Origin of the sequence: Bradyrhizobium sp. CCBAU 11361 (assembly GCF_028128935.1) — a bacterium.
Lineage (GTDB): Bacteria > Pseudomonadota > Alphaproteobacteria > Rhizobiales > Xanthobacteraceae > Bradyrhizobium > Bradyrhizobium niftali.
The window spans coordinates 55,411-111,580 of the sequence record NZ_LBJZ01000184.1; the positions used below are offsets into that span (position 1 = coordinate 55,411).

55 protein-coding genes (1 of these 55 cut by a window edge) are annotated in these 56,170 nt (G+C 65.3%); 23 read left to right on the forward strand and 32 right to left on the reverse strand.

Annotated elements, in window-relative coordinates:
• The 8 genes from XI08_RS25690 to ku all read right to left on the reverse strand — a co-directional run.
• Nucleotides 1–104, reverse strand: the 5' portion of a protein-coding gene (locus tag XI08_RS25690) for a class I SAM-dependent methyltransferase (protein WP_271576496.1). The gene continues 580 nt to the left of window position 1, outside the view; 104 of the gene's 684 nt are visible here — the first part of the coding sequence; the start codon lies at nucleotides 102–104; its stop codon lies beyond the left edge, outside the window.
• Between the two features lie 8 nt (nucleotides 105–112).
• The gene (locus XI08_RS25695) at nucleotides 113–1,111 is read right to left on the reverse strand and encodes a glycosyltransferase family 2 protein (RefSeq protein WP_271576497.1); all 999 of its coding nucleotides are present in this window, start codon (nucleotides 1,109–1,111) and stop codon (nucleotides 113–115) included.
• Nucleotides 1,112–1,295: 184 nt separating this feature from the next.
• A complete protein-coding gene (locus tag XI08_RS25700) occupies nucleotides 1,296–2,858 on the reverse strand; it encodes a hypothetical protein (protein ID WP_271576498.1) in 1,563 nt (520 codons plus the stop codon).
• Between the two features lie 130 nt (nucleotides 2,859–2,988).
• Nucleotides 2,989–3,234 (reverse strand): hypothetical protein, encoded by a 246-nt coding sequence (locus XI08_RS25705; RefSeq protein WP_271576553.1) that lies wholly within the window; start codon nucleotides 3,232–3,234, stop codon nucleotides 2,989–2,991.
• 79 nt (nucleotides 3,235–3,313) lie between these two features.
• Nucleotides 3,314–3,478, reverse strand: a complete 165-nt coding sequence (locus tag XI08_RS25710) for a Flp family type IVb pilin (protein WP_027547248.1) — start codon at nucleotides 3,476–3,478, stop codon at nucleotides 3,314–3,316.
• Between the two features lie 192 nt (nucleotides 3,479–3,670).
• Nucleotides 3,671–3,853, reverse strand: coding sequence for a hypothetical protein (locus tag XI08_RS25715; RefSeq protein WP_027547247.1), 183 nt, complete (start codon nucleotides 3,851–3,853; stop codon nucleotides 3,671–3,673).
• 194 nt (nucleotides 3,854–4,047) lie between these two features.
• A complete protein-coding gene (locus XI08_RS25720) occupies nucleotides 4,048–4,284 on the reverse strand; it encodes a hypothetical protein (RefSeq protein ID WP_271576499.1) in 237 nt (78 codons plus the stop codon).
• A 58-nt stretch (nucleotides 4,285–4,342) separates the two neighbouring features.
• Entirely contained in the window at nucleotides 4,343–5,329 is a 987-nt protein-coding gene (gene ku, locus XI08_RS25725) for a non-homologous end joining protein Ku (RefSeq protein ID WP_271576500.1), read from the reverse strand.
• Nucleotides 5,330–5,570: 241 nt separating this feature from the next.
• Between ku and XI08_RS25730 the strand changes: the two genes are divergently transcribed.
• The 14 genes from XI08_RS25730 (at nucleotide 5,571) to XI08_RS25795 (ending at nucleotide 22,947) form a co-directional block, all read left to right on the forward strand.
• Nucleotides 5,571–5,726: a hypothetical protein gene (locus XI08_RS25730; RefSeq protein WP_165448146.1), complete on the forward strand. Its 156-nt coding sequence runs from the start codon at nucleotides 5,571–5,573 to the stop codon at nucleotides 5,724–5,726.
• A gap of 229 nt (nucleotides 5,727–5,955) precedes the next feature.
• Nucleotides 5,956–6,630, forward strand: a complete 675-nt coding sequence (locus XI08_RS25735; protein WP_011085905.1) for a response regulator transcription factor — start codon at nucleotides 5,956–5,958, stop codon at nucleotides 6,628–6,630.
• A gap of 95 nt (nucleotides 6,631–6,725) precedes the next feature.
• A complete protein-coding gene (locus XI08_RS25740; RefSeq protein WP_271576501.1) occupies nucleotides 6,726–8,102 on the forward strand; it encodes a sensor histidine kinase in 1,377 nt (458 codons plus the stop codon).
• A 162-nt stretch (nucleotides 8,103–8,264) separates the two neighbouring features.
• The gene (locus XI08_RS25745; RefSeq protein ID WP_027547243.1) at nucleotides 8,265–9,668 is read left to right on the forward strand and encodes a hypothetical protein; all 1,404 of its coding nucleotides are present in this window, start codon (nucleotides 8,265–8,267) and stop codon (nucleotides 9,666–9,668) included.
• Between the two features lie 99 nt (nucleotides 9,669–9,767).
• Complete coding sequence (locus tag XI08_RS25750) at nucleotides 9,768–10,037, forward strand: hypothetical protein (protein ID WP_271576502.1); 270 nt, start codon at nucleotides 9,768–9,770, stop codon at nucleotides 10,035–10,037.
• Between the two features lie 129 nt (nucleotides 10,038–10,166).
• Complete coding sequence (gene ccmI / locus XI08_RS25755; protein ID WP_271576503.1) at nucleotides 10,167–11,276, forward strand: c-type cytochrome biogenesis protein CcmI; 1,110 nt, start codon at nucleotides 10,167–10,169, stop codon at nucleotides 11,274–11,276.
• A gap of 37 nt (nucleotides 11,277–11,313) precedes the next feature.
• Nucleotides 11,314–11,823 (forward strand): cytochrome c maturation protein CcmE, encoded by a 510-nt coding sequence (gene ccmE / locus XI08_RS25760; RefSeq protein WP_271576504.1) that lies wholly within the window; start codon nucleotides 11,314–11,316, stop codon nucleotides 11,821–11,823.
• Complete coding sequence (locus tag XI08_RS25765; RefSeq protein ID WP_271576505.1) at nucleotides 11,820–13,802, forward strand: heme lyase CcmF/NrfE family subunit; 1,983 nt, start codon at nucleotides 11,820–11,822, stop codon at nucleotides 13,800–13,802. Before ccmE ends, XI08_RS25765 begins: the two co-directional genes overlap by 4 nt.
• A 4-nt stretch (nucleotides 13,803–13,806) precedes the next feature.
• Complete coding sequence (locus tag XI08_RS25770; protein ID WP_271576506.1) at nucleotides 13,807–14,289, forward strand: cytochrome c-type biogenesis protein; 483 nt, start codon at nucleotides 13,807–13,809, stop codon at nucleotides 14,287–14,289.
• Between the two features lie 127 nt (nucleotides 14,290–14,416).
• Complete coding sequence (locus tag XI08_RS25775; RefSeq protein ID WP_271576507.1) at nucleotides 14,417–15,760, forward strand: methyl-accepting chemotaxis protein; 1,344 nt, start codon at nucleotides 14,417–14,419, stop codon at nucleotides 15,758–15,760.
• Nucleotides 15,761–15,984: 224 nt separating this feature from the next.
• Nucleotides 15,985–17,565 (forward strand): Do family serine endopeptidase, encoded by a 1,581-nt coding sequence (locus XI08_RS25780; protein ID WP_271576508.1) that lies wholly within the window; start codon nucleotides 15,985–15,987, stop codon nucleotides 17,563–17,565.
• Nucleotides 17,566–17,838: 273 nt separating this feature from the next.
• Nucleotides 17,839–18,519, forward strand: coding sequence for a response regulator transcription factor (locus XI08_RS25785; protein WP_035965648.1), 681 nt, complete (start codon nucleotides 17,839–17,841; stop codon nucleotides 18,517–18,519).
• Nucleotides 18,503–19,963, forward strand: a complete 1,461-nt coding sequence (locus tag XI08_RS25790; protein WP_271576509.1) for a sensor histidine kinase — start codon at nucleotides 18,503–18,505, stop codon at nucleotides 19,961–19,963. Before XI08_RS25785 ends, XI08_RS25790 begins: the two co-directional genes overlap by 17 nt.
• Nucleotides 19,960–22,947: a bifunctional [glutamine synthetase] adenylyltransferase/[glutamine synthetase]-adenylyl-L-tyrosine phosphorylase gene (locus tag XI08_RS25795; RefSeq protein ID WP_271576510.1), complete on the forward strand. Its 2,988-nt coding sequence runs from the start codon at nucleotides 19,960–19,962 to the stop codon at nucleotides 22,945–22,947. Before XI08_RS25790 ends, XI08_RS25795 begins: the two co-directional genes overlap by 4 nt.
• On the opposite strand, the gene XI08_RS25800 is transcribed toward XI08_RS25795, so the two are convergent.
• Genes XI08_RS25800 through XI08_RS25820 form a run of 5 tightly spaced genes read right to left on the reverse strand, consistent with a single transcriptional unit; the run spans nucleotide 22,904 to nucleotide 28,884 of the window.
• Nucleotides 22,904–23,137 carry a formate dehydrogenase subunit delta gene (locus XI08_RS25800; protein WP_271576511.1) on the reverse strand — a complete coding sequence of 78 codons (234 nt, stop codon included), beginning with the start codon at nucleotides 23,135–23,137 and terminating at the stop codon, nucleotides 22,904–22,906. The genes XI08_RS25795 and XI08_RS25800 overlap by 44 nt on opposite strands.
• A complete protein-coding gene (fdhD, locus tag XI08_RS25805; RefSeq protein WP_271576512.1) occupies nucleotides 23,127–23,954 on the reverse strand; it encodes a formate dehydrogenase accessory sulfurtransferase FdhD in 828 nt (275 codons plus the stop codon). The genes XI08_RS25800 and fdhD overlap by 11 nt, the downstream gene beginning before the upstream one ends.
• Before the next feature lie 4 nt (nucleotides 23,955–23,958).
• A complete protein-coding gene (gene fdhF / locus XI08_RS25810) occupies nucleotides 23,959–26,832 on the reverse strand; it encodes a formate dehydrogenase subunit alpha (protein ID WP_271576513.1) in 2,874 nt (957 codons plus the stop codon).
• A gap of 10 nt (nucleotides 26,833–26,842) precedes the next feature.
• A complete protein-coding gene (locus XI08_RS25815; RefSeq protein WP_271576514.1) occupies nucleotides 26,843–28,399 on the reverse strand; it encodes a formate dehydrogenase beta subunit in 1,557 nt (518 codons plus the stop codon).
• Complete coding sequence (locus XI08_RS25820; RefSeq protein ID WP_271576515.1) at nucleotides 28,396–28,884, reverse strand: formate dehydrogenase subunit gamma; 489 nt, start codon at nucleotides 28,882–28,884, stop codon at nucleotides 28,396–28,398. The genes XI08_RS25815 and XI08_RS25820 overlap by 4 nt, the downstream gene beginning before the upstream one ends.
• A gap of 224 nt (nucleotides 28,885–29,108) precedes the next feature.
• Between XI08_RS25820 and XI08_RS25825 the strand changes: the two genes are divergently transcribed.
• On the forward strand, nucleotides 29,109–30,002 hold the full coding sequence (locus XI08_RS25825) for a LysR family transcriptional regulator (protein ID WP_027547228.1): 894 nt from the start codon (nucleotides 29,109–29,111) through the stop codon (nucleotides 30,000–30,002).
• A gap of 2 nt (nucleotides 30,003–30,004) precedes the next feature.
• Here the strand turns inward: XI08_RS25825 and XI08_RS25830 are convergent, their stop codons facing one another.
• From XI08_RS25830 to XI08_RS25890, 13 genes are all read right to left on the reverse strand, one after another.
• Nucleotides 30,005–32,335 (reverse strand): PAS domain-containing sensor histidine kinase, encoded by a 2,331-nt coding sequence (locus XI08_RS25830; RefSeq protein ID WP_271576516.1) that lies wholly within the window; start codon nucleotides 32,333–32,335, stop codon nucleotides 30,005–30,007.
• A gap of 227 nt (nucleotides 32,336–32,562) precedes the next feature.
• On the reverse strand, nucleotides 32,563–33,936 hold the full coding sequence (locus XI08_RS25835; RefSeq protein WP_027547226.1) for a cation-efflux pump: 1,374 nt from the start codon (nucleotides 33,934–33,936) through the stop codon (nucleotides 32,563–32,565).
• 253 nt (nucleotides 33,937–34,189) lie between these two features.
• Nucleotides 34,190–35,158: a zinc-binding dehydrogenase gene (locus XI08_RS25840; protein WP_271576517.1), complete on the reverse strand. Its 969-nt coding sequence runs from the start codon at nucleotides 35,156–35,158 to the stop codon at nucleotides 34,190–34,192.
• A gap of 296 nt (nucleotides 35,159–35,454) precedes the next feature.
• On the reverse strand, nucleotides 35,455–36,450 hold the full coding sequence (locus XI08_RS25845) for an NAD(P)H-dependent flavin oxidoreductase (protein WP_271576518.1): 996 nt from the start codon (nucleotides 36,448–36,450) through the stop codon (nucleotides 35,455–35,457).
• Between the two features lie 1,204 nt (nucleotides 36,451–37,654).
• Entirely contained in the window at nucleotides 37,655–38,302 is a 648-nt protein-coding gene (locus XI08_RS25850; RefSeq protein ID WP_271576519.1) for a hypothetical protein, read from the reverse strand.
• A gap of 58 nt (nucleotides 38,303–38,360) precedes the next feature.
• Nucleotides 38,361–38,564, reverse strand: a complete 204-nt coding sequence (locus XI08_RS25855) for a hypothetical protein (protein WP_049823662.1) — start codon at nucleotides 38,562–38,564, stop codon at nucleotides 38,361–38,363.
• Between the two features lie 376 nt (nucleotides 38,565–38,940).
• On the reverse strand, nucleotides 38,941–40,347 hold the full coding sequence (locus tag XI08_RS25860) for a hypothetical protein (protein ID WP_333928223.1): 1,407 nt from the start codon (nucleotides 40,345–40,347) through the stop codon (nucleotides 38,941–38,943).
• 471 nt (nucleotides 40,348–40,818) lie between these two features.
• Complete coding sequence (locus XI08_RS25865; RefSeq protein WP_049823664.1) at nucleotides 40,819–41,592, reverse strand: fumarylacetoacetate hydrolase family protein; 774 nt, start codon at nucleotides 41,590–41,592, stop codon at nucleotides 40,819–40,821.
• An 11-nt stretch (nucleotides 41,593–41,603) separates the two neighbouring features.
• On the reverse strand, nucleotides 41,604–42,623 hold the full coding sequence (locus tag XI08_RS25870; protein WP_271576521.1) for a 2-dehydropantoate 2-reductase: 1,020 nt from the start codon (nucleotides 42,621–42,623) through the stop codon (nucleotides 41,604–41,606).
• Nucleotides 42,624–42,724: 101 nt separating this feature from the next.
• Nucleotides 42,725–43,153, reverse strand: coding sequence for a CBS domain-containing protein (locus XI08_RS25875; RefSeq protein ID WP_271576522.1), 429 nt, complete (start codon nucleotides 43,151–43,153; stop codon nucleotides 42,725–42,727).
• Nucleotides 43,154–43,355: 202 nt separating this feature from the next.
• On the reverse strand, nucleotides 43,356–44,678 hold the full coding sequence (gene oxlT, locus XI08_RS25880) for an oxalate/formate MFS antiporter (RefSeq protein WP_271576523.1): 1,323 nt from the start codon (nucleotides 44,676–44,678) through the stop codon (nucleotides 43,356–43,358).
• Between the two features lie 263 nt (nucleotides 44,679–44,941).
• Nucleotides 44,942–46,228, reverse strand: a complete 1,287-nt coding sequence (gene oxlT / locus XI08_RS25885) for an oxalate/formate MFS antiporter (protein WP_027546342.1) — start codon at nucleotides 46,226–46,228, stop codon at nucleotides 44,942–44,944.
• 246 nt (nucleotides 46,229–46,474) lie between these two features.
• Nucleotides 46,475–46,612 carry a hypothetical protein gene (locus XI08_RS25890; protein ID WP_271576524.1) on the reverse strand — a complete coding sequence of 46 codons (138 nt, stop codon included), beginning with the start codon at nucleotides 46,610–46,612 and terminating at the stop codon, nucleotides 46,475–46,477.
• A gap of 290 nt (nucleotides 46,613–46,902) precedes the next feature.
• On the opposite strand from XI08_RS25890, the gene XI08_RS25895 reads away from it, so the two are divergent.
• Nucleotides 46,903–48,234 (forward strand): Hsp70 family protein, encoded by a 1,332-nt coding sequence (locus tag XI08_RS25895; RefSeq protein WP_271576525.1) that lies wholly within the window; start codon nucleotides 46,903–46,905, stop codon nucleotides 48,232–48,234.
• Between the two features lie 263 nt (nucleotides 48,235–48,497).
• Here the strand turns inward: XI08_RS25895 and XI08_RS25900 are convergent, their stop codons facing one another.
• From XI08_RS25900 to XI08_RS25910, 3 genes are all read right to left on the reverse strand, one after another.
• Entirely contained in the window at nucleotides 48,498–48,941 is a 444-nt protein-coding gene (locus tag XI08_RS25900) for an SRPBCC family protein (protein ID WP_271576526.1), read from the reverse strand.
• Between the two features lie 113 nt (nucleotides 48,942–49,054).
• On the reverse strand, nucleotides 49,055–50,059 hold the full coding sequence (locus XI08_RS25905) for an NADP-dependent oxidoreductase (protein WP_271576527.1): 1,005 nt from the start codon (nucleotides 50,057–50,059) through the stop codon (nucleotides 49,055–49,057).
• A 68-nt stretch (nucleotides 50,060–50,127) separates the two neighbouring features.
• The gene (locus XI08_RS25910; RefSeq protein ID WP_271576528.1) at nucleotides 50,128–50,982 is read right to left on the reverse strand and encodes an oxidoreductase; all 855 of its coding nucleotides are present in this window, start codon (nucleotides 50,980–50,982) and stop codon (nucleotides 50,128–50,130) included.
• Nucleotides 50,983–51,157: 175 nt separating this feature from the next.
• On the opposite strand from XI08_RS25910, the gene XI08_RS25915 reads away from it, so the two are divergent.
• The gene (locus XI08_RS25915; RefSeq protein ID WP_027546337.1) at nucleotides 51,158–51,709 is read left to right on the forward strand and encodes a TetR/AcrR family transcriptional regulator; all 552 of its coding nucleotides are present in this window, start codon (nucleotides 51,158–51,160) and stop codon (nucleotides 51,707–51,709) included.
• Nucleotides 51,710–51,788: 79 nt separating this feature from the next.
• Here XI08_RS25915 and XI08_RS25920 read toward each other — a convergent pair whose 3' ends face one another.
• Nucleotides 51,789–52,226 (reverse strand): DUF2147 domain-containing protein, encoded by a 438-nt coding sequence (locus tag XI08_RS25920; protein WP_271576529.1) that lies wholly within the window; start codon nucleotides 52,224–52,226, stop codon nucleotides 51,789–51,791.
• 109 nt (nucleotides 52,227–52,335) lie between these two features.
• Here XI08_RS25920 and XI08_RS25925 point away from each other — a divergent pair, with 109 nt between their 5' ends.
• The 3 genes from XI08_RS25925 (at nucleotide 52,336) to XI08_RS25935 (ending at nucleotide 54,272) form a co-directional block, all read left to right on the forward strand.
• The gene (locus XI08_RS25925; protein WP_271576530.1) at nucleotides 52,336–52,893 is read left to right on the forward strand and encodes a DUF2975 domain-containing protein; all 558 of its coding nucleotides are present in this window, start codon (nucleotides 52,336–52,338) and stop codon (nucleotides 52,891–52,893) included.
• Between the two features lie 11 nt (nucleotides 52,894–52,904).
• Nucleotides 52,905–53,147: a helix-turn-helix domain-containing protein gene (locus XI08_RS25930; RefSeq protein ID WP_028151481.1), complete on the forward strand. Its 243-nt coding sequence runs from the start codon at nucleotides 52,905–52,907 to the stop codon at nucleotides 53,145–53,147.
• A 150-nt stretch (nucleotides 53,148–53,297) separates the two neighbouring features.
• The gene (locus XI08_RS25935; RefSeq protein WP_271576531.1) at nucleotides 53,298–54,272 is read left to right on the forward strand and encodes an alpha/beta hydrolase family protein; all 975 of its coding nucleotides are present in this window, start codon (nucleotides 53,298–53,300) and stop codon (nucleotides 54,270–54,272) included.
• Between the two features lie 94 nt (nucleotides 54,273–54,366).
• Here XI08_RS25935 and XI08_RS25940 read toward each other — a convergent pair whose 3' ends face one another.
• Complete coding sequence (locus XI08_RS25940) at nucleotides 54,367–54,564, reverse strand: hypothetical protein (protein WP_027546335.1); 198 nt, start codon at nucleotides 54,562–54,564, stop codon at nucleotides 54,367–54,369.
• Nucleotides 54,565–54,929: 365 nt separating this feature from the next.
• Here XI08_RS25940 and XI08_RS25945 point away from each other — a divergent pair, with 365 nt between their 5' ends.
• The 3 genes from XI08_RS25945 to XI08_RS25955 all read left to right on the forward strand — a co-directional run bounded on the left by XI08_RS25945 (nucleotide 54,930) and on the right by XI08_RS25955 (nucleotide 55,861).
• Complete coding sequence (locus tag XI08_RS25945; protein WP_011085938.1) at nucleotides 54,930–55,139, forward strand: cold-shock protein; 210 nt, start codon at nucleotides 54,930–54,932, stop codon at nucleotides 55,137–55,139.
• Between the two features lie 98 nt (nucleotides 55,140–55,237).
• Nucleotides 55,238–55,480, forward strand: a complete 243-nt coding sequence (locus XI08_RS25950) for a transcriptional regulator (RefSeq protein WP_271571922.1) — start codon at nucleotides 55,238–55,240, stop codon at nucleotides 55,478–55,480.
• 156 nt (nucleotides 55,481–55,636) lie between these two features.
• On the forward strand, nucleotides 55,637–55,861 hold the full coding sequence (locus XI08_RS25955; RefSeq protein WP_027546333.1) for a hypothetical protein: 225 nt from the start codon (nucleotides 55,637–55,639) through the stop codon (nucleotides 55,859–55,861).
• A gap of 58 nt (nucleotides 55,862–55,919) precedes the next feature.
• Here XI08_RS25955 and XI08_RS25960 read toward each other — a convergent pair whose 3' ends face one another.
• On the reverse strand, nucleotides 55,920–56,117 hold the full coding sequence (locus XI08_RS25960) for a hypothetical protein (protein WP_271576532.1): 198 nt from the start codon (nucleotides 56,115–56,117) through the stop codon (nucleotides 55,920–55,922).
• Between the last annotated feature and the right edge of the window lie 53 nt (nucleotides 56,118–56,170).

Genomic DNA, 56,170 nt, shown 5'->3' on the forward strand with positions numbered 1-56,170 from the left:
GCCTTGGCGCGCATGAAGAAATGATGCGGCAAGCCCGAAAAGTCGATCGATGACTGGACCACGTCACGGTAGTTGTCGTGATAACCGTCGAAGAGTTCGGTCATGCGCCGGGTCACTCGTTGACGGCGTGGATCGCGGGTGCCGCGGCCGCCGCCTCGCTGCGATCGAAGCCGGCGCGCGTCTGCACCACGTAGAGCGGACGGCGTTTCACCTCGGCATGGATGCGGCCGACATAAAGCCCCACGATGCCCGTCATCAGCATGTTGATTCCGCACAGCAGGGACACGACGACGATCGTCGAGGACCAGCCGGTCACGAGATGGCTGTCCTTGCTGAGCCACAACAGGATCACCCAGCCGCCGTAGAGGAGTGCGAGTCCCGAGACCGTCAATCCGCACCAGACTGCCAGCCGCAAGGGCAGATCCGAAAAACCGAGCGCGGCGTTCGTCGCGAGCCGCACCATCTTGAACAGCGGGTATTTGGTTTCGCCCGCTGCGCGCTCGAGGCGGTGGAAGGTGACCTCGGTCTGCCGGAAGCCGAGCCAGGCGATCATGCCGCGGACGTAGCGGTCCTGCTCCGGCATCTGCCGCAGGGCGTCGAGCACCTTGCGGTCGATCAGGCGGAAATCGCCGACATCGGCGGGGATGCCGACAGAGGACATCCTGCCGAGAAGCCGGTAGAAGAGATGCGCCGTCGCGCGCTTGAATCGGCTTTCGCCGTCGCGCGACAGGCGGCGGGCGTGGACGATGTCGTTGCCTTCCTGCCATTTTGCGATCAATTGCTCGATCACTTCGGGAGGATCCTGCAAATCGGCATCCATGACGATGATCGCGTCACCTTGCGCGGCGTCCATGCCGGCGGTGATGGCGACCTGATGGCCGAAATTGCGCGACAAGCCGATGTAGCGAAAGCGCGGGTCGCGCGTGGCGAGCGCCCGCAGCACGATCGAGCTGGAATCGCTGCTGCCGTCGTCGACGAAGATCGCTTCCGCCGGCCCGTCGAGCCGGGACAAGACCAGGTCGAGCCGGCGCAGCAGGATCGGCAGCACGGCTTCCTCGTTGAACACGGGGATGACGAGGCTGTAGCGGATCGATTTGAAACTGGCCGCCATGCGAGGGTGTCCAACTCGGTTGCAGGGGCGCAAGTCTAATTCGCCGGTGGTTAAGGTCGCCTTGCCGCAACTGTTAAGGATCTAGGGCTCCCGGGCGATGCGGCCGGCCCGGGGGCGGCCGGGGCCGGGAGGGAGCGGGGATGTTGATGCCCGATTAACCACGCTGTGCAGCTGTGGCTTCGGCCTAGGACCTGTGGCGGATCTTGTAGAGAACAAATCGTTCCGAGGTGTCCAGCTCGTCCAGCAGATCAGGCAGCGGGTTGGGCCCGGGCGGTCCAAGCACATAGAGATAGTCGAAATCCTGGTGCCAGGTGCGGACGAACGGCGGAACGTCCGCCCGCGGCTGGCTTGTCACAATCGCCGTCAGCAGGCTTGACGGCACCGGCCCTCCGTAGGGAATGGCAAGACGGCGCACGGCCCCGCGTGGCCGCACCGGCTGCTTGCCCTCTTCCGTGAATAAATTGGGCACGAAGGCGTTGGCATAGTGCACGGCCAGCGTCGGCGCATAGAACATTGGATAGGACGTGAGGTCGGCGAAGGGCGGGTCTCCAAGGTCGCCCGTGCTGCCAACGAGGACGCGTGAGCCGCGATCGATCTTTTCGAACGACCTGATGATGGCCGCAAAGTTAGTGCGGTAAGGCAACCACACCGCGAGGACGACGGCGAGATTGATCAGGATGATGCCACTGATCGCAGCGAGCGCAGCCATTCTCCAGGCACGGTTGGGCAGGGACAGCGAGCAGAAGGCCGGAAGGATCAGAGCCGCGGCGGGAATCACGCGGAGGTCGACAAACGAGGTTCCGAACAGCTTCGAGGGAATGACGAGGTACAAGAGCGCAAAGCCGATCGCGAGCCAGATTCCGGCCGGCTCAAGCTTGAGCACGCCGCGTCTTGCGGCGAAGAGCAACGAGATCATCAGCGCCAGCCCGGTCATTGCCGATAGCGTCAAATTGTAGCCGTTCATGATGCGCAGCGGCCAGATCGGCTTGAATCCGAGGAACCAGCTCGTACCTTCGCTTCCGATCGAGCCTGCAGTCATATGCATGATCCCGAACAGGACGAGCGCCGGTATGGCCAGCGCGCCAAGCCGCCCGGCCGCGACCCGGTACGATATTCCGTGGTGGCGGATGCGCCAGAGCTCGTAAAGGCCCAGCGTCGCGCCGTAGATGCCGAGGGAGAAGAAATGCGCCGCATACAGCGCAGCGACGAAGACCGTGTTGACGACGAAGCGCCGTGGCCATGGGCCGTCTGCCAGCATCAGATAGACGGCAATGCCCCAGAGGGCGAGGCCTAGCCCGAACTCGAAATTCACGAAGCCCCAGCTGAACGGCAGGCAGTAGAGGAAGGCGAGCGCCGCAAAGCCGGCGAGATGGACACGTCCCTTGCGGGCCCATTCGAGCAGAAGCGCACCCCCTACGATCAACAATTGGCTCAGGAGCAGAAACAGCCGTGTGGCGTTCTCGACGCTCATCAGCCGCGCTATCTGCGGGACCAGCAGGTCCATTCCAAGGTTGGGATAGAATGCCCAAGCCACCTCGTAATGCGGATTGGCGTTGGGAGTACCGCTCTGGCTCAAAATATACATGCGGGCGAGGTGATTGGGATAATCGACCATCGCGGGAATAGGGGTCAGCAGCACCGGAAGGAACGAGACGGCCGCCAGCATTGCAAGAACGGTGATCGTCACCGATCGATCCGAGCCAAGATGAGCCCGGATCGTCAAGGTCGGCCTGTCGGAAAATGCCATGTGATCGGGCCGCTGGAGTTCGAGCCTGCGCTCTGCAAAGGTGCAATTGCACGACACAACGTGCATAGCGCGAACATCGTAAAGATCAAACGTCACGCGGAAGCTGGGCGCCGTTGCCGTATGCCCAGCGCTAATGAAAAGGAAATTCCGCGATGTTCGTGTTGCTGCAATCACGAAGGCTCGGTGGCGTGAGCAGCGTCTCCAACAGCGCCTTCGATTGCCTGGAGATGACCACGACGTTCTCGCGGCCGGTATCGAGGCGAACGCGGCGGATCTTCAGTTGGGAGTGCGGGAGGTCTGGGTGCATGGACGGGCCGGCAGCGAGGAAGCCTCCATGCTGAGCCATCGCGGTCCTGGTGCTGTTGACCCAGATCATGGTCTGCCACGCCGGCAGGCCTGCGCGCCGTCGCGGCCGCGCCGATGTCGGAAGGTTACCTCGGGCCGGGATATGCCGCCTACTTCGTGGCCGTTTCGATCGACTTGAACTTGTTGTTCAGAAGCGCGCTGCCCGTGTTGTTCACGACCGTGACGATCGCGAGCGCGATGCCGGCGGCAATCAGGCAATACTCGATAGCGGTAGCTGCACTTTCATCGGCAAGAAAGGACCTGAGCAATGCCATCGTCAACTCCCGTTCATCCGTCCAACCTAGGCTGGCGCCGTTTTCGGAATGGTAAATTGATTCACTAACTTTTGCAGGGCGCGCGTTAAATTGCAGGCGGGGGCGGACCGCGACCTCAGGCCTTATATGCTGGCATTTATTGACTTAAGGTTTCGTCACCCAATTCGGGTGGATTTGACGGCGTCGTCGCTTTCAGGACTCGATCGCGCGCCCAGGTGCGGCCTTGCCGGGGCGTCTCAGCACCGCTGCGAGGCGCCCGACCAGATTGCGCATGACGCGCGGCTGTGACCGCGCCGCGCTGTCTGCGCGGCGCTTGTCCTCGCACGTGTCGTTCACGAGGCCGATGTAGTTCTTTCTGGCGTCCTGCTGCTGCACGGCGTGCAAACCCTGGTTCGATCGACGGCGCGACCTTGTGGCGCGCAACGGGAATCGACGGTTAATTTTGTCTACCGTAGGATTACTTGCTGCCTCGCTGGCGGGCGCCGAAAGCGATGGCACCGCTTAACGGATTGTTGAGGCTATGTCTCAGCAGGGCAAGGGCTGCAAGGCGACGCCGCGCCAGGGAGGGCCTACTTGCGACCGATGTCCGCGTTCAGCGCCCGCAACATCGCGATGCGGGCGAACATCATCCAGCCGCCGCCCGTCTCGGCCGCATGGATCAGGGTCTCGATCGCGGTCTGCCAGTGGTTCGCGTGCTGCGCGTCCTCGGGCAGCTGCATGATGTGATCGGCCGCCTGTTGCAGCGTCCGCAGCTTGCGCCCGTTGCGCAACGAGATCGGATCGTCGAACGCCGTCGACCAGGGCATGTCAGGCCAGCCGACCGGCGAGGGGAGACATCACGGCGCGATCATAAGGTGCGTGCAGCTAGCCGGCCTTCTTCGCCCGCGCCGGCGCGCGCACCGGCTTGTCGGCCTTCTTCGCAGCTTCCTTGGGGGCCGGCTTCGCCGCAGCCTCCTTGCCGCCCTTGCCTGATATCGGCAGCAGCATCTCGCGCTGGCCTTCGGCGCGCTTCTTCGGCTTCTTGCCCTTGACGGCTTCCTTGACGGTCTCCTTCGCGGCCGGAGCTGCGTCCTTCTCGCTCGCGAGGCTCTTCTTCAGCGCGTCCATCAGGTTGATGACGTTGCCGCCCGTCTTCGGCGCCGCCTTGGTCGCGATCGGGGCGCCCGCGCGCTTCTTGTTGATGAGATCGATCAGCGCGGCCTCGTAATGGTCCTCGAACAGCTCGGGCTCGAACGCGCCGGACTTCTTCTCGACGATGTGCTTTGCAAGGTCGAGCATGTCCTTCGTCAGCTTCACGTCCTGGATGTCGTCGAAATATTCCTTCTCGCTGCGGACCTCGTAGGGGTAGCGCAGCAGCGTGCCCATCAGGCCGCTCTCGAGCGGCTCCAGCGCGATGATGTGCTCGCGGTTGGTCAGCACCACGCGGCCGATCGCGACCTTGTCCATGCTGCGGATGGTCTCGCGGATCACCGCAAAGGCGTCGTGGCCGACCTTGCCGTCCGGCACGAGATAATAGGGGCGGATCAGGTAGCGGTTGTCGATGTCGGCCTTCGGCACGAACTCGTCGATCTCGATCGTGTGCGTCGAGTCGAGCGCGATCTCGTCGAGCTCGTCCTTGGTGACCTCGATATAGGTGTCGGTGTCGACCTTGTAGCCCTTGACGATGTCCTCGGAGGTCACCTCGTCACCGGTCTCGGCGTCGACCTTGAGGTACTTGATCCGGTGGCCGGTCTTGCGGTTGATCTGGTTGAAGGAGACCTTCTCGGTATCCGAAGTAGCCGGATAGAGCGCGACCGGGCAGGTCACGAGCGACAAACGCAAAAAACCCTTCCAATTGGCGCGGGGGGCCATGGGCTACTCCAAACGCAACGGGGACAGACTTATGAAGATACCATCGGGGAACTCCGAATCATACACGGCTCGGCGCGGAATCTTGCAACTGCGTTAACCGGCCGCCCCGCATGCGGTTGCTGCCTGGGCCCAGGGCAAAAGCCGGAACATCGCATCGGATCGGGCGTTGGCTCAGGACACAGGGCCGTGAGGAGGTTGCGGTCATCGGAGGTGAGACGCAGGGGCGGAGATTGAGGGCATCATGGCAACCACGCGAGACCAGCATCAGATCGTCGAAACTGCAACCGAGGCGCGCCAGGGCGAGCCCGGGCCGTCGGTGGCCGCGCTGCTCGCCATCTCGACCGGGCTCGCGATCCTGATCCTCGCCGTCATCTGGTTCGTATTCTTCCGGACCTGACGGCCGGATCCGAAGGTCCCGGGCCTTCCGACTCGCCGCGTAACGCGGCACATTGCGCCCGCCATGCCGCCGGCTCGTCCGGCTGCCTGGCGGGCGCAGTCGCGTCGGCGCGTGACAGGGCGTATATGACCAAAAAGTAACGCAGGCAGTTCCCCGCGTTCATATTCAGTTCACGCCGGAATTGTTCATCTGAGGCTGTCATTCATGCGGCCTATCTTTGGAGAGAAGCGTGCGCCTGCTCGTTGTTGAGGACGACCCCGATCTCAATCGCCAGCTCACCAAGGCGCTGACGGACGCCGGCTATGTCGTCGACCGCGCCTTCGACGGGGAGGAGGGGCACTATCTCGGCGACAACGAGCCGTACGATGCCGTCGTGCTCGACATCGGCCTGCCGAAGAAGGACGGCATCTCGGTGCTGGAGGCCTGGCGCCGCAACGGCCGCACCATGCCGGTCCTGATCCTGACCGCGCGCGACCGCTGGAGCGACAAGGTCCAGGGCTTCGATGCCGGCGCCGACGACTACGTCGCAAAGCCGTTCCATCTGGAGGAGGTGTTGGCGCGCATCCGTGCGCTGCTGCGCCGCTCCACCGGCCATGCGCAGAGCGAACTCAGCTGCGGCCCGGTCACACTCGACACCAGGACCGGCCGGGTCAGCGTCTCCGGCAATCCCGTCAAGATGACCTCGCACGAATATCGGCTTCTGGCCTACCTGATGCACCATTCCGGGCGCGTCGTGTCCCGCACCGAGCTGGTCGAGCATCTCTACGATCAGGACTTCGACCGCGACTCCAACACCATCGAGGTCTTCGTCGGCCGCATCCGCAAGAAGCTCGACGTCGACATCATCCAGACCGTCCGCGGCCTCGGCTATCTCCTGACCCCGCCGCCCGCTCCGGGCGCTTGAGGTCTTCTCGGGCTTGACGGGAGGCCGAACACGGGGCCTTGGTCCGGTCATGATGTCCGACGCCCTTCCATCCTGCGCCTCCCGGGATCGTTCCGATGGCCGCTAGCTCGCTTGCGAACCGCCTGTTCCTGTCGGCGACGGCATGGCTCGTGGTGATCCTGGCCATCACCGGCGTGGTGCTGTCGTCGGTCTACAAGAACGCGACCGAGCGTGCCTTCGACCGCCGGCTCAATCTCTATCTCCGCACGCTGATCGCGGAGGTCGCGACCCCGGACGAGCCGCCGGACCGCCAGTTCCAGTCGCTCGGCGAGCCCCTGTTCGAGCTGCCGCTGTCCGGCTGGTATTGGCAGATCACGCGCACCGACACCGAAAAGCCGGAGGTGCGTTCCTCGCGCTCGCTCTGGGACAAGAAGCTGCCGAAGCTGGAGGAGCAGGGCGCCGAGCTCACCGCCGCCGGCATCCGGCTCGGCTATGTCGACGGTCCCGAGGGGCAGAACCTGCGGATGGTCGAACGGCCGGTCGATCTCGGCGCCGACGGCAAATATCTGGTCAGCGTCGCCGGCGACGACACCGAGATTTTCGACGAGACGCGCAGCTTCGACTACTATCTCGGCGGCACCTTCACCGCGCTCGGCATCGTGCTGCTCCTGACCACGGTATTCCAGGTCCGCTTCGGCCTGGCGCCGCTCAAGCGCATCTCGGAATCGATCGCCGACATCCGCTCCGGGCGGGCGGAGCGGCTCGAAGGCGAATTCCCGGTCGAGATCGCGCCGCTCGCGCGCGAGACCAATGCGCTGATCGACGCCAATCGCGAGATCGTCGAGCGCGCGCGCACCCATGTCGGCAATCTCGCCCATGCGATCAAGACGCCGCTTTCGGTCATCGTCAACGAGGCCGGCGTACACGCCGCCGATCCGTTCGCGGTCAAGGTGATGGAGCAGGCGGACGTGATGCGCGACCAGGTCGCCCATCACCTGGAGCGGGCGCGCATCGCCGCGCGCGTCTCGGTCGTCGCGACCGTGACCGAGGTGGCGCCCGCCATCGAGGCGCTACGGCGGACGATGGAGAAAATCCACCGTAACCGCGGCATCATCGTCGAGGCCAAGGCCGATCCGTCGGCAAAATTCCGGGGCGAGCGGCAGGATCTGGAGGAGATGGTCGGCAATCTCGTCGACAATGCCTGCAAATGGGCCGCCTCCCGGGTCTTCATCGAGGTGCTGGTGGAAGCGCCGCACCAGGCAGGCGCGGGCCCGCGCCTGCGGATCATCGTCGATGACGATGGCCGCGGCCTGTCGGAGGCGGAGCGCACCCAGGTCTCCCGGCGTGGCCAGCGGCTCGACGAGTCCAAGCCCGGCTCGGGGCTCGGGCTTTCCATCGTGGTCGACCTTGCCGCGCTCTATGGCGGCAACCTCTCCCTCGGCGGCGCGCCGATTGGCGGCTTGCGGGCCGAGTTGGTCCTCCCCGGAATATAATCCTTTGTTCCAACAGGATTTTTTGGCTCCGGAACCGCCGATCCGCAAGCAAACGGGAGGATTCGGGCCAACGTCCTCAACGGCTTCTTAAGGCGCAGTCTCCTATGATCGCGCCCCGGACGCATCCCATGTCCGCCACTTTACCGTGCATTACCCGGGCGCATGAGCCAGACATCGATCGAGCGGCTGAGGGAATATCTCGCGCAGCTCCCGCCGCAGTCGCAGGCGCTGCTGATGCGGGAGTTCGAGCGCGCGCTCGAGCGTGGCCAGGACACGGCCGTGGCGACCCTCGTGCTCGAGCAGCTGCGCAAGATCGTCCGCAAGACGGAAGCCGACGAAACCCCGCCACCGCGCACGGACGACCTGTCGCGCCTCCTGTTCCAGGTGCTGGAACCGTTCCTCGTCGAGGCGGGCGCTCCGATCCGGGTCGGACAGATCCGCCGCTCCTCGCTGCATCCGATCTGGCAATGGCTCGGCCGTGACGGCGCGCCGGACAAGGTGAACGAATTCGAGGCGACGCTGGCGCGCATGCCGGCTGCCGACAGCGCGGGGCAGGTCGAAGCGCTCGCCCAGAAGCTCCAGACGGTGGCGGCGGACGCCATCGTCCAGCTGACCGGACCGGGCGGCGGCGACAAGTCGCGTGCGCTGGCCCGCGTCGGCCCGCCCAACGTGATCGAGGACCTCTATTCGGTCGGGGCGGTGCTCCAGGTCCGGGACGCCATCGCCACCCTGAACGAGAAGCTGCCGCGCTTCCTGCGCGCCTTCGGCGACTCCCAGATCGCCTCGGTGTCGTCAGCGCTCAACATCCCCGTCCTCCAGACGCCGCAGATGCTGCCCTTCGCGCTGTCGATCGTCGTGCAGCGCATGACCGCGCCGTGGCAGATCATCCGCCTCGCCATCAAGATTGCCGCATCGGACGACGAGATCCGCGTGGCGGCAACGCCCTATGGCGTCGCCGTCACGATCGCGCTGCACGATCTGTCCTGCGTGGCCGCGATCCTGCGCATGGACATCAAGCGCGGCCATTTCGACAACGTCGCCGACAATCTCAAGGCGCTGCATGACGGCGTGCGCGGCCTGCGCACCGAACTCGACCTGCGCAACGATTCCGCGTGGGGCAAGCAGCTGACCTCGATCCGGGCCGATATCTCCAATGCCCTGCAATCCGAGATCGACAGCGTTCCCGGCCGCGTTCGCCGCATCCTGCGCCAGCGCCCCGAGAAGGACATTCCGCCGGGCGCGCGGATCGACAGCACCGAGGTGGAGGAAACCGCGGCGCTGATCGATTTCGTCGCGACCTGCCGCAACTACGCCAGCGAGCTCGCGATCAACGAGGTGACACTGCGCACCTATTCCGACCTGCAGCAATATGTCGAGCGCTCGACCGAGCAACTGGTGCAGGCGCTACGCGCCGCCGATCACAAGGTCCGCGCCTATCGGCAGCAGCAGGTGCAGGCCGCGATTCGCTTCTGCCAGGTGCTGTTCGGCGATGACTACGCGTCGCTGATGAGCCGCGCCGCGGAGAACGCACTCACGGGCGAGCGCAAATCGTCGCGCGCAAGCTGATCCAAGCGCATATTTTGCAACCACAATTTGTAGTTGACGCTACCGGTGACGAGCCCTACGGTCCCGGTGCAAGTCCGGGGAATTTCTATTTGTGGGCGCATGAAACCCGTTATCAGCTCCATCGAAATCGAGAACCGCGTCATTGTTGCCAAATATCAAAGACTGATGGTCGGCGCGAAGGTGGTGCTGGTCGAGAAGGTAAGCGGTCGGCAACTGTCTGAAACGGTCACGAGGGTTGCGTCTCCGGTTCCGGTCGGAGCGTTGCGCATCAGATTGCCTGACGCCGTCGAGCCGGGAACATACTTCCTGAAGGCCTTCAACGGTCACGGCGAGGACGCCGCTCGGAGCGCGGACTTCGAGATCGGCTAAGCCGTTGGATTTCCGCCGTTTCGGGGCTGTGGCCGGTCGCGCCAGATTGATAATTGTCAATTGCCGCATCGTCCAGCCGTGGTGTAAAGCGACCTATGGGCGCGGATAGCGCTGCCGGAAGCTTGCCAGATGACGTTATGGTTCGTGTTCGCGCTGATGACGGTCGCGGCGATTTTCGCCGTGCTCTGGCCGCTCGGCCGCAGCGCGCGCGCGCAAAATCAGGGCAGCGAGGTCGTCGTCTACAAGGACCAGTTGACCGAGATCGAGCGTGACCTTGCCTCGGGACTGATCGCTGCGCCTGAAGCCGAGGCTGCGCGTGTCGAGATCAGCCGCAGGCTGCTCGCTGCCGCCAGCAGCGAGACCGTGTCGGAGCCGACATCGAGCCTCAAATGGCGCCGCACGGCAGCCGTATTGGCGCTTGTCGGTCTGCCGCTCGTTGCGATCGGCGTCTACATGCCGCTCGGCTCACCCCGGCTTCAGGACTTTCCGCTGGCGCAGCGGGAGCGCGGGTCCGGTTCCGGCATGGCGCGATCGCTGGAGAACCTCGTCGTGCAGGTCGAGCAACATCTGGAAAAGAATCCGGCCGACGGACGCGGCTGGAACGTGCTCGCGCCGGTGCTGCAGCGGCTCGGCCGCTTCGACGATGCCGTGCGGGCCTATCGCAACTCGCTCACCTACAATGGTGAGAGCCCGGAGCGCAGATCCGATCTCGGCGAAGCAATCTCGGCCGCTGCGGGCGGCGTGGTGACCGCCGAGGCCAAGACCGAGTTCGAGCGCGCGCATGCCCTGGACGCGGACGATCCCAAGGCGAACTACTTCCTCGGTCTCGCCGCCGAGCAGGACGGCCGCAAGGACGAGGCCGCCACCATCTGGCGCGCGCTGCTGGTCAAGGCTCCGGCGGATGCGCCGTGGCGGCCCCTGGTGCAGTCCTCGCTGGCGCGGGTCGGCGGCGGCACGATGCCGGCACTGTCGGACGAGACCGTTGCAGCCTCCAAGGACATGAGCGAGGGCGATCGCGGCGCCATGGTCCGCGGCATGGTCGAACGTCTGGCGACGCGCTTGAAGCAGAACGGCGACGATGTCGACGGCTGGTTGCGCCTGGTGCGCGCTTATCTCGTGATGGGCGATCGCGACAAGGCGGTCGGCGCATCGAGCGATGCCCGTCAAGCGGTCGCCAAGGATGGCGAACGGCTCCGCCAGCTCAACGAAGGCCTCAAAACACTCGGGCTCGACGGATGACGATGTCAGGACGAGACGAGCGGAGAACGGATACGCCATGACCCGCAAGCAGCGACGCATGACCATCATCGGCGGCTCGCTCGCCGTGCTCGCGCTCGCCGCCGCGCTGGTGCTGAACGCACTTCGCGACTCCATCGTGTTTTTCTCGACTCCGACCATGGTCGCCGAGAAGCACGTTCAGGCCGGCAAGAGGTTTCGTCTCGGCGGCCTGGTGCAGCCGGGCTCGCTCCAGCGTGGCGACAATCTCGCGGTGAGCTTCGAGGTCGCCGACGGCAACGCCAAGCTGCCGGTCGCCTACAAGGGCATCCTGCCCGACCTGTTCCGCGAAGGGCAGGGCGTTGTCGCCGAAGGCGCGCTCGATGCCAACGGCGTGTTCAAGGCCGACACCGTGCTTGCCAAGCACGACGAGACCTACATGCCCAAGGACGTCGCAGATGCCCTGAAGAAGCAGGGGCACTGGAAGGACGATTACGGCGGCAAGGCTTCTGATGGCGTCAAGCCTGCGGCCACGGCAGCGCAGGGCAACCCGCAAGGAGCGGTGCGGTGATCGCGGAATCCGGGCATTACGCGCTGGTGCTGGCGCTCGGGCTGGCACTGATCCAATCCATCGTGCCGCTGATCGGCGCGCGGCTGCGCGACGATGCGTTGATGAACGTGGCGCGCTCCACCGCGCTGGCGCAGCTGCTGTTCGTCGGCGCCTCGTTCGTGGCGCTGGTAATGCTGCATGTGAATTCGGATTTCTCCGTTGCCAACGTCTACGAGAATTCCCACTCCATGAAGCCGCTGCTCTACAAGATCACCGGCGTGTGGGGAAACCATGAAGGCTCGATGCTGCTGTGGGTGTCGATCCTGGCGCTGTTCGGCGGATTGGTCGCGGCGTTCGGCAACAACCTTCCGCTGTCGCTGCGCGCGCATGTGCTCGCCGTGCAGGCCTGGATCGCCAGCGCCTTCTATCTCTTCATCCTGGTGACCTCGAACCCGTTCCTGCGTATCGCCAGCCCGCCGATCGAGGGACGCGATCTCAATCCGGTGCTGCAGGACATCGGTCTCGCCGTGCATCCGCCGATGCTTTATCTCGGCTATGTCGGTTTCTCGATCTCGTTCTCCTTTGCCATCGCGGCGCTGATGGAGGGACGGATCGACGCCGCCTGGGCGCGCTGGGTGCGGCCGTGGACGCTGGTTGCGTGGATCTTCCTGACGCTCGGCATCGCGATGGGTTCCTACTGGGCCTATTACGAACTCGGCTGGGGCGGCTGGTGGTTCTGGGATCCGGTCGAGAACGCCTCGCTGATGCCGTGGCTTGCCGGCACCGCGCTGCTCCATTCGGCGCTGGTGATGGAGAAGCGCAACGCGCTGAAGGTCTGGACCATCCTGTTGTCGATCCTGACCTTCTCGCTGTCGCTGCTCGGCACCTTCCTGGTGCGGTCCGGCGTCATCACCTCCGTGCATGCCTTTGCCACCGATCCGACCCGCGGCGTGTTCATCCTGCTGATCCTCTGCCTGTTCATCGGCGGCAGCCTGTCGTTGTTCGCGGGCCGCGCGACGTCGTTGAAGCAGGGCGGCCTGTTCGCGCCGATCTCGCGCGAGGGCGCGCTGGTGCTGAACAATCTGCTGCTGACCGTCGCCTGCGCGGTCGTGCTGTTCGGCACGCTCTATCCGCTGGCGATGGAGATGCTCGCCGATTTCAAGATGTCGGTCGGCGCGCCGTTCTACAACCTCACCTTTGCACCGCTGTTTACCCTGCTGCTGCTCGCCGTGCCGTTCGGGCCGATGCTGGCGTGGAAGCGCGGCGATCTGCTCGGCGTCACCCAGCGCCTGCTCGCGGCTGGCGTTGCCGGGCTCGTCGTCGTCGCGATCGTCTGGGCCTGGACGCGTGGTGGCAGCGCGCTCGCACCGCTCGCGATCGGGCTCGGCGTCTTCGTCATCGCCGGCGCCGTCACCGATCTGGTCGAGCGGACCGGCCTGGTTCGTCTGCCGTTCGCGACGGTGCTGCACCGGGCGCGCGGCCTGCCGCGCTCGGCCTGGGGCGCGGCGTTGGCGCATGCCGGCCTCGGCGTCGCGCTGATCGGGATCGTCTGCGAGGCCACCTGGAACAGCGAATACATCGCGACGATGAAGCAGAGCGACGTCGCTCATGTCGCCGGCTACGACGTCAAGCTCGACGGGTTGTTTCAGCGTCAGGGTCCGAACTACCGCGAGATGATCGCCGAGTTCAACGTCAGCCGCAACGGTGAGGCGCTGAGCGTCATGACGCCGTCCAAGCGTAGCTTCACCACCCGCGGCTCCTCCACCACGGAGGCCGCGCTGCTGACCCGCGGTGCGAGCCAGCTCTACATCTCGCTGGGCGATGCCAACGCCGAGGGCGCGATTGCGGTGCGCATCTATCACAAGCCGCTGGTGCTGCTGATCTGGTGGGGGCCGGTGCTGATGGCCTTCGGCGGCGTGCTGTCGCTGTCCGACCGCCGCCTGCGGGTCGGCGCGCCAAAACCGGCGCGGGCCAAGCAGCGCCTGCAGCCGGCGGAGTGATCCGATGCGCTGGATGATGGCCGCGTTCGTCGCGCTTGCGCTGCTCGCTTCGCCTGCGGTGCATGCCGTGCAGCCCGACGAGATCATGTCGGATCCGGCGAAAGAGGCGCGCGCGCGCGACCTGTCGCGCGAGCTGCGCTGCATGGTCTGCCAGAACCAGTCGATCGACGATTCCGATGCGCCGCTGGCGCGCGACCTGCGGCTCCTGGTGCGCGAGCGCATCGCGGCCGGCGACAGCAACTCGCAGGTGCTCGACTTCCTGGTCGCGCGCTATGGCGAGTTCGTGCTGCTCAAGCCGCGCTTCGAGCGGCAGACCATGCTGCTGTGGTTGCTCGGGCCATTGCTGCTGACGGGGGGCGGCCTGGCGCTGTGGCTGCAAATCCGGCGCCGCGCGCGGAGCGGTGCAGACCTACCTGCGCCGCCGCTCACGCCCGATGAAGAGGCGAGGCTCGCGGCATTGATGTCGGACGAGACGAAGCCGTCCTAGCTGCTTCAAGTCGTCCCGGCTTACGTAATGATACGTAGGCCGTCTGGCGCTGCGTGTTTCATGCTCTGTTGACCTTTGTCTGGAAGCTTGTCGCGAAATTCGATTCCAGACGTTTGAGTCCTCAGCGATGTTCACGAACAGCAATCTGACGATCCGCTTCCTTGTCGGCGCCGTCGTCGCTGCATTATTGTTCCTGCTGGGCATCGGCGGCGGCACCGGATTCGTCGCGGTGCTCTATCTCAACAACGAGATCACCAGCCTGTCGTCGGACTTTGCTGCGCTGAGCGGGCCCGCGCGCGATCACGCGATGCAGATCTACCAGCAGGCGCAGGCCGCATTCTCCTATTTCCTGATCGCCTGCGGCGTGATCGCGGTCGTCGCCTGCGCGATCTGCCTCACGACCTGGTTTGCCGTGCGCAACGGCATCCTCAGTCCCTTGGCGGCGATCGTGCATGCCATGCGCGAGGTCGCCGACCAGAAGTTCGAAACGCCCGTGCCCGGGCTCGGCGGCACCAACGAGATCGGCCTGCTCGCCGGCGCGCTGGAGGTCTTCAAGACCAATGGGCTCGAACGGCGCCGCCTCACGGAGCGGCAATTGCATGAAGCGCAGCACCAGGCCGAGCGGTCGACATTCCTCGACGACCGGATCAAGCGCTTCAACGATCTCGTCGCCAGCGTCGTCGACAGCGTGGCCTCGTCGGCCGTGCATCTGAAGAGCAATGCCGAGACGCTGTCGCGGACGGCCAACGACACCAGCACCAAGGCGAGTGCGGTGGCGAGCGGAGCGAGCCAGGCCAGCGCCAGCGTCCAGACGGTCGCGGGCTCCGCCGAGGAGATGACGAATTCGATCGGCACGATCAGCCGCCGCGTCACCGATGCGACCCAGCGCGCCGAGGGCGCGGCAGCGCAAGCCGAGAAGAGCCGCGACACCATCCACACGCTGTCGGATGCCGCCGACAAGATCGGCGAGGTCGTGCAACTCGTGCAGGCGATCGCATCGCAGACCAACCTGCTGGCGCTCAACGCCACCATCGAGGCGGCGCGGGCAGGGGAGGCCGGCAAGGGGTTTGCCGTCGTCGCCTCCGAGGTGAAGAGCCTCGCGCACCAGACCAGCAAGGCGACGGAGGAGATCACCTCCCATGTCGCCAGCATCCAGGGCATCACCGCAGAGACACGCGCGGCGATCGACGGCATCTCGAAGACGCTGTCGGAGATCTCGTCGATCATGTCCGGCATCGAGGTCGACACCGCCCGGCAGCGCAACGCCACCCAGGACATCACGCGCAGCGTCCAGGACGCCGCGCGCGGTACGCGCGAGGTGTCCAATCACATCGTCCAGATCACCTCCACCTCCGCCGAGACCGGTCGCATGGCGGCCGAGGCCCGGGATTCCGCCGTCGATCTGTCGCAGCAGGCCGAGACCCTGAAGCGTGAAGTCGACGAGTTCATCGTCAGCGTCAGGGCGGGCTAAAATCGCCAAAAACCCCGCCCCGGGGCCGGTCACCGGAACTCGAATAAGTTCCTGTAAGACCACAACTTTCGGTCTGCGCTAAACTGCCGCATCGGCATCGCCCCCTTCATTACGAAAGTTTAACCCAGCCGCCAGCGCGCGGTAAGGCGGGAGTCCCCATCTTCAGGTCCGCAAGGTGCTGGCATCCGGCACCAAATCGATTTCAAGGCCCTGGAGATCTCTGCATGACCGAACGTCCCGACCTTTCGAACCTTCCCTCCTACCGGCAGCCGCGCCGGTCGGTCTTCTCCGCGCGCAAGATCGCGCTGATGGCCTCGGTCGTCGCCGGCTTCGGCGCCGCCGTCTACGGCTTCAGCCCGTCGGTGTCGCCGGCCGACCTGTTCTCCAGCCCGGCGCATGCGCAGGTCAACAACGAGGTCCGGAAGGTCGAGCGCCCGGTCGGTTTCGCCGACATCGTCGAGCGCGTGAAGCCGTCGGTGATCTCGGTGAAGGTCAACATCAAGGAGAAGACCGCCAGCAACGATGACGGCGATGATTCCTCCTCGCCGTTCCAGCCGGGCTCGCCGATGGAGCGCTTCTTCCGCCGCTTCGGCGGTCCGGACGGCATCCCCGGTCTGAAGGGCGGCGGCCGTGGCCGCGTCGTGCAGGGCCAGGGCTCCGGCTTCTTCATCTCGGCCGACGGCTTTGCCGTGACCAATAACCACGTGGTCGACGGCGCCGACAAGGTCGAGGTCACCACCGACGACGGCAAGACCTATACCGCCAAGGTGATCGGCACCGACCAGCGCACCGACCTCGCCCTGATCAAGGTCGAGGGCGGCTCGAACTTCCCGTTCGCCAAGCTTGCCGACGCCAAGCCGCGGATCGGCGACTGGGTGCTCGCGGTCGGCAATCCCTTTGGCCTCGGGGGCACCGTGACCGCCGGCATCGTCTCGGCCAGCGGCCGCGACATCGGCAACGGTCCCTATGACGATTTCATCCAGATCGACGCGCCCGTGAACAAGGGCAATTCCGGCGGTCCCGCTTTCGACACCAATGGCGAAGTGATGGGCGTCAACACCGCGATCTACTCGCCCTCCGGCGGCAGCGTCGGCATCGCGTTCTCGATCCCCGCCTCCACCGTGAAGACGGTCGTTGCCCAGCTCAAGGACAAGGGCTCGGTCAGCCGCGGCTGGATCGGCGTGCAGATCCAGCCGGTGACGTCCGATATCGCCGACAGCCTCGGCATGAAGAAGGCTGAAGGCGCGCTGGTGGCGGAGCCGCAGGCGAACGGTCCGGCCGCGAAGGCCGGCATCGAGTCCGGCGACGTGATCACCTCGGTCAACGGCGAATCCGTCAAGGATGCCCGCGAGCTCGCCCGCACCATTGGCGGCTTGGCCCCCGGCGCGACCGTGAAGCTCAACGTGCTGCACAAGGGCCAGGACAAGGTCGTGAACCTCACCCTGGGCCAGCTGCCGAACACGGTCGAGGCCAAGGCCGACACCGACAATGACAGCGGCAAGGGTGCGAGCAAGGGTACCGACGTGCCCAAGCTCGGCATGACCGTTGCGCCCGCGAATTCCGTGGCCGGCGCCGGCAAGGAAGGCGTCGTGGTTACCGAAGTCGATCCGAAGAGCGCCGCGGCCGAACGCGGCTTCAAGGAAGGCGACGTGATTCTCGAAGTCGGCGGCAAGAGCGTGAGCACCGCCGGCGATGTCCGCGACGCCATCAACACGGCGCGGACCGACAGCAAGAACAGCGTCCTGATGCGCGTGAAGAGTGGCGGCCAGTCGCGCTTCGTCGCAATTCCCCTCGCCAAGGGGTAACCCTCAGGAGGCCTACGCAATGAAGGGTGTCGCCCGGCATCAGTCGCCCCAGCCGCCGGCGCCCTTCGGGGGAGCAGCGTAGCATTCGCTTCCCCAGTCTACCTTCCGGTGGAATTACGCCCCCCTCCGTCGGAAGGCCTAGGGCGGTGAGGTCCCCCCAGCTTCACCGCCCGCCTTTTTCTCGACCCGAGACTCTCCCACTCGGCTTGCATGCGATTGCCGCTCGCGCCATGTTTAGAGAAGGTGACCTCCTTGACCGCCGCCGAACGCACGATGCGCCTCCTCATCATTGAAGACGACCGCGAATCCGCCGACTACCTCGTGAAGGCGTTTCGCGAAGTCGGACACATTGCCGACCACGCCGCCGACGGCGAGGAAGGCCTCGCCATGGCCGAGAGCGGCGATTACGACGTGCTGGTGGTCGACCGCATGCTGCCCAAGCGCGACGGCCTGTCGCTGATCGGCGCGCTGCGCGACAAGGGCAATACCGCGCCGGTGCTGATTCTCTCCGCGCTCGGGCAGGTCGACGACCGCATCAAGGGCCTGCGCGCCGGCGGCGACGATTACCTGCCAAAGCCCTATTCGTTCGCCGAGCTCCTGGCGCGGGTCGAGGTGCTGTCGCGCCGCCGCGGCGGCCCGGCCGAGGACACGCTCTATCGTGTCGGCGATCTCGAGCTCGACCGGCTCTCCCATCGCGTCGCCCGCGGCAAGGACGAGTTGACGCTTCAGCCGCGCGAATTCCGTCTGCTCGAATACCTCATGAAGCATGCGGGCCAGGTGGTGACGCGCACCATGCTGCTGGAGAACGTCTGGGACTATCATTTCGATCCGCAGACCAACGTGATCGACGTGCACATTTCGCGGCTGCGCTCCAAGATCGACAAGGGATTCGAGCGGCCGCTGCTGCACACGATCCGCGGCGCCGGGTACATGATCCGTGACGGCATTCGGTAAACTCGTCCGCACCACGGCGTTCCGGCTGACGCTGGTCTATTTGCTGCTGTTCGCGATGTTCGCAGCCTCGCTGCTGGCCTATTTCGCCTGGAATACGCGCCGGCTGATCACCGAGGAAATCACGCAGACGGTGAATGCGGAGACCTCGGAGATCAACGAGATCTACGGCCGTCGCGGCTTGCGCGGCCTGGTGCTGGCGATCGAATACCGGGCGCTGCGGCCCGGCGCCAACCTCTATCTCGTGACCACGCCGACGGGGCAGGCGATCGCCGGCAATGTCGGCTCGCTCGCGCCCGGTGTGATGGCGACGCGCGGCTGGACGGAAACCGCTTACCGGCGCATCGAGGACGCGGATGACCGCGACCATCGTGCGCTCGTGCGCGTCACCGAACTGGAGAACGGCTTCCGGCTTCTGATCGGCCGCGACCTCGCCGAGCGGCGGCGCCTGTTCGGCATCGTCGCCAAGGCCGCGCAATGGTCGATCCTGATCGTGGTCGTGCTCGGGCTCGGCGGCGGCGTCTTCGTCGCGCGCAGGGTGCTGAGGCGCATCGACGCGATGAGCGGCACGGCGCATCGCATCATGACCGGCGATCTCAGCGAGCGCCTGCCGGTGGGGCGCAGCGGCGACGAGCTCGACCGCCTCGCCGAGAACCTCAATGCCATGCTGGAGCGCATCGAGGCGCTGATGGCGGGGCTGAAGGAGGTCTCCGACAATATCGCCCACGATCTCAAGACGCCGCTGACACGCTTGCGCAACCGCGCCGAGGAGGCGTTGGCGAAATCCGGCTGCGAGGCCGACTATCGCGCCGCGCTGGAGCGGACCATCGAGGAATCGGACGGGCTGATCCGCACTTTCAACGCGCTGCTGATGATCGCGCGCGCCGAGTCCGGCCAGGCGCGCGGCAACATGGACGATTTCGATGCCGCCGAGGTCGCAGGCGGCATCCACGAGCTCTACGAGCCCCTGGCTGAAGACGACGGCATGACCTTGAAGGTCAAATGCGAGCCGACGCCGGTTCACGCCAACCGCGAATTGATCAGCCAGGCGCTCGCCAATCTGGTCGAGAACGCGATCAAATACGGCAAGCCGGTCGCGCAGACCGGTGGAACCGTGGTCAGCATGGACTCTGGGCAGATCCTCATCGAGGCCAGGCGCGAGGGCGACCAGGTGCTGCTCAGCGTCACCGATCGCGGCCCCGGTATTCCCGAAGCCGATCGCAAGCACGCCGTCGAACGATTCGTGCGGCTGGAGGCCAGCCGCACGCTGCCGGGCTCCGGCCTCGGCCTCAGCCTCGCCGCCGCGGTTGCCACATTGCATGGCGGAGAATTGCGGCTGGGCGATGCCCATCCCGGCCTCGTCGCCACGCTGGTGCTGCCGGCGCGTGTGGGCGCGGGCGACAGGGTTGCTCCTCCAATACCGGATGTGCCACAGAAGGTGGCATGAACCACTCCGCGCCGGGAAACGCGGACAAGCATGGTGAGAGCCTGGCCGCGCGCTTCGTGGAGGCTCCCCATATTGCCGCTTCCACAACCGACGAACGACGCTTCGAAGACTGGCTGGCCGCGCTCGAGCCGGCACAATCGGCTCGTCTCGAAGCGCTGCTGGTTCATCCCTTCGCCCGGAATATCCTCGCCGGCATCGCGGAATTCTCGCCCTATCTGTTCGATCTGGTGCGCGCCGATCCGCTGCGCCTGATCCGGCTGCTCGAATGCGATCCGGATATTCATCTCGCCGCGCTGATCGCGGAGGCGAGAGGTGCGGTGCTCGCGGCACCTGACGAGGCCGAGGTGATGCGGCTGCTTCGCCGCATGAAGGCGGAGGCGGCGCTTCTGACCGCGCTGTGCGACATCGGCGGAGTCTGGCCGGTGATGCGGGTGACGGCGGCGCTGACCGATGTCGCGGTCTCCTCCGTGCAGGCGGCGCTTCAGTACCTGCTGCGGCAGGAAGCCGCACGTGGGAAACTTTTCCCGCCCAATCCCGAGGCACCGGAAGAGGGCAGCGGCCTGATCGTGCTCGCGATGGGCAAGATGGGTGCAGGCGAGCTGAACTATTCCAGCGACATCGACCTCATCGTGTTCTTCGATCCTGACGCCACGACGCTGGCGCCGGATATCGAGCCGCAGCCGTTCTTCGTCCGCGTGACGCAAGGCATGGCGCGCATTCTCCAGCAGCGCACCTATGACGGCTACGTCTTCCGCGTCGATCTGCGGCTGCGCCCCGATCCGTCCTCGACGCAGGTGGCGATCTCGCGGGACGCCGCGCTGCATTACTACGAGCGGGAAGGGCGCACCTGGGAGCGCGCCGCGATGATCAAGGCGCGCGCCTGTGCCGGCGATGCCAGGGCAGGCGAGGCGCTGCTCGCCGAGATCGCCCCCTTCGTCTGGCGCAAGCATCTCGATTTCGCCGCGCTTGCCGACGTGCACGACATGAAGCGGCAGATGCAGACTTATCGCGGCCAGAGCGAGGTCGCGGTCGAAGGCCACAACGTCAAGGTCGGTCGCGGCGGCATCCGCGAGATCGAGTTTTTCGCGCAGACCCAGCAGCTGATCGCCGGCGGCCGCCATCCGGAATTGCGGGTGCGGCCGACGCTCGCCGCGCTCGATGTGCTTGCCGCCAGCAAATGGATCACCCTCGCGGCGCGTGACGAGCTCACCAGGGCGTACGAGTTCCTCCGCCGGGTCGAGCATCGCCTCCAGATGATCGCGGACGAGCAGACCCATGCGCTGCCCGACGACAAGGAGGCGGTCGGGCGCTTTGCGCGGTTCTTCGGCTATCCGGATCGCGAGGCCTTTGCCCGCGATCTGCTACGGCAGCTCGAGATCGTGCAGGGGCACTACGAGAAGCTGTTCGAGGGCGACGATCCGACCGGCACGGCAAAGCTGCCGGCGCTCGACTACAGTGCAGGTCCCGACGATCCGCGCCTGCTCCAGCACCTGACGACGCTCGGCTTCAAGAAGCCCGCCGCCGTGGCGCAGACGGTGCGCGACTGGATCACCGGCGACTATCGCGTGTTCCGCAATGGGGCGACACGAAGCGCCTTCATCGAATTCGTGCCGGCCCTGATCGACGGCCTCGCCCACGGCGAGGAGCCGGACCGCGCCGTCGTGGCGTTCGATCATTTCCTTGGGGCGCTCCAGCGTGGCGGCCGGCTGATCACGTTGCTTGGCCAGAACCGCGATCTCGTCGCGCTCGTGGCGCTGGTGCTGGGCGCGGCGCCGCGGCTCGGCGAGATGCTGGCGCGGCAGCCGCAGCTCATGGACGGGCTGATCGATCCGCGCTTCTTCGGCGCGATGCCGGACCGGCGGGAATTGTCGGGGCGGCTCGCCGCCACCGTGCAGGATGCCGCCTCGTATGAGGAGTTCCTGGATCGCCTGCGCCTGTTCGGGCAGGAGAGCCTGTTCCTGATCGGCACGCGTATCCTCTCCGGCACGGTCTCGGCGCAGCAGGCGAGCACGGCCTTTGCCGACGTCGCCGAAGGAATCGTCCACACCGTGCATGGCCTCGTCGCCGATCGCTTTGCCGCCCAGCATGGCCGGATCAAGGGGCAGGAGACGGCGATCATCGCGATGGGCCGGCTCGGCAGCCGCGAAATGACCGCCTCGTCCGATCTCGACCTGATCCTGCTGTACGATTTCGACAGCGAGAATCCGGACTCGGATGGGCCGAAGTCGCTTCAAGGCGCGCATTATTTCGCGCGCTTTACCCAGCGCCTGATCAGCGCCTTCACGACGCGCACCAATTACGGCGTGCTCTATGAGATCGACATGCGGCTGCGCCCATCGGGGCGCGCCGGCCCGGTGGCCTCGAGCCTTGCCTCCTTCGCGGATTACCAGACCAACGAGGCCTGGACCTGGGAGCACATGGCGCTGACGCGCGCGCGCGTGGTGTCGGCTTCGCCTGAATTCGGCGACCGGATCGCGCGCGTCATCCGCGATGTCCTGACCCGCCGCCGCGACCCTGCGATCATCGCCAACGACGTCGCCGACATGCGGCGCGCGATCGGCCAGGAGAAGGGCGAGACCGATTATTGGGATCTCAAATACGCCGCCGGCGGCATGATCGACATCGACTTCATCGCGCAATATCTCCAGCTCGTGCATGCCCATCACAAGCCGGATATTCTCGACGTCAGCACGCTTCAGGTGCTGGACAATGCGGCCAGGCTCGGCGTGCTGCCGCAGTCGGAGGCCGAGATCCTGCGTGCCGCAGCGCGGCTCTATCACGACCTGACGCAGATCCTGCGGCTCTGCGTCAGCGACGGCTTCAAGCCGGAAACCGCCGGCACCGATCTCCAACGCGTGATGGCGCGCGCCGGCGATGCGCCGGACTTCTCGTCGCTGGAGGCGCGTGTGAAGGAGACGCAGAGCGAGGTGCGGCGCGTGTTCAGGGCGCTGCTGGAAGGGACGTCGCCGACTTCAGCGAGGTGATGGCCTCGCGGACATTAGGCTCCAGGCCAGCGCCACCCGTGTCGAGATGGGCGAAGATCGCGCGCTTCATTCGGGGATCCCAGAATTTCTTGATGTGCTCGGCGATTCCCGGCACGGCCTTGTCATGGCCCTGGCTCTGAAAGAACCTGCCGATCTGGTTGGCCATGTAGATCAGGCGGTCAGGCGACATCGGCAACCTCCGTGGCATGGCAGGCGACGATGCGGCCGCCATGCGTAAACACTTCGAACCCGTCTTGCCGGGCAATGGCGATCAGCGTGATGCCGGCGGCTTCCGCCGTGCGGACCGCGAGCGCGGTCGGCGCGGAGACCGCGACCATCAGCGGCGCGCCGATCGCGGCGGTCTTCTGCACCATCTCGACCGAGACGCGGCTCGTCAGCAGCACCATGCCGCCGCGCGCATCCGTCCGGCTGCGCGCCAGCGCACCTGCGAGCTTGTCCAGCGCGTTGTGGCGGCCGACATCCTCGCGCAGCGCGGCGATGTTGCCGGCAGGGGACCAGAACGCGGCGGCGTGAACGGCGCGGGTTTGCATGTTGATCGATTGGAGCGGCGCGATGGTCTGCATCGCCGTCATGATCTGCTCGGGCGTGAAGGTCTGCACCTGCGGCACGACGGCCGCAGGCCGCACGGCTTCGGCAATGGACTCGATGCCGCAGATGCCGCAGCCGGTCGGGCCGGCGATATGACGCCGCCGTTCGCTGATGCGCGCGGCCTCGTCCGGCGCAAGCCACATGCGCAACTCGATGCCGTCGTCGAGGCGGACGATTTCGAGCGAGCGGATGTCGTCGACCGATCCGACGATGCCTTCGCTGAGGCTGAAGCCGACGGCGAAGTCTTCGAGGTTCTGCGGCGTCCCCATCATGACGGCATAGGTGCCGCCATTATAAGTCAGCGCCAGCGGCGTCTCCTCCGGGATCAGCCGCGTCCCTTCGGACGCCGCGCCGTCGCGCCAGATCTCGCGGTCGATAGCCTGAACCGGCACGTGCATGCGGTTACTCCGCAGCTTCGGCAGGCGCGATGCGGCGGGAGTGCCGCGCCTGCGCATCATAGGACTTCTGCCAGTCGGACGGGCCGTTCGACGGCGAAATCTGCACCGCCGTGACCTTGTATTCGGGACAGTTGGTGGCCCAGTCCGAATACTCCGTCGTGATGACATTGGCCTGCGTGTCCGGGTGGTGGAAGGTGGTGTAGACGACGCCTGGCGCGACGCGATCGGTGATCTCCGCGCGCAACGTGGTCTCGCCGGCGCGGCTCTTCAACCGTACCCAGTCGCCGTCGCGCACGCCGCGCTGCTCGGCATCGTGCGGGTGGATCTCCAGCCGATCCTCGGCATGCCAGACCACGTTATCGGTGCGCCGGGTCTGCGCGCCGACATTGTACTGGCTGAGGATGCGCCCCGTCGTGAGCAGCAGCGGGAAGCGCGGGCCGGTCCGCTCGTCGGTCGCGACATATTCGGTGACGATGAACTTGCCCTTGCCACGGACGAAGCCGTCGATATGCATCACCGGCGTGCCCTCCGGCGCTTTCTCGTTGCACGGCCACTGCACCGAGCCGAGCTCGTCGAGCTTGGCGTAGGACACGCCGGTGAAGGTCGGCGTCAGCGCCGCGATCTCGTCCATGATCTCGGACGGGTGGCTGTAGTTCATCTCGAAGCCCATCGCCTTGGCAAGGCCGATGGTGACCTCCCAGTCGGCCATGCCGTTCTTCGGCGTCATCACCTTGCGCACGCGCTGGATGCGGCGTTCGGCGTTGGTGAAGGTGCCGTCCTTCTCAAGGAAGCTCGAGCCGGGCAGGAAGACGTGGGCGTAGTTCGCAGTCTCGTTCAGGAAGAGGTCGTGAACGATGACGCATTCCATCGACGACAGCGCCGCCACGACGTGCTTGGTGTTGGGATCGGACTGGAGGATGTCCTCGCCCTGCACATAGATGCCCATGAACGTGCCCTCGATCGCGGCATCGAACATGTTGGGGATGCGCAGGCCCGGCTCGGGGTTGAGCTTGACGTTCCAGAGCGCCTCGAACTGGTCGCGCACGGCATCGCCCGAGATGTGGCGGTAGCCTGGCAGCTCATGCGGGAACGAGCCCATGTCGCAGGAGCCCTGCACGTTGTTCTGGCCGCGCAACGGGTTCACGCCGACGCCGGGACGGCCGATATTGCCGGTCGCCATCGCGAGGTTGGCGATCGCGATCACCGTGGTCGAACCCTGGCTGTGCTCGGTGACGCCGAGGCCGTAGTAGATCGCCCCGTTGCCGCCGGTGGCATAGATGCGGGCGGCTTCGCGTAGCGCCTTGGGGTCCACGCCGGTGAGGATCGCGGTTGCTTCCGGGCTGTTATTCGGCTGGGCGACGAAGGCGGCCCATTCCTCGAACTCGGTCCAGTCGCAGCGCTCGCGCACGAAGGCTTCGTCGACGAGGCCCTCGGTGACGATGACATGCGCCAGCGCGGTCACGACCGCGACGTTGGTGCCGGGCATCAGCGGCAGATGCAGCGCCTTCACATGCGGCGATTCCACCATCTCGGTGCGGCGCGGATCGATCACGATCAGCTTGGCACCCTGGCGCAACCGCTTCTTCAGGCGCGAGGCGAAGACGGGGTGGGCGGAGGCCGGATTGGCACCGATGATGACGGCGACGTCGGTGTTCTCCACGGAGTCGAAGTCCTGGGTGCCGGCCGAGGTGCCGAAGGTCTGCGACAGGCCATAGCCGGTCGGCGAATGGCAGACGCGTGCGCAGGTATCGACATTGTTGTTGCCGAAGCCGGCCCGGATCAGCTTCTGCACCAGATAGGTTTCTTCGTTGGTGCAGCGCGACGAGGTGATGCCGCCGATGGCGTCGCGACCGTACTTCTTTTGGATGCCGCGCATCCTGGCGGCGGCGAAGGAGAACGCCTCGTCCCAGGACACCTCGCGCCAGGGGTCCTCGATCCGTTCGCGGATCATCGGCTTGAGGATACGTTCCTTGTGGTTGGTGTAGCCCCAGGCGAAACGGCCCTTGACGCAGGAATGGCCGCGATTGGCCTTGCCGTCCTTGTACGGCACCATGCGCACGACTTCCTCGCCGCGCATCTCCGCCTTGAAGGCGCAGCCGACGCCGCAATAGGCGCAGGTGGTCACGACCGAATGTTCGGGCTGGCCGATCTCGATCACCGATTTCTCCGTCAGTGTCGCGGTCGGGCAGGCCTGCACGCAGGCGCCGCAGGAGACGCATTCGGAGCCGAGGAAGCTTTCGCTCATGCCGGGCGAGACGCGGCTGTCGAAGCCGCGGCCGGAGATGGTCAGCGCGAAGGTGCCTTGCACCTCCTCGCAGGCGCGGACGCAGCGCGAGCAGACGATGCACTTGGAGGGATCGTAGGTGAAGTAGGGGTTGGACTCGTCTTTCGGCATCCAGTTGTCGTTGGTGCAGCCATCCGTCTTGGCGAAGACGTGGTTCTCACCTTCATAGCCGTAGCGCACGTCGCGCAGGCCGACGGCGCCGGCCATATCCTGCAATTCGCAATCGCCGTTGGCGCCGCAGGTGAGGCAATCGAGCGGATGGTCGGAGATGTAGAGCTCCATCACGCCCTTGCGTAGCTTCTTCAGCCGGTCGGTCTGGGTGTGCACGACGAGGCCCGGCATCACCGGTGTGGTGCAGGAGGCCGGCGTGCCGGCGCGGCCCTCGATCTCGACGAGGCAGAGGCGGCACGAGCCGAATGCATCGACCATGTCGGTCGCGCAGAGCTTCGGGATCTGGTGGCCGGCTTCCATCGCCGCGCGCATGATCGAGGTGCCCTCGGGCACCGAGATCTCCTTGCCGTCGATGGTCAGCGTCACCATCGTTTCCGATTTGGCGCGCGGCGTGCCGAAGTCGATTTCTTCGATCAGAGACATTGTCGTTCTCCTATTCCGCGGCCTGAAGCGTGGTCGGCGCCGGGACGAAATCCTCCCGGAAGTGCTTCAATGCGCTGAGCACCGGGTAGGGCGTGAAGCCGCCGAGCGCGCAGAGCGAGCCGAATTTCATGGTGTTGCAGAGGTCTTCGACGAGCGCGAGGTTTTCGCTGACGCGCTCGCCGTTGATGATCTTCTCGATGGTTTCGACGCCGCGGGTCGAGCCGATGCGGCAGGGCGTGCACTTGCCGCAGGATTCGACGGCGCAGAATTCCATCGCGAAGCGCGCCTGCCTGCGCATGTCGACGCTGTCGTCGAACACGACGATGCCGCCATGGCCGATCAGGCCGTCACGCGCGGCAAAGGCCTCGTAGTCGAACGGCGTGTCGAACAGGGCGCGGGGGAAGTAGGCGCCAAGGGGGCCGCCGACCTGCACCGCCCGGACGGGGCGGCCCGTGAACGTGCCGCCGCCGATATCGTCGACAAGCTCGCCCAGCGTCACGCCGAACGCGGTCTCGTACAGGCCGCCATGGCGGATGTTGCCGGCAAGCTGGATCGGCATCGTGCCGCGCGAGCGGCCCATGCCGAAATCGGCATAGGCCTTGGCGCCTTCGGCGAGGATGAAGGGGATCGCCGCGAACGACAGCACGTTGTTGATCACGGTCGGCTTGCCGAACAGGCCGTGATGGGCCGGCAGCGGCGGCTTCGCGCGCACGATGCCGCGGCGGCCTTCGAGGCTCTCCAGCAGCGAGGTTTCCTCGCCGCAGACATAGGCGCCGGCGCCGACGCGGACTTCGAGGTCGAAGCTGTAGGTCGAGCCGCCGATCTTGTCGCCGAGATAGCCGCCGCGCTTCGCGGCCTTGATGGCCGCGTTCATCGCCTCGACCGCGTGCGGATATTCGCTGCGGATGTAGATGTAGCCCTTGGTCGCGCCGACGGTGATGCCGGCGGTGGTCATGCCCTCGATCACCAGGAAGGGATCGCCTTCCATGATCATGCGGTCGGCAAAGGTCCCGCTGTCGCCTTCGTCGGCGTTGCAGACGATGAACTTGCGGTCGGCCTTGGCCTGGGCGACCGTCTTCCACTTGATGCCGGTCGGAAAGCCCGCGCCGCCGCGGCCGCGCAGACCCGATGCGGTGACCTCCGCGAGGATCGCGTCCGAGCCGAGCGACAGCGCGCGCTCCAGGCCCTTGTAGCCGCCATGGGCGCGGTAGTCGTCGAGCGAGCGCGGATCGATCACGCCGCAGCGGGCGAAGGTGAGGCGGGTCTGGCGCTTCAGCCAGGGAATCTCGTCGGTCGCCCCTAACCGCAGCAGATGCGGCGTATTGGCGGCGAGCGCGTCGAGCAGGGAGGGCACATCGGCCTCGGTAACCGGGCCGAACGCGATCCGGCCCTGCGGCGTCGCGACCTCGACCAGCGGCTCCAGCCAGTACATGCCGCGCGAGCCGGTCCTGACGATCTCGAGGACGACGCCGCGCTTGGCCGCGGCCTGTTCCAGCGCCAGTGCAACCTCATCGGCGCCGACGGCGACCGCACCCGCATCGCGTGAGACGAAGAGACGCATGCTCATCGCTGCGCCTCCGCAACCAGCGCATCGAGGCGCTTCTCGTCGAGCCGGCCGACGAGGCGGCCGTCGAGCATCGCCGACGGCGCAGTCGCGCACAGGCCGAGGCAGTAGATCGGCTCCAGCGTGACGCGATCATCGGCCGTCGTGTTGCCGAGCGACACGCCGAGCCTGGCCTCGGCACGCGCCGCCAGCGCAACGCCACCCGCAGCCTGGCAGGCCTCGGCACGGCAAAGCTTCAGCACATGGCGGCCGGCCGGCTTGTGCCTGAAATCATGATAGAACGTGAACACGCCATGCACCTCGGCGCGCGACAGATTGAGCGCCTGCGCCACCATGGGAATGGCCGCCTCCGGCACATAGCCGAACGCCTCTTGAAGGGCGTGCAGAATGACCAGCGTCGCGCCCTCCTGCCTTGCATGTTCGGCGATGATCTCGGCGCCGCGCGTCTCGTTCCAAGGCTCGTAACAAGGCTCGTAAACCGCTGTCATTCTTCGTTCTCAAATTGAGCGTTCCTGCCTCGCAAACTATTTGGAATCATTCGAAGATCAATAAAGCTGTCTCATGCTGCGATTGCGAATTCAGATCGATTGGCGGATGCAATCGATCGATACGGAAATGCAATTAATCGCATTTCGCCTGCCGGTTTTTCCGTGTTGGCAAGGACCCGGCGTGCTAGCTTGCATGCCACGACAGAATTCGAGGGGGCGTTCGGTTGATCGACAAGCTTGAACTGCTGCTGGCGCTGGCGAAGGAACGGCATTTTGGCCGCGCGGCGGAAGCCTGCGGGGTCACCCAGCCGACGATGTCGACCGGGCTCAAGCAGCTCGAGGAGATTCTCGGCGTGATGCTGGTCCAGCGCGGATCCCGCTTCCAGGGTTTTACGCCGGAAGGCGAGCGGGCGCTGGACTGGGCGCGGCGGATCGTGGGCGATGCCCGCGCGATGCGCCAGGAGATCAACTCGCTGAAGGAGAAGCTCTCGGGCGAGATCCGCATCGCGGCGATCCCGACCGTGCTCGGCATGGTGGCCGCGCTGACGACGCCGTTCCGGGCCAGGCATCCCGAGGTGCGCTTCCGCATCCAGTCCACAACCTCATCGGAGGTGCTGGGCCTGCTCGAAAATCTCGAGGTGGACGCGGGGCTGACCTATATCGAGAACGAGCCGATCGGGAAGGTGCGCACCATTCCGCTCTACAACGAGAGCTATCGTCTCCTCACCGCGCCGGATGCGATGTTCGGTGATCGCGAGACGGTGACCTGGACCGAGGTCGGGCAGGTGCCGTTGTGCCTGCTCACGCCCGACATGCAGAACCGCCGCATCATCGACCGCGCGCTGCGCTCGGTCGGCGCGGAGGCGACGCCGACGCTGACCTCGAACTCACTGCTCGTGCTGTTCACGCATGTGAAGACGGGTCGCTGGGCGAGCGTGATGCCGGCCAAGCTCGCCGAGACGCTTGGCCTGTCCGATACCGTGCGTTCGATCCCGATCGTCGACCCCGAGGTCAATTACAGCATCGGCATGGTGATCCCGCAGCGCGATCCGATGACGCCGCTGATCGCGGCGCTGGTCAATGTCGCGCGTGAAGTCGCGCCGACGCTGCAATTGTAGCTTCAAGCCGCGGCCGATATCCCGGACGCCGCCTTGATTGCGTCGCGCGGCAGCGTCACGCGGACGACGGTGCCGACATCGATCTTCGAGCGCAGCCGCATCGAGCCGCCGTGGAGCTGCGCCAGCGAGCGGGCGATGGCGAGGCCCAGCCCCGAGCCGTGATAAGTCTTCGTGAGCTGGCTCTCGACCTGCTCGAACGGGCGCCCGAGCCGCGCCAGGGAGTGCGGCGCGATCCCGATGCCGGTGTCGGCGATCATCAGCACGATCCGGTCGTCGAGCTCCCGGCTCCGCACCACGATGCGGCCGCCGTCGGGCGTGAACTTCACCGCGTTCGAGAGCAGGTTGACGATGATCTGCTTGGTGGCGCGGCGGTCGGCGACGACGGAGATCGATTTCGCGATATCGGCATCGAGCATCAGGTGCTTGTCCTGCGCGCGGCCGGAGACGACGCGCAGGGATTCCGCGAGCGTCCGCGCAAGATCGAGCTCTTCCATGTCGAGCTTCATGCGGCCGGCCTCGATCTTGGACATGTCGAGGATGTCGTTGATGACTTCGAGGAGGTAGTGGCCGCTGGTCAGGATGTCCTGGCAGTATTCCTGGTACTTCTCGCTGCCGAGCTCGCCGAACAGGCCCGAGCCCATGATCTCGGAGAAGCCGATGATGGCGTTGAGCGGCGTGCGCAGCTCGTGGCTCATATTGGCGAGGAATTTCGACTTGGTCTGGTTGGCTTCCTCGGCGCGGGTCTTCTCGCGCTGGTACTTTTCGGCGAGATCCGCAAGCTCGTTGGTCTGGCGTTCGAGCGCGGCCTGCGAGCGCTTCAGGTCGATGACGGTGGCGCGCAGGCGCAGATCGTTGTCGACGAGCTTCTGCTCGTGCTCCTTGATGCGGGTGATGTCGGTGCCGACCGAGACGTAGCCGCCGTCCTTGGTGCGGCGCTCGCTGATGTGCAGCCAGCTGCCGTCGTCGAGCTGCGCCTCGAAGGTGCGCGCGCCCGGGCCTTGGCTCGCCGTCTCGTTGTGGCGGGTGCGCACCTCCGGCATGCGGCCGACCTCGAGCACGGTCTCGTAGGAGGTGCCGGGAATGACGGCGCTGTCGGGCAGCTTGTGCAGGCGCTGGAAGTGCGAGTTGCAGAGCACGAGGCGGTCGCTCGCGTCCCACAGCACGAAGGCCTCCGGAATGGTCTCGATGGCGTCGCGCAGGCGCAAATCGGCTTCCACCGTCCGCTCGGCGAGGCTCTTCTGCTCGGTGATATCGACCGCGATTCCGATCAGGTGAACGCTGGAGTCGGTCGCGCCGCTTGTCTTCTCGCAGCGCACGCGGAGCCAGATCCAGTGGCCGTCGACATGCTGCATGCGGAAGGTCTGGTCGATGTGGTCGATCTTCTCGGAGATGAGCTGGTCGGCGATCTCGAACAGGTCGATGTCGTCGGACTTCACCAGCGCGTTGACCTCGCCGAAGGTGAGGAGCTCGTTGCGGCCGTCCAGGCCGAGCATCGAGAACATCGACTGCGACCAGAAGATCCGGCCGCGCGACAGGTCCCAGTCCCAAAGGCCGCAGCGGCCGCGGTTGAGCGCGGTGTCGATGCGGCCGCGCACCGCGTCGTTGATGAGATCGCCCTCGCGGGCGCGGGTCGACTGCCAGTGGAAGGCGAAGCCGAGGATCAGGACGACGAAGCCGGTGGTGGCCGACAGCGTCACCGAGAGCGCGGCGTCCGAGCCCCAGATCGGCTCGTTGCGCTCCTGGATCACGGTGACGAAGCCGGGCAGCGACTTGATCTGCCGCGATGTCGCCATCGCGGCGTTGCCGTTCGGCAGCGTCATGTCGGAGATGTTGCCGTCGCGCGGCGGCGCCGCGAGCAGCTGCGCCGTGGTGATGGAATCGAGCAGGCGGTCGTTGCCCGAGGAATCGCTGTCGATGGGAATGCGGGCGAGGATGCGGCGGTCGACGCCGGCCGAGGTGACGATGACGTGGCGGCCCGTGGCCGTGCCCCAGGACGGAATCAGGTCGGGCAGCTGCGCCGGCAGGCTCTCGATGTTCTTCAGCCGTTCCTGCCGCGAGGAGGTGAGGCGGTCGATGCGCTCGGCGAGCAGATCGGCGAGTGCCGAGATGTCATGGCGGAGCACCAGCCGCTTCTGGCGCGTCTGGTCGACGACCTGCACGAACGCGCCGAGGCAGATCGTGATCAGGAACGCGATGATGAGCGTCGGCACGGCGCGACGCAGCGCCGGCTCCGCGATCAGCAGCCGGTGATAGGCAGGTTTCGCGATCGATTGCGCCAATCCTTTGATCGAATCGGATTGGACGCACGCGTTCGCGGCGTCTGCACGCGACATGCCTTCGGCCCCCTGGAAAACTTGCTTGCAACTTGAGTTCGGAAGCAGCCCCACATCGCTTCCGAATCACACCGATTTGAATCCAGTTTTGCCGGGCTGTCGAGAGTCAACGAATCGTTAACGCGAATTTATTCTTATCCAACGCGCAGTTTGCGCGTCGAGAGTCCGCAAACTCACGTGCACAGCGAGTCCGAAACGAGAACGTGTGACTCCTCGCGCATTCTGCGTCACGCGCGCGGCGGCTCGGCGTGGCTGATCACGCGCTTCACGCTCGGGAACGCGCGGCGCAACGCGCGCTCGATCGCGTCGACATGCTCGTGCACCTTGATCACGCTCATCGACGGCGCGGCGCGGCAGTGGAAGTTGACGATCTCGCCGGCATCGGTGTTGCGGACGCGCACATTGTGGATGTCGTGGATCTCGCCCTCGCCGGCGAATTCGGCCAACGCGGCGGCGATGGTCTGCACCCGTTCCGGCGCGGCATCAACGCCGAACGGCAGTTCCGGTTCCAGAGGCTCGATATGGACGTCGACCTCGACGTCGGCGCCGAACTCCTCCTGGATGTTCCGCTCCAGCGTGTTGGCGATGTCATGGGCGGCGTCGAGCCGCATCCCGGCGTCGACCTCGAGGTCGATGCCGACGATCAGCTTGGCGCCGAGGTCGTGCACCGTGACGTGGTGGACGGCGAGGCTCGAATTGCGCGCGATCACCATGATGCGGTCGCGTACGGTCTCGTTGTCGCGGGCGACGGGGACCGGGGTGAAGGTGAGGTCGGCATCGCCGAATGCCTTGTCGACGGCGGCCTGCACCTTGCGCTTGATCTCCTCGACGCGGTCGATCGGATAGGTCCGCGGCACCTTTGCGATGGTGTCGATGAAGGTGGTCGCGCCGACCATGCGCACGCGCAGCCGCTCGACGCCGATCACGCCGGGCACGCTGCGGATCGCGGCCGTGGCCTTCTCCTGCGCGCCCTCCGGCGCGCGGTCGACCAGCGTCTGCACGGTCGAGCCGGCCATGCGCAGGCCGAGCGCGGCGATCATCACGGCGACCGCAGCGGCGGCCGCCGCGTCGCCCCACCAGAAGCCGAGAGCGGCGAGGATCAGGCCCACGATCACGGCGAAGGAGCCCATGACGTCGGAGGCGAAATGCAGCGCGTCGGCGGCGAGCGCCTGGCTGCGCGTTTCCCGCGCGGCGCGGTGCAGGGCGCGGGCGCGCCACAGGTTGACGACGATGTCGATCACCAGCACCACGAACGGTACGGCCGAAATGGTCGGCGGCGGGGTTCCCTCGCGCAGCCGGCTGTAGGACTCGACCAGGATGCCGCCGGCGAGCACGTAGAGCAGGGCGGTGACGCCGAGCGCGGAGATGCTCTCCAGCTTGCCGTGGCCGTAATGGTGCTCGTCGTCGGCCGGCTTGTCGGACACCCGCACCACCGCCCAGGTGATGATGGTCGCGATCAGGTCGACCGAGGAGTGCAGCGCTTCCGAGATCAGCGCGAGCGAGCCGATGGCCACGCCGACCACGAACTTGGCCGCCGCCATGCCGCCGCTGGCGAAGATCGAGATGGCCGCGACCGAGGTCTTGCTGTGCTGTGCGCTCATGGCCGGGGATTTAGCAGCCTAGGGCTGAACATCAAGCGATGATCCACAGCTGTAGTCGCAAGTGAGTTGCAGGAGCGAAGCTATTGCGAATGCTTCCGAATTGAATGCGCGCTGATGCTACTTGCTCAATCTCGTAGGGTGGGCAAAGCGAAGCGTGCCCACCATGGGTCAGCGAGTGTGGAAGAATGGTGGGCACGGCGCTGCGTGCCTTTGCCCACCCTACGAGACCGGGGCGTTACTGCCCGGCCAGGGATCACACCGTCACAACAATCTTCCCCAGATGCTTGTTCGCCTCCATGTGCTCGAACGCCTTGTCGATGTCGGCGAACGCAAACACCTTGTCGATCGGCAGTTGCAGCTTTCGAGATTCCACCGCGCCCCAGATGTCCTTGCGGACCTCCTCGAAGATCTCACGGACCTCCTCGATGGTGCGGGTGCGGAAGGTGACGCCGACATAGTCGATGCGGCGTGCGGCGTGCAGGTCGAAGTTGAAATCGGCATGGGTGCCGCCGAGCCGGCCGACATTGACGATGCGGCCCTTGATCCTGGTGGCGGCGAGGTTCTGGTTGGCGACCTTGCCGGAGACCTGGTCGACGATGAGATCGACGCCTTCGCCGCTCGTCGCCTTCAGCACCTCCTCGACCCATTTGGGATCGGAGGAGTCGACGGCGAGGTCGGCGCCGTACTCCGTCAGCCGGCCGCGCCGATAGGCGTCGGTCGACGAGCCGATCACGAGCCCTGCGCCCTTGAGCTTGGCGATCTGCATCGCCATCAGGCCGACGCCGGAGCTGGCACCCTGGATCAGCACGCTCTGGCCCGCCTGCACGCCGCCGACGGTGACGACCGCGTTGTGCATGGTGGCGAGCGCGACGGGCAGGGTGGCGGCCTCCTCGAAATTCATGTTCGACGGCGCGCGGAACAGCCGGCCGTGATCGGCCAATGTGTATTCCGCGAAGGCCGCCCCGCCCGAGCCCATGATGCGGTCGCCGACCTTCACGCCCTTGGCATCCGGTCCGAGCTCGGCGACCTCGCCGGCCCATTCCATGCCGAGCACGGTGCCGACCCCGCCGGCCGCACCATGGGCGTGACCCTTGCGCATGCCGGTGTCGGCGCGGTTCAGCCCGCAGGCGCGGACGCGCACCAGCACCTGCGTGCCTTTAGGCTTTGGTTGAGCGACGTCGGAAATTCGAGCGCCCTCAGGGCCGTAGACGTAAGCTTTCATGAATTACTCGATGCCGTTTGAGGAACTGGTTTAACCGGACGTCGGACTCTTCGCCTCTCCCCGCCTGCGGGGAGAGGCCGGAATGCGCGCGTAGCGCGGATTCCGGGTGAGGGGGAGTCTCCGCGAGTCCAACTGTCACCGCCTGCGCGGAGACTCCCCCTCACCCCAACCCTCTCAGCGCGAGCGAAGCTCGTCGCTCCCCCGCATCCGCCTTCGCCAAGGCTTCGGCGGACAAGAGCGGGGCGAGGGAGCATACCTTCGGCGTGGCGGGCGATACGTTCAAATCAACTCCGCGATCATTCGGCCGCCTGCGCCGTCGGGCTTGCGATCATGCCCTCCAGCCGGCTTCTGATGATGGCTTCGGCTTCGCGCACGATGCGGGAGATGAGCTCGGCGCAGCTCGGGATGTCGTGGATCAGGCCCTGGACCTGGCCGGCCGACCAGATGCCTTCGTCGGAGTTGCCGGTGGCATAGACCATCTTGCCGCGGGCACCCGCAACGAGCTCGCGGATGTCCTCGAACTTGGCGCCTTCCTTCTCCATGGCGACGACCTTGGTCGAGACGGCGTTCCTGGCGACGCGCGAGGTGTTGCGCATGGTGCGGAAGATCAGCTCGGTCTCGCGCTCGTCATTGGCGACGATCTTCTCCTTGATGGACTGGTGGATCGGGCTTTCCCTGGTGGCCATGAAGCGGGTGCCCATGTTGATGCCCTCGGCGCCGAGCGCCAGCGCCGCGACGAGGCCGCGCGCGTCAGCAAAGCCGCCCGAGGCGATCATCGGGATCTTGATCTTGTTGGCGGCGGCCGGGATCAGGATCAGGCCGGGCGTGTCGTCCTCGCCGGGGTGGCCGGCGCATTCGAACCCGTCGATCGAGATGGCGTCGACGCCCATGCGCTCAGCCGAGAGCGCGTGGCGGACGCTGGTGCATTTGTGCACGACCTTGACACCGTGCTTCCTGAACTCGTCGACATGCTCCTGCGGCTTGTTGCCGGCGGTCTCGACCACCGTGATGCCGGCCTCGATGATGGCGGAGCGATATTCGGCGTAGGGCGGCGGCTTGATCGCGGGCAGGATGGTGAGATTGACGCCGAACGGCTTGTCGGTGAGTTCGCGGCAGCGCGCGATCTCCTTGGTCAGGTCCTCCGGCGTCGGCTGGGTCAGCGCGGTGATGAAGCCGAGCGCGCCGGCGTTCGCGACGGCCGCGACCAGCTCGGCGCGCCCGACCCATTGCATGCCGCCCTGGACAATCGGGTGCTGGACGCCGACGAGTTTGGTGAACCGTGTCTGCAACATGATGCGTTTCCCCGCCTGCGCGGCAGGCCCTGTTATTGATTGATGGCGGCAGGATGCCGCCCGGGTCGGCAAAAGTCTATTGCGCCGGCGTGCGGTGAGGGCGGGGCGATCATGCGGGACGCGGGGGGATTCCGTGGGGCGGATAATCTTGGGGGCTGCAGTATTCGTCCCGTCATCCTGAGGTGCGAGCTGCGCGGTGCGCAGCTCGCACCTCAGGGTGACGGTCATAAAATTAAGCTCGCGGCCACAACTCGCACCCATACCGCAAGACACACCTTCGCCTTCTCGCGGCATTTTCCGCCCGAGCTTTGCTTCGTCCGGTCGCCCTTGTCGAGACAAGGGCGCAGGGAAGGCCGGGCGCCGGCTGGCACCCGCAGGTCCGTGCGCTACAAAAGATGCACACGGGGTGGACCACAGGTTTCGCCGGATCGCCCGGCCTTCCCTGCGCGAATGGTTTTAACGGTGTCCTTCGTGCTCTCCCCGGGGAGCGATGCACTATTGCCCCGTCGCCTCGCGGATGGCTGATGTGCGCGTCCGGTCGGGCAGCGCACATCACCACGAGACTTGACGCACAGACCCCGGGCGTCAGGACCACACGACTTCGCCGTCCGCGCACGTCCTCGCTGGGCCTTCGAGAGCTGGCGTGTGCTCGCACCCGAAGCCATGCGAAGACGCTGTCGGCGCCGTGTCGTTCGCGCGAAGGCAATTGCTCACGGTTTCCCGCCCTGCAATGCCGCTCGCGCCCGACGCCGTCGCGTCCATCGCTGCCCGGCCCGCGGTTCGTGACGATCGCGATCCGCCCCTTGTCCCGGGCCAGGGTGTCCAGTGTGTACGATAAATCCGAATTTCGGTAAAGTGGAATATATTTGCGGAGGAGGATTGACAGGCGAGGCGGGAGATTTGTGCGGGGTGTTTTGCCCGACGGGCGAGGTGCTGCTCCACCCAACGCTGTCATGCCCCGGCTTGACCGGGGCATCCAGTACGCCGCGGCGTCTCTGTATCACCGCGCCGTCTCTGGAATACTGGATTGCCCGCCTGCGCGGGCAATGACAGCGAGGGGATGGCAAGGCCGGAGTGTTTCACGAGGAGCTCGTAGCCCGGATGGAGCGAAGCGCAATCCGGGGAGGTCGTTCAACGGTGCGACACTTCCCCGGATTTCGCTGCGCTCCATCCGGGCTACAAGATTGCCGCTACGAGGCTTCGGCTACTCCGCCGACAGCCGCACCATCTGGCGGCCCCCGTTCATGTCTTTCAGGCTGTTGACGAAGTTCTCCGGGCGCTGCCAGCGATAGGGGACCTTCAAGCCCATGAACTCGGCGATGTCGCCGATGAAGCCGGTGCAGTTGGTGGTCTCGGCGTTCCAGACCGGCGAGCTCGCTTGCAATTTCTTGATGTAGGCGAACACGCGCTTGGCGTCGGCTTCGTTCAGATAGACGCGATAGCTCGCCGTCAGATATTCCGGATCGAGATCGCCGTAGCTCGCGCCGGTCTCGGACGGCACAAAGGTGAGGTGACCGAGCACGTAAGCAAGGGTGTCGCCGGCGGGCGTCAGGCCCGCGACCTCGACGGCGCGCTCGCTGGTCTTGCCGTACCAGACGAAGGCGTGGCCCCAGCTCGCCGCCGTCCGGGCGCGGAAGTCGACGTAGTAGGGGCCTTTCTCCGCACGCGCGACGGGCCGCCGCGACTGCGGCGTCGGTCGCGATGCGGGGTCGGTCGTCGCAAGCGCATTGGCATCGGCCATGCGCTTGTTCGTTTCGTGGGCCGAGGCAGAGGGCGTCGTGCACGCGATCATCGCCGCAAGCGCGAACCCCGCAAGGATGCAGGATCCCGATCGATCAGGTTTGTTCGTCACGCTGTGCCCCCTCGGCTGTCGGCCGCTTACGCAGATGCTGCGCGTTTGTCGCTACGCGTCAGTAGCGCGCTGCGACCGGGCCGGGCGCCTTGCCGATCGGGGCCTTGCCAACCGGGCTCTTGCCAATCGGCATCTTGCCGATCGGCGCCTGCTCCGCCGGATAGACAGGCACGGGCTGCCGGCGCGGCAGATCGGCAGCGTTCGCAGCCGTCACCAGAGCAAACGTCGCACCCAGAACAATTGCAATCTTCTTCACAGTCATACCCCTAGAAGGTTTGGTCCAAACACGGCAGTGCCGTGCCCCCAGACACGCCTCACAGAAGGGCGGCCGAATGCGTCCAAGTTGCGGCGCGAGCGGGACATGTTGGCGGCATATGTCGGGCGCGCGCAGAAGTGATGTGTGTCTGGATGTTTCGTCGGTTCGCGACGGAGAGTATTCGTAGCCCGGATGGAGCGCGGCGCAATCCGGGACCAGTGTAGCCGCATTGCACGACCTCCCCGGATTTCGCTTCGCTCCATCCGGGCTACGAGACCCTCGCGAAACACTCCAGTTCGTAGCCCGGGTGAGCGCAGCGACACCCGGGACAGTCGTCTCCCGGATGTCGCTTTCGCTCATCCGGGCTCCGGGCAGTCCTTTCTCACCCGATCCGGTTCAGGCTGTTCCTGATCGTCGAGAAGATGCCGCCGATGTCCTTGCGCAAGGCATCGAGGGCGTTGAAATTGTCGAAGATGCGGGCGAGGCGGTCTTCGACCTCGCGCTTGCTCTTGGTCAACGCGTCGACGCGCGAGGCGAGGGGCACGCCGCCGTTCGCCTCGATCTCGCCGACGGTCGTGGCGAGCAGGTCGCGGGTGGTGCCGACCTCGGCGATCAGCGCCTCGATGCCGAACACCGGGGCCTTCAGCGGGACGAGGTCGGCCTGCGACTTCGACAGCTCCGTCTTGAAGGCGTTCAGCGTCGCCAGCGTCTCCTGCAAGGCGCCGAGGCGCTGGCGCGACTGGATGACGAAATCGTTCAGCGCGTTCTGGCGGTCGGGGAGGGTCTTGCCGTCGGCGTCGATCTCGACATCCGCGAGCGAGCGTTCGAGCTGGGCCTGGCGCTGGCCGAGCTCCTCGAAGTCGAGGCGGATCGCCTTGAGAATGTTGAAACTGTCGTCGATGCGCGCCAGGCGCTGCTCGATCTCGATCTTGTTCTTCGACAGCGCCTCGACCCGCCTGCCGAGCGGCGCTTCGCCGCCGGTCTCGAGCTCGTCGATGCTCTTGGCGAGGCGGTCATGGCTGAGGCCGAGCTCGCTGATCACCGCATTGATGCCGGCGTCCGTCGACCGCAGCGGCACCAGCTCGGCGTGGGATTTCGCAAGATCTTCCTTGTACTGGTTCAGGGTCGCGAAAATGTCCTGGACCGTGTTCACCCGCGAGAGCAGCGTCGAGACGTCGCGCGCGATGTCCTTGAGCCGGTCGGCGAGGTTGTTCTTGCGGTCGTCGGTCTCGAGGTCGTGGAGCGACCGTTCGAGCTGGTTCTGGCGGTCGCGGATCTCGGTGAAAACAGGTTCGACCGCACGGCGCTGCTCGGCGACCTTGCCGACCATCTCGCGCAGGCCTTGCTGGCGGCGGCGGATCTCGGCGAGCTGGTCGTGCATGTCGGTGGATTCGTTGCGGCCGTGCTGGAGCCGCGCGCGCTGCTCGGTCTCGCCCAGCTTGTCGTGGAGGGCGGAGACGGCTTCCCTTGGGTCGCTCTCGATCAGGTGCTGGACGGTGGCGTCGAGGTGGTTTTGCAGGGCGTGGGCGGCGACGACGTCCTCGCGGGTCTTCTTCAGGCGGTCGCGCAGCGTGCCCAGACGCCGGTCCTGACGCGAGAGCCGCCAGGCGGTTGCGCCGATCAGCGCCAGCGCCACGGCCGGGAGCGCGCCGGTCGCGATGCGCTGAGACATGGGGAGGCCCGCCAACAGGGCGGGCAAGTGGGTGAGGTCGTAACCAAACGCCTGCTGGACGAGAAGCACGATGGCAGCTAGCAGGACAAACCAGGCAACCAGGAAAAACAGCCACATCGTGACGCCCTCAAGCCGGGACACATTCTCGCCATATTTGCTATGGGAGAGCGGAACCGAGATCAAGGGGCGCGCGGGGGAGCGGACGTGTCAGCGAGCGCGATCCACAGCCGTCGTCGTCAGCCGATTGGCGGGCGCGGAAGGTTGCCGGATTTTCCCTAGGTGGGCGCTGGCCAGTCCTCAGTCGTCATTCCGGGGCGGCGCGTAGCGCTGAGCCCGGAATCCATAGCCACAAGCAGCGGTTGTGGAGCGAGATCGACGTGGCGCCTAATCCCTCACCCAAATTGCATTCGTGGTTATGGATTCCGGGCTCGCGCTACGCGCGCCCCGGAATGACGGAGAGAGGGGAGTACGGGCGTGCTCGCAGCTACAGTTCGTAGCCCGCATGAGCGGAGCGACATGCGGGATTGCGCGAGAAGACCTTTCCCGGATGTCGCTCCGCTCATCCGGGCTACGGCACCGCGCTGGCAGCTACAGCCGAAACTCGTTGGTCAATTCGCCAATGCCGTCGATCGCGACGGTCACGGTGTTCACCGGCTCCTTCATCACGCCGACGCCGACGGAGGTGCCGACGGCGATGAGGTCGCCCGGGAGCAGGGTCATGTCGTGGGAGATCCTGCTCACCAGCTCCTGCGCGGTGAAGATCATGTCCGAGATCGGATAGTTCTGCCGCTCCGCGCCGTTGAGGATGGTGCGGACCACCAGTTTCGCCGGATCGAGGCCGGTCGCGATGACGGGGCCGAACGGGCCGTAATCGTCGATGCCCTTGGCGCGCGCCCATTGCGGGAAGGTGGGATCGCGGGTGAGGATGTCGTTGGCGGTGATGTCGTTGACGCAGGTGTAGCCGAAGATGAAGTGGTCTGCTTCCGCGGGCGAGACGCGGGCGCAGGTTCTGCCGATGACGATGCCGAGCTCGCCCTCATAGGTGGTCTTGCCGTCGTAATAAGAGGGACGGCGGATCACCGCGCCCGGCGTCGTGATCGTGGTGGTCGCCTTCAGCAGATAGAGCGGCTCCGGCGGCTCGGGCTGGTTGAGCTTGGCCGCGAGCGCGTGAAAGTTGTTCCAGAGCGCGACGATCTTGCTGGGCGCGCAGGGTGCGAGCAACTCGACCTCCGACAGCGCCAGCATCTTGCCGGTGGCGGCATGGCGGCCGAACATCTCGCCCTCGTGCACGCTGATGCCGGATGAGGTCAGCGTGCCGAAGCCGGTTGCACCACTATGGCGGTAACGCAGCCATTGTTTCATTTCGCCCGCCATCACGCCACCGCCAGTGCACGGGGATCGATGGGTGCGGAGACGCCGTCATAGAGGCCGGCGATGCGGGCGCGCTGGGTCACCATTGCCAGCACCGAGTCCAGCGCGGGCGTGGCGATGCCGGTGAGGCGGCCCATCTCCTGCACCACGGTGACGAGCGGGTCGATCTCCATCGGGCGGCCGCGCTCGAGGTCCTGGAGCATCGAGGTTTTGTGCGCGCCGACCTTGCGGGCGCCCTCGATGCGGCGCTCGACATCGACGCGGAATTTGACGCCGAAGGTCTCGGCGATGCCTTGCGTCTCCACCATGATCGCGCGCGACAGCGCGCGCGTGGCCGGATCGGTGCAGATCACGTCGAGCGTCGCATGGGTCAGCGCGCTGATCGGGTTGAAGCAGACATTGCCCCACAGCTTGAGCCAGATCTCGTCGCGGATGCGGTCGAGCACCGGCGCCTTCAGGCCGGCCGCGACGAACAGGTCGGCGAGGCGCTGCACGTCATCAGTGATTTCGCCGGAGGGCTCGCCGAGCGGGAAATTGTTGCCGTAGACGTGGCGGATCACGCCGGGCGCCTCGATCTCGGTGGCGGGATAGACGATGCAGCCGATGGCGCGCTCGGCGCCGATCTCGCGCCACTGCCGTCCGCCGGGGTCGATGCTCTCCAGCGTCGAATTCTCGTGATCGCCGCCGTGCTTGTAGAAGTACCAATAGGGGATGCCGTTGACCGCGGTGACGATGCGGGTGTGCGGGCCCAGGAGCGGCTGCATCTTCTCGATCACGCCGGTGATCGAATGCGCCTTCAGCGTGATGATGATGTAGTCCTGCACGCCGAGCTCGGCGGGATCGTCGGTGCAGCGCGGATGCACGGTGTGCTTCTCCTCGCCCGCGAGCAGCGTCAGGCCGCGCTCGCGCATCGCGGCGAGGTGCGCGCCGCGTGCGACCAGGCTGACGTCGGCGCCAGCCCGCGCGAGCTGAACCCCGAGATATCCGCCGATTGCGCCGGCGCCGTAGATGCAGATCTTCATGAAATCCTCGCGGGTGACCGGAATTTTGGGACGAAAGATCCGGTCCGGCGCGGAGGGATCCGAGCCGGGGCCGGTAGTCGCAGGGGAAGGGGCGTGGCGCTTTAAGCTGCTGCTTGCGGCGTGCCGTTGATCGCCTCGTCAACGGCAGCGGCGATGTCGCGCATGCTGATGACGGAGACGAGGCTGTAATCGTCGATCACGGGCAGGTGGCGGATGTGATGACGGTTCATCAGATGGCGCACGTGCTCGATCGTATCGCTCGAGGTGCAGGAGACGAGCTGCTGCACCGAGACGAGCTGCGAGACCTTGACGTTGACGGCGTTCGCGCCGTGCTCGGCAACGGCGCGCACCACGTCACGCTCGGTGAACATGCCGACCGCGGTGTTGCCCTCGGAGCGGACCACGTCCTTCACCACGAGGGCGCTGATGTTGTTGGCGCGCATCAGCTTGGCGGCGATACCCACCGTTTCGTTCATTCGCACCGTGACAACGCGCGGCGTCTTCTTGCGCAGAATGTCTCCGACCAGCATTGCAACCTCCCTAGGTGAATGACGAGGTAAGTGTGGTATACATAATGCCAATCGTCAAGCGGTGGATTTGGCGGATCCGAAAAATCTTGCGACAGCATTATTGACGTTTGCGGTGCCTCCGGCGTCGGCCAAAAGAACCTTGGCCAAAAAGAAAGGGGCGCATTCTGCGCCCCTTTTTCAACCGTGCAAAGTGTGTGGCTTGTCACGCCGTCTCGGTCTTGGCGCTGCCCGTCGCGGCGCCGGTGCTCTCGGCTTCCTTGCCGAGGATGAAGGAGCGGCGCAGCGGCTTGATCACGAACAATGCCATCAGTGCGGCCGTTGCGTTCAGCGCCACCGCCACCACGAACACGGCCTTCCAGCCATACGCCGCCGAGATCACGCTGGCGAGCGGGACGAGCAGGGAGGCGGTGCCCTTCGCGGTGTAGAGCATGCCGTTGTTGGTGGTCGCGAACTTCGAGCCGAAGGTGTCGCCGCAGGTTGCGGGGAACAGCGAGTAGATTTCGCCGAACACGCCGAAATAGACCGCGGTCGCGAGCACGAAGACGACAGGCACGTGTCCGTAGGCCGACAGCAGGAGCAGCATCACTGCCGCCGTGCCGAAGGCGATGAACATGGTGTGCTCGCGGCCGATCGTGTCGGAGACCCAGCCGAAGAAGGGACGTCCGAAGCCGTCGAAGATGCGGTCGAGCGAGATCGCGAAGGTCAGCGCCGCCATCTGGAAGCCGGCGAGCGTCACCGGCGTGTCGGCGATCTTGAAGTCGTGTGCGATCGGGCCGATCTGCGCCGCGGTCATCAGGCCGCCGGACGCGACCATGACGAAGACGAGGTACATCACCCAGAAAATAGGGGTGCGCAGCACTTGCGGCGGGGTGAAGTCGATCTTGGTCTGCGGCAGATTGAGCTGCTTCTTCTTCGGCGGGATCGAGAGCCGCGGCGGCTGGATGAAGAAGGCGAGCACGAAGACGATCAGGCCCTGGCCGATGCCGAAGGTGAAGAACGCGCTCTGATAGCCGTTCGCGGCGATCATGGTGGCGATCGGCACGATGGTGAGCGCGGCGCCTGCGCCGAAGCCGGCGGCCGTCGCGCCGGCGGCAAGGCCGCGGCGGTCGGGAAACCATTTCAGCGCGTTGCCGACGCAGGTGCCGTAGACGGCGCCCGCGCCCATGCCGCCGACGATCGCGGCCGCATAGAGCAGGGTGAGCGAGTCGGCGTAGGAGTTGAGCACCCAGGACAGCGCGATCATCACGCCGCCGAACATGATGACGATGCGCGGGCCGTATTTGTCGACGAACCAGGCCTCGACCGGCACCAGCCAGGTCTCGGTGACGACGAAGATGGTGAAAGCGAGCTGGATCGCGGCGCGACCCCAATGGTGGGCCGCATCGATCGGATCGACGAACAGCGTCCAGCCGTATTGCAGGTTGGCGATCATCGCCATGCAGACGATGCCCATGGCGAGTTGGAACCAACGGAAACCGGTGCGAAGAGGCGCGGCTGTGACTGCGCCGTCCGTGCTGGAAATCATCAAGAACCTCCCAACGCGCCTGATTGATTGCGACCTGGGATTGCAAGATGACCCAGTGTCGCAAATATTGTGGCTTATCGTCGCAAGCGCGGCGGGGACATTGGTATACCATATTCCAGAAAGCAAGCCCAATCTTGTGACGCAGCGCAAGAAAAGTGCGCGGTTCGCTTCAGGTCAGCGGTAGCCAAGGCCGGTTCTGCAAAAACGAAAACGCCCGGCCGCGAGGCCGGGCGTCCTGTCGGAATGCAGTGTGGCGAGGCGCGTCAGGCGGTCGACTTCGCGACCACAACCTTGCGCCAGGGCTTGAGCACCGCGATCGCGAGCAGCGAAGCCAGGATGTTGGCGCCGGCCGCGATGATGAACACGCTGTCCCACGTTCCCGACGACTGCTGCATGTAATTGGCGATCGGAACCAGCAGCGCGGCCGTGCCCTTTGCGGTGTAGAGCAGGCCCGCATTGGTGGTCGCGAACTTGGCGCCGAACGTGTCGGTGCAGGTCGAGGGGAACAGCGAGTAGATCTCACCCCAGGCGAAGAACACGAAGCCCGAGAGCAGCACGAACCAGATGGGATCGTGGCCCCAAAGGTAGAGCATCCAGATGCCGAAACCTTCCATGCCGAAGGCGATGAACATCGTGTTCTCGCGGCCGATCATGTCGGAGATCCAGCCGAAGAACGGACGCGTCAGGCCGTTGAGCACGCGGTCGATCGTGGCTGCGAACGTCACCGCGGTCATCGTCACCGCCATCAGCGTCACCGGAACGCTGTCGACCTTCCAGTCAACCGCGATGGGCTTCAGGTTGGCCGTCACCATCAGGCCGCCGGCGCCGACGATCACGAACATGAAGTACATCAGCCAGAAGATCGGCTGGCGCAGCACCTCTGTCGGCTGGTAGTTGCGACGCGTCTGCACCAGCGCGGCGTTCGCCACCACGGTCGGCACCTGGCCGGCCTTCGGCGCCAGCAGGAAGAAGGCGAGGATGCAGATGATGATGCCTTGTCCGAGGCCGAAATACAGGAAGGTGGTCTGGAAGCCACTGTCCTTGATCATGGCCTGGATCGGCGCGACGGTCAGCGCGGAGCCTGCACCGAAGCCGGCCGCCGTGATGCCCGCAGCGAGACCGCGCTTGTCGGGAAACCATTTCAGCGCGTTGCCGACGCAGGTGCCATAGACGCCGCCCGCGCCGATGCCCGCGATGATCATGCCGAGATAGTAGCCGTTGAGCGTGGTGGCCTGTGCGTTGATCGCCCAGCCCATGGCGCAGAGCACGCCGCCGACCAGCACGACGATGCGCGGACCGTATTTGTCAACGAACCAGCCTTCGATCGGCACCAGCCAGGTCTCGAACAGGACGAACAGAGTAAAGGCCCATTGGATCGACGCGCGATCCCAGCCGAATTTCTTCTGGATGTCGGGGACGAAGAATGTCCAGCCGTATTGATAGTTGGCGATCATCACCATCGCCGCTACACCGATCGCCAATTGCGCCCAGCGATACGTGTCGCTAACGCGCGCGGTTGTAGGGGCCGTTGCCTGCACCATGTCCGTCATAAAGCCTCCCGTGGCGCCTCTAATTTTCTGCGAGCGCTGGAGAGGCATTCTTGTATTCATTATGCCAAGGTTCAAGCGCTGGTCCGGTCACCGTGCGCAAATGCCGCAGGATCGTTCTCCGGCTGCGGCAGTGACTCAGGACAGCACAAATAGAAATGGCCCCGTCCTGCGGGGCCATTCATCAAAAGTAGTATGTCGACACCTGCGAAACCGGCGTGCGGCTCCCGCGACGCAGGAAGCGCGCGCTTACAGGCCGAAACGGGGCAGGTCGCCGTTGTGATTCGAGATCTCGGCGCTGGCCATCAGGAAGCGGTCCACCGCAGCCATGAAACGCGCGAGCAGGGTGGAGGAGGGGGCGAAAGCGACGGAAGCGGTCTTGGACATCGGAATTCCTTTCTTGAGACGGTCAGTAGTGCTGTCTCATTTCGAAAATGAATTTATGTATACCAGATGCCAATGTCCATGCGTGCCATTGCATAGCAGCATGCGCTATCCCGCATTGCAGCATAATGACGCGTTAAAGGGGCCGTTCCGGGCTGAAAATTGCAAAACAGCCGCTGAAGCCGCGCATTGGGGCGGATTTGGGCGGAATCCCCGGGGATCCGGGCCTTGGCAGGGCAGGTCAAAGTCGTTAGTGGTCTGCCCCTTTTTCCAATCAACTGTCAGAGTGGTTCATGTCGAGCGCCTCGCCCGCCGTCTCGATCGGCATCGATTTTGGGACCAGCAACACGGTCGTAGCGCTTGCGGCGGACGACCGCCGGGTCGAGGCCATCCGCTTCGATCACGGCGGACAACGCCACAGCACTTACGTCTCGGCCCTGTGCTTCTGGGAGGACCGGCCGGGAGCCGGCGCCCAGGCCGAGGGTGGCCCGTGGGCGATCGAGCAGTTTCTCGAAGGACGCCACGTCTACCGCTTCCTCCAGTCGTTCAAGACCTTCGCCGCGAGCAGCAGCTTCAACACCACGCAGGTGTTCCGGCAGCGCTTCAAGTTCGAGGATATTTTGGCGGCGTTCCTGCGGACGCTGGCGCGCCATGGCGGTGACAGGTTCGGCTTCGAGACGTCGACGATCACGGTTGGCCGCCCCGTGCGCTTCGCCGGCGGCAATCCCGACGAGGCGCTGGCGATGCAGCGCTACCGGGCCGCGTTCGAGCGTCTCGGCGCCGGCCACGCGCGCTATGTCTACGAGCCCGTGGGCGCCGCGTTCTCCTTTGCCCGCCGCCTGGAGCGCGATGCCACCGTATTGGTCGCGGATTTCGGCGGCGGCACCAGCGACTTCTCCGTGATGCGCTTCTCGCGCACGGGCGGTGTCTTGCGCGCCGAGCCGCTTGGACACGCCGGCATCGGCATTGCCGGCGACACGTTCGACTACCGCATCGTCGACCACGTCGTCTCGCCGCGGCTGGGAAAAGGTTCGAGCTTCCGCTCGTTCGACAAGGTGCTGCCGGTCCCCACCGGCCACTACACCAACCTCGCGCGCTGGCACCAGCTCGCGATGATGAAGAGCAACGGCGATCTGCGCGAGCTCCGCGAGCTGGCGCGCACCGCGCTGAAGCCGGAATTGCTCGAGGATTTCATCACCATCGTCGATCTCGACCTCGGCTTTTCGCTGTACCGCGCGGTGTCGAACGCTAAGGTCGCGCTGTCGGGGCAGGATCAGGTGGATTTCCGCTTCAAAGGCGGCGGGGTCGACATCGGCTCGACCATCACACGGAAGAATTTTGAATCCTGGATTGCCGACGATATCGCCAGGCTGGGTGCGACCGTCGACAAGGTGCTGGGCGAGGCCGGCATCACCGCGCGCGAAGTGGAAAAAGTGTTCTTGACCGGCGGGACCTCCTTCGTGCCCGCCGTCCGAAAACTGTTCGCCGACCGGTTCGGCAATGAGCGCCTGATGTCGGGCGACCAGTTCGAGTCGATCGCCTACGGCCTTGCGCTGATCGGCCACAGTCCCGATCCGGACCGCTGGACCGCGAGCGGCGGGATCGCGCCGAAGGCGGGCGCGTAGGCCGCGAGGCGACCGGGCTCGATTGCTCGCCCCGCTTGCGCACACGCTATGGCATTTGAAGACCGTTTCTGCGGCCATCCTTCGAGACGCCCGCCTTTGGCGGGCCCTCAGGATGAGGATGGAGTGCGTGGCCGTAGTTTCAACAGCCGCCGATGCCGTTTAGCCTCATCCTGAGGAGACCGCCACCGGGTCCGCGCAAAGCGCGGCCCGATGACAGGCTCCGCGGTCGTCTCGAAGGACGAGGCGCTCGCTCCGCTTTGGCCCTATTGCTTGATCTCGGGCTCGACGAGCTTTGCCAAGTTTCGCAGCGATTCCTGCCAGCCGAGATAACAGGCTTCCGGCGGGATCACGTCGGGGATGCCGGCCTGCGTGATGTCCACCTCGGTGCCGACAGAAACTTTCTTCAGGATCACGGTCACCTGGATCTCGCCGGGCAGGTTGGGATCGTCGAACCTGTCGGTGTATCGGAGACGATCGCCGGGAACGAGCTCGAGATATTCGCCGCCGAAGGCGTGGCTGTTGCCCGTCGTGAAGTTCCGGAACGACATCTTGAACGTGCCCCCGACCTTCGGCTCCAGATGATGCACGGTACAGGTGAAGCCGTTCGGCGGAAGCCATTTTGCCAGCGCATCGGCCTCGAGGAAGGCGCGATAGACTTTCTCGGGGCTCGTCGTGAGAACGCGGTGCAGGCGGACAGTGCTGGGCATGTTCATTCATCCTCTTGCATTGATGGACCCGACATTAGCGTCTACGGCCCATTCATGTCCCGAGGACGACCGAGACGTCGCCGATCCGACACGACGTCCCGGATTTTCTTGCCTCACCTCATCTGTACGACGACCTTCCCCTTGGCGCGGCCCTGCTCGAGATAGGCGAGCGCCTCCTTGGCCTGGTCGAACGGGAATATCTTGTCGATCACGGGCCGGATGCGCTCTGCTTCGAGGAGCTTGCCGAGTTCCGCGAGCTGGCCGCCGTCCGGACGCACGAACAGGAACGAATATGCCGCACCGCACGTCCTGGCGCCGCGGATGATCTTGCGGCTCAGCAGCCCAAACAGGAACTTCATGACGAAGTTCATGCCGCGGGCGCGCGCGAACGCGGCGTCCGGTGGGCCGACGAGCGAGACGATCGTGCTTCCGGGCTTCAGGATTCGCAGCGATTTCTCGATCGCATCGCCCCTGACCGTACCCATCACGGAATCGTAGTCCTTCAGCACGTCCTCGAATTGCAGCTTCTTGTAATCGACCACTTCGTCGGCGCCGAGGCTGCGGACCAGGTCGACATTGCCCGTGCTCGTGGTCGTCCCGACTTTCGCGCCGAGATATTTTGCAAGCTGGATCGCGAAAGTGCCGATACCGCCTGAGCCTGCCGGGATGAAGACTTTCTGGCCGGGCTTGAGATGCGCGCGCTCCTTGAGTGCCTGCCACGAGGTCAGTCCGACCATCGGGATCGAGGCTGCCTGCACGAAGTCCAGATTGGCGGGCTTGAGTGCGGCCGCGTTCTCCGGCACGCGCGCGAATTCCGCGAGCGCGCCAGTGCCGCTGAGATCGAAGATGCTGGCGAAGACGGCATCGCCCGGCTTGAAGCGGGTCACCTGGCGTCCCACCTCCACCACGACGCCGGCAAGGTCGCTGCCGAGCGTTGCCGGCAGATCGAGCTTGAGAATGGGCTTGAATGTCCCTTTCGGAATCATGGTGTCGATGGGATTGAGGCCGGCGGCGTGAACCTCAACCAGGATGTCGTCCGGCTTGAGTGCAGGCCGAGGCATTTCGGTCAATGCGACCTGATCCGGCCGGCCATAACGTTTCAAGACAAGTGCTTTCATGTGTTCCTGCGCATGGGATGTTCGGAGCTGGCTGTGATGACGGCCGTCGGCGCGCCGCGGCGGCTTTTTCAGAACGCGCGCGCGCGGCTGGCGGCTGCGACGCGACCGGTATCAAGCCGCAGGTCCTTTCGAATTCCGGCATCCACCAGTCCGGCCGGCGCAAAGCGGCGAAGCAAGCGCAGGCGGCCCGCAAGGCGGCCGGCCGTGTACCGGATCTTCGGGCGCGCCGCATCGGCGGCTGCGAGGACGGTATCGGCGACGACGCCGGGCGGCTCGGCCGTCGCCATCACTTCGTTCACCCGCTTGCTGACGTCGGCACGAACGGCGCGATATTCATCGAGCTTGGCGTCGGGTTCGATGAAATTCGCATCGAACGGCGTCTTGGTGTAGGCGGGCTCGATGACCGAAACGCGGATGCCCCACATGCGCAGCTCGTGATCGAGCGATTCCGAATAGCCTTCCACCGCGTGTTTGGTGGCGGCATAGAGCGCGCCATACGGCATCGGCAGGAAGCCGAGCACGGAGCCGATGTTGATGATGCGACCGCGTCCCTGGCGGCGCATGTGGGGCACGACGGCGCGCGTCATTCGCACCAGCCCGAAAAAATTGGTCTCGAAGATCGATCGGGCCTGATCGAGCGAGCTCTCCTCCGCGCCGGCAGGAGCAACGCCGAAGCCCGCATTGTTCACGAGCAGATCGATGCGGCCGGAGCGCCGGATCACCTCGTTGACGGCGGCGTCCACGGATTCGTCGCTGGTCACGTCGAGGGACAGCATCTCGAACGATCGTTTGCCGGCCTCGGCCCCGCGACGGCTGGTGCCGTAAACCTTGTAGCCGGCTTTCGCGAGCCGCTCTGCGGTTGCCTCGCCGATGCCTGACGAGGCGCCGGTCACGAGGGCGATCTTCCCATGGGGCTCAGCCATCTCTTCTCCTGATGATGCCGGGCGGCGGAGGGCGATCGCATCGCGCACGCGGGCCAGCATCGGTTCGTTCTGGTTCGGTCTCTTTTTGATTACGATCGTAATCATTGCATAAAATGACGATCGTAATTATAATTGTCAAGGCTCCCCGGTTTTCCACGGGCCAAAGGTCTGCAACATGCGCATCTCGAAGGAAAAAGCGGCCGAGAACCGCGATCGCATTCTCAAGGCCGCATCCCGCCTGATGCGGGAACGCGGCATCTCCGGGGTCGGCGTGGATGCGCTGACCGAAGCCGCCGGAATGACCCACGGCAGCCTCTACAGCCAGTTCGGCTCAAAGGAGCGGCTGGTCGAGGAGGCGGTCGCCGACGCGATTGCGGCCAAAGGGCGGGAGCTGCGCGAAGACGCGACTGTCGATGACTATGTTTCCGAATATCTCTCGGCGGAGCACCGCGACGACCCGGGAAGCGGCTGCCCCTTTGCAGCCTTGTGTTGCGAGATGCGGCAGCAGAGCAAAGGCGCACGCGAGCGCTTCACGGCCGGGGTGAGGGGGATGGTGGGGTGGCTGAGCAGCCGGATGGATAAAGGGACGAAGCTGAAGCGGCGCGATGACCAGGCGCTCGCGACCTTATCCTCCCTGGTCGGGGCGCTCGTGCTTGCCCGGGCCGTGAACGATCCCAAACTGTCGGACGATATTCTTCGCGCGGCCAGGAACGGGTTGGGCGGCTGACGGGGGCGTTCGCCTAGGGGCCGCCGAAACCGGCGGTCTTTGATGTTGTCCTTGAAGTTGTCTTGGATCGGTTTGCCGCTCACCGCGTCCAGTCTTCACCCGCGCACAACGTTCCCATGCAGCCCCGGACGTTGAGATTGCCTGATGGCAGCAAGGTGACGGTGCTCGCATAGGTCTTTCCGTCGTCGGCATTGTAGATCCTGCCCGACCATTTGTTGGCGCCGTCCGCCTGCATGTCGATGAACAGGGAGATGCCGACGATCTTCCGGCCGCGCAATGCGGGATCGGTGTTGTGGTCGTCGAGCTGCGCCTTGCCGGTCTTCTTATCAATCGGCTCCTTCAGCCAGACGACCCGGCCGCAAAGCGCATTGCCGCAACGGCTGACCTTGATCTTCGCATCGCCCGACTCTGTCAGCCAGACGCCGGCGGGGCCGCTGGCCGCTGCGGCTTCGGCGTTTCCAAGTGGCGAGATGGACAGCAGCGCTGCGAGCAGGTGCCGGACGAGGAAGGAACGCATGGGAGCTCCGTTGCAATTCGGTTGTCATGAAATACTTCAATCGTACGGAACATGCATATTAGGGGAGGGCGGTTGCCTGGAAATTGCGGAGTGCTTGGAGATGGGTGGGGTGGAGATATCGGTACGCGAGGCCCGGCAGCGCTGGTTCCGGCGTCTCGATCTTGCGTTCTGGGCGATCTGGGCGGCACTGCCGGTGATGGTGTGGCTCGCCTATCGCGCAAACACCACCGCCTCCGCTTCGATCGCGGCCAGCCTCAGTCCCGACCAGGCGAAATGCGCAGGGATCGTCGCCAACCCGCTCGACATGTCGCGCCACGGCCAAGTGCTGTTCTGGACGCTATTCGCGCTTCAGCTCTCGTTCTTCGCCGTGTTGATCGGCATCCTTCACCGCATGGTGCATCGATTCGCGCGCGGCCGGATCTTCGTGTCCGAGACACTTCAGGGTGTGTGGTGGATGGGGATCATTCTGGTGATCTGGCCGTTCATTGACCTGATCACCAGCAACGCGGTGGCTTATGCCTTGCATGAGATCGGCGATATCAAGTTCTTCCTGCCGTCCTACAATGTCGACATCGGCACGATCGCGGGCGGGGTGTTCCTGATGGCGCTGAAATTCGTCATCGAGCACGCCATCCTGCTGCAGTCCGAAAACGAACTGACGATCTGAGGTGAATGCTTGTGCCGATCGTCGTGAACCTCGATGTCATGCTTGCGAAGCGGAAACGCCGCCTCGGGGACCTCGCCGACGCAATCGGCATTTCCATCCAGAACCTGTCGATCCTGAAGACAGGCAAGGCGAGGGCGATGCGCTTCTCGACCTTGGCCGCGATCTGCCGCGAGCTCGACTGTCAGCCCGGAGACATCCTCGAATATGTCGCGGGCGACGAGGGAAGCGACGGGGACGCGGGCGAGGGGAGCTAGCTCACACCTGGCGTGTCCTGTCCGCCTCGGTGCTGGGCGCGAGGACCTGGAATACATCGCCCATGTGCCGCGCTGGATTCCGATCAGTTGAAGCCACAATTCCGCTATCGTTCCTCTTTCAACTCTTGCGCGAAATCGAGGGGGCTTTCGTTGCGCAGCACGCTTTGGGCTTTTGCCGCCATACTCTGCTGTCTTGGTTTGCCAGCCGAAGCCGCAGGCATTCAGCTTCTCCAATCCGATCCTGCTCTCGCAGGCGCGATCTGGTACCCCTGCGCGGCGGAGCCGACGCATGTCGCGCTTGGCAGTCTTTCGGCCGGTGTCGATTTCGACCTGAAGGGCACGAAGGATTGTCCCGTCACGGGGGCAAAGCTCCCGCTCGTCATCTTCTCGCACGGCCGGGGCGGCTGGTTCGGCGCGAACCATGACACCGCGGAGGCGCTGGCCGATGCCGGCTTCGTCGTTGCCGCCATCAATCACCCCGGCGACACCACCAACGACTCGTCGCGGCGCGATACGCTGCCGGTGTGGGGATCGCGTCCGGCGGACATGGTGCGTCTGCTCGACTTCATGCTGAAGGACTGGAAGGACAGGGCGGTGATCGATCCCGCCAAGGTCGGTTTCTTCGGCTTCTCGCTTGGTGGCTATACCGGACTGGCGCTGATGGGGATCAAGCCGGATTTCACCTGGCTTGCCGGAAACTGCAAGGAGACGACTGGAACATGCGCGCAGCTCCACAACGGAGAAACGCTACCTGACCCGCCGCAGGATGCTCGGATCCGCGCGGCAGTGATCGTCGATCCCGCACCGGCGGTTCTGACCAGGAAGAATGTCGCTGTCATCATGATCCCTTTCCAGTTCTGGCGTTCGCAGTTCGGCGGTCCCGGCGTGGGCGACGGTTCGCCCGTGGCGCGCGTCGCGGGGTGGCTGCCGGGCAAGCCCGAGATTCATGTCGTGCCGGCCGGCCACTTCGCCTTCCTCGCGCCTTGCTCGGCCGAGCTTGCGGCGGCCGTGCCGCGCATCTGCACCGACGTGCCGGTGGGATTCGACCGGGTTGCCTTCCATCGCGAGTTCAATACGGCCGTGACGCAGTTTTTTCGCGAGCAGCTCGGGAGCGGAGATCGCTGAGGGCGCAGCTAGAATCGAGTTTATCCGACGCGCGGTCGCCTTGGCGGATTGATCACGCCGCTCTGTCCCGCGAAATCGACTCGATATTGTTGTGTTACGTCGGCGCCCTCAGGCCCGGAGAGCTGAGCCACGCGTCGATCTGGATGGCCGTCTCGTCCTGCCGCACCCTTCGCAGCAGCATCTCGCGGCGCCGGCCGGGAGGGAGTAAGCGGGCCTCGTCGCGCAGACGGCCGACCTCATTGATGAGCCGCTGTTTGAGAGTTTGACTCTGTTTGAAGCGACGCCGTTCCATAGCGAGTGCTCCCCTTGTTCGGATGGGGCGGGAGCGCAACTGGCGTTCTCATCACCGGTAAAAGCCACGGGCCGGGCGGTGACGAGCAACCATACCCACAAATCCGTGGCGCGTATGTCCACTAAGATACGTTGTTCGCCGAAAGTGTCGCGAGCCTCAAACATTCCACCGAAGCCGGCGCCCAATTAAATCCGGTCCAAGCCTTGTAACCGACCGTGATGGGGTATACCTTGTCGCCATTCGTTCAGCCGCTGTGCCTTGTTGAATGCGCCCGCGGGCTCCTTTTTCCAGAGACATCGACGAATTGAATCGATTCTGCGTGAGCGTCACGCGGGCTACGCGCATGCGCGCTTTGGAGAAGAAGAATGCCGACAGGAACAGTGAAGTGGTTTAACGGCCAGAAGGGCTTTGGATTCATTCAGCCAGACGACGGTGGCAACGACGTGTTCGTTCACGTCAGCGCGGTCGAACGGGCCGGGCTTTCGGGTCTCGCCGAGGGCCAAAAGGTCAACTTCGAGGCCAAGACCGACAAGATGCGGGGCAAAGTCAGCGCTGAGAATCTCTCGCTGGCCTAAGCTCTCCAGTGCCGTTTCACGGATGTACTGAAACGGCCGTGCGACCCGCTCGATCCCTGGATTGAGCGGGTTTTGTCCGTTGCCAAGCAGGGTGGAAGATGAGCGCCAGGAAATCGGCAGAACCTTCGCCCGCAGGTATCGCGCGTTCCAACCGCCAACGTCTGGCGGCTGAAGAAGGCGCGCGCGCGATGGCGGATGCCGAACGGCAGTCTGCCGAACTCCGCAAGAACATGGCGCGGCTACGCGAGTTGCGGGAGGCCAAGGAAGCGGCCGACGCAGATATTCGCGCGTCGTTGCCGCCGCCTGTGCCGAAGAAGCGCGCGCGGAAATCGCCGCGCTAGAGCGTTTTCGAGCGAAGTGGATACCGGTTCGCGGCAGGAAAACGCGTCAAAACAAGAATCTAGAGCCCCGTTCCGATTCCATCGGAACGTGAAGGGCTCTAGTCGGGTTCGATAGCGCCGACGATCACTCCAGGAGGGCCGGTCACATGCCAAAGAGTGCGGGTCGTGCCTAGGATCAAGCCGGACAAGGGCGGCACCATCACCTTTTTCCTCGCGCTTGGCGCGGGTCGACAGATGTGCCGGCTTGCCACCACGTTTCAGACGCAGAAGCAGGCCTTCAGCTATCTCCAGAAGTACCGGACGGAGTTCGAGCGTATCGCGCGGATACGGCTGGCTTCCGGCGAACTCGAAGACGGGATCGTCGTGCTCTCGATGCTCTAGGCCGATGCTATAGGCCAGGCGCGGGCGCCGATCGTGAGGCCCCCCTTCAAGCCGCTCCCTATTCGGAGCGACCACTCGGCTTGGCCTCGCGGGGCTTGGCTTCGCGGGCCAACCGCTCCGCCTTCAGCCGCTCACGGTTCTCGTTGAAGGAGTGCTGGTCCTTCGCATAGTCGTTCATCGGCTTGTGCGTGTTGGCAGGCTTGAACGCCTTGTCGGCTTCACGCTTGGCGCGATCAGAGGATTGATGTCTCAACATATCGACCTCGGTTTGATCAACGGGCGTGGTCCTGGCAAGTGCCGGACGCGACG

Excerpts from the sequence above, each read along its gene's own strand:
- XI08_RS25695 (WP_271576497.1), bottom strand. The coding sequence starts at position 1,111 with ATGGCGGCCAGTTTCAAATCGATCCGCTACAGCCTCGTCATCCCCGTG.
- XI08_RS25700 (WP_271576498.1), bottom strand. The coding sequence starts at position 2,858 with ATGGCATTTTCCGACAGGCCGACCTTGACGATCCGGGCTCATCTTGGC.
- XI08_RS25705 (WP_271576553.1), bottom strand. The coding sequence starts at position 3,234 with ATGATCTGGGTCAACAGCACCAGGACCGCGATGGCTCAGCATGGAGGC.
- XI08_RS25710 (WP_027547248.1), bottom strand. The coding sequence starts at position 3,478 with ATGGCATTGCTCAGGTCCTTTCTTGCCGATGAAAGTGCAGCTACCGCT.
- XI08_RS25720 (WP_271576499.1), bottom strand. The coding sequence starts at position 4,284 with ATGCCCTGGTCGACGGCGTTCGACGATCCGATCTCGTTGCGCAACGGG.
- ku (WP_271576500.1), bottom strand. The coding sequence starts at position 5,329 with ATGGCCCCCCGCGCCAATTGGAAGGGTTTTTTGCGTTTGTCGCTCGTG.
- XI08_RS25730 (WP_165448146.1), top strand. The coding sequence starts at position 5,571 with ATGGCAACCACGCGAGACCAGCATCAGATCGTCGAAACTGCAACCGAG.
- XI08_RS25740 (WP_271576501.1), top strand. The coding sequence starts at position 6,726 with ATGGCCGCTAGCTCGCTTGCGAACCGCCTGTTCCTGTCGGCGACGGCA.
- XI08_RS25745 (WP_027547243.1), top strand. The coding sequence starts at position 8,265 with ATGAGCCAGACATCGATCGAGCGGCTGAGGGAATATCTCGCGCAGCTC.
- XI08_RS25750 (WP_271576502.1), top strand. The coding sequence starts at position 9,768 with ATGAAACCCGTTATCAGCTCCATCGAAATCGAGAACCGCGTCATTGTT.
- ccmI (WP_271576503.1), top strand. The coding sequence starts at position 10,167 with ATGACGTTATGGTTCGTGTTCGCGCTGATGACGGTCGCGGCGATTTTC.
- ccmE (WP_271576504.1), top strand. The coding sequence starts at position 11,314 with ATGACCCGCAAGCAGCGACGCATGACCATCATCGGCGGCTCGCTCGCC.
- XI08_RS25770 (WP_271576506.1), top strand. The coding sequence starts at position 13,807 with ATGCGCTGGATGATGGCCGCGTTCGTCGCGCTTGCGCTGCTCGCTTCG.
- XI08_RS25775 (WP_271576507.1), top strand. The coding sequence starts at position 14,417 with ATGTTCACGAACAGCAATCTGACGATCCGCTTCCTTGTCGGCGCCGTC.
- XI08_RS25780 (WP_271576508.1), top strand. The coding sequence starts at position 15,985 with ATGACCGAACGTCCCGACCTTTCGAACCTTCCCTCCTACCGGCAGCCG.
- XI08_RS25785 (WP_035965648.1), top strand. The coding sequence starts at position 17,839 with ATGCGCCTCCTCATCATTGAAGACGACCGCGAATCCGCCGACTACCTC.
- XI08_RS25795 (WP_271576510.1), top strand. The coding sequence starts at position 19,960 with ATGAACCACTCCGCGCCGGGAAACGCGGACAAGCATGGTGAGAGCCTG.
- XI08_RS25800 (WP_271576511.1), bottom strand. The coding sequence starts at position 23,137 with ATGTCGCCTGACCGCCTGATCTACATGGCCAACCAGATCGGCAGGTTC.
- fdhD (WP_271576512.1), bottom strand. The coding sequence starts at position 23,954 with ATGCACGTGCCGGTTCAGGCTATCGACCGCGAGATCTGGCGCGACGGC.
- fdhF (WP_271576513.1), bottom strand. The coding sequence starts at position 26,832 with ATGTCTCTGATCGAAGAAATCGACTTCGGCACGCCGCGCGCCAAATCG.
- XI08_RS25815 (WP_271576514.1), bottom strand. The coding sequence starts at position 28,399 with ATGAGCATGCGTCTCTTCGTCTCACGCGATGCGGGTGCGGTCGCCGTC.
- XI08_RS25820 (WP_271576515.1), bottom strand. The coding sequence starts at position 28,884 with ATGACAGCGGTTTACGAGCCTTGTTACGAGCCTTGGAACGAGACGCGC.
- XI08_RS25830 (WP_271576516.1), bottom strand. The coding sequence starts at position 32,335 with ATGTCGCGTGCAGACGCCGCGAACGCGTGCGTCCAATCCGATTCGATC.
- XI08_RS25835 (WP_027547226.1), bottom strand. The coding sequence starts at position 33,936 with ATGAGCGCACAGCACAGCAAGACCTCGGTCGCGGCCATCTCGATCTTC.
- XI08_RS25840 (WP_271576517.1), bottom strand. The coding sequence starts at position 35,158 with ATGAAAGCTTACGTCTACGGCCCTGAGGGCGCTCGAATTTCCGACGTC.
- XI08_RS25845 (WP_271576518.1), bottom strand. The coding sequence starts at position 36,450 with ATGTTGCAGACACGGTTCACCAAACTCGTCGGCGTCCAGCACCCGATT.
- XI08_RS25855 (WP_049823662.1), bottom strand. The coding sequence starts at position 38,564 with ATGACTGTGAAGAAGATTGCAATTGTTCTGGGTGCGACGTTTGCTCTG.
- XI08_RS25860 (WP_333928223.1), bottom strand. The coding sequence starts at position 40,347 with ATGTGGCTGTTTTTCCTGGTTGCCTGGTTTGTCCTGCTAGCTGCCATC.
- XI08_RS25865 (WP_049823664.1), bottom strand. The coding sequence starts at position 41,592 with ATGAAACAATGGCTGCGTTACCGCCATAGTGGTGCAACCGGCTTCGGC.
- XI08_RS25870 (WP_271576521.1), bottom strand. The coding sequence starts at position 42,623 with ATGAAGATCTGCATCTACGGCGCCGGCGCAATCGGCGGATATCTCGGG.
- XI08_RS25875 (WP_271576522.1), bottom strand. The coding sequence starts at position 43,153 with ATGCTGGTCGGAGACATTCTGCGCAAGAAGACGCCGCGCGTTGTCACG.
- oxlT (WP_271576523.1), bottom strand. The coding sequence starts at position 44,678 with ATGATTTCCAGCACGGACGGCGCAGTCACAGCCGCGCCTCTTCGCACC.
- oxlT (WP_027546342.1), bottom strand. The coding sequence starts at position 46,228 with ATGACGGACATGGTGCAGGCAACGGCCCCTACAACCGCGCGCGTTAGC.
- XI08_RS25890 (WP_271576524.1), bottom strand. The coding sequence starts at position 46,612 with ATGTCCAAGACCGCTTCCGTCGCTTTCGCCCCCTCCTCCACCCTGCTC.
- XI08_RS25895 (WP_271576525.1), top strand. The coding sequence starts at position 46,903 with ATGTCGAGCGCCTCGCCCGCCGTCTCGATCGGCATCGATTTTGGGACC.
- XI08_RS25900 (WP_271576526.1), bottom strand. The coding sequence starts at position 48,941 with ATGCCCAGCACTGTCCGCCTGCACCGCGTTCTCACGACGAGCCCCGAG.
- XI08_RS25905 (WP_271576527.1), bottom strand. The coding sequence starts at position 50,059 with ATGAAAGCACTTGTCTTGAAACGTTATGGCCGGCCGGATCAGGTCGCA.
- XI08_RS25910 (WP_271576528.1), bottom strand. The coding sequence starts at position 50,982 with ATGGCTGAGCCCCATGGGAAGATCGCCCTCGTGACCGGCGCCTCGTCA.
- XI08_RS25915 (WP_027546337.1), top strand. The coding sequence starts at position 51,158 with ATGCGCATCTCGAAGGAAAAAGCGGCCGAGAACCGCGATCGCATTCTC.
- XI08_RS25920 (WP_271576529.1), bottom strand. The coding sequence starts at position 52,226 with ATGCGTTCCTTCCTCGTCCGGCACCTGCTCGCAGCGCTGCTGTCCATC.
- XI08_RS25940 (WP_027546335.1), bottom strand. The coding sequence starts at position 54,564 with ATGGAACGGCGTCGCTTCAAACAGAGTCAAACTCTCAAACAGCGGCTC.
- XI08_RS25945 (WP_011085938.1), top strand. The coding sequence starts at position 54,930 with ATGCCGACAGGAACAGTGAAGTGGTTTAACGGCCAGAAGGGCTTTGGA.
- XI08_RS25950 (WP_271571922.1), top strand. The coding sequence starts at position 55,238 with ATGAGCGCCAGGAAATCGGCAGAACCTTCGCCCGCAGGTATCGCGCGT.
- XI08_RS25960 (WP_271576532.1), bottom strand. The coding sequence starts at position 56,117 with ATGTTGAGACATCAATCCTCTGATCGCGCCAAGCGTGAAGCCGACAAG.